This window comes from Kushneria sinocarnis (assembly GCF_003633775.1).
GTDB classification, from domain to species: domain Bacteria; phylum Pseudomonadota; class Gammaproteobacteria; order Pseudomonadales; family Halomonadaceae; genus Kushneria; species Kushneria sinocarnis.
Window position 1 is genome coordinate 57,672 of sequence record NZ_RBIN01000010.1, and the last position, 46,315, is coordinate 103,986.

The window sequence follows — 46,315 nt, forward strand, 5'->3', positions numbered from 1 at the left end:
TACTGCTGGGCAATCTCGGCCAGCTTGTTGAACATCACGACACTGTGCCATTCGGTGCGCTCCTGGCGCTGGCCGCTCTGCCGATCCGTCCAGCTGTCGGTGGTGGCCAGACGCAAGTTGCACACCGGGTTACCGGAGGGCAGATAACGGACTTCCGGATCCTGTCCCAGGTTGCCGATCAGAATGACCTTGTTCACCCCTCGGGCCATGTTTCTCTCCTCTGTCGTGCGGCGCAGGACGCCTGTATGAGCTGTCTGTCAGGGCAAGCCGCCTTGACAGGATCAGGTACTATATACTGTATGGATATTCACTGTCTTGATCGGCGATGAGTGGCCACGCCGCGGCGGGTCGCTCGGAGCGATGTAAAAAGCGCTTTCGGCATCACTCGCGCCACTGGACTATTCTACCGACCCGGCACCACGCCGGGAAAGGCGGTTGTCTTTGCGGCGGGCTCCGGCCACCGCCTATAGTATGCTATTGAGCCTGGTGACGAGGTAGGTATGGATCGCATTTCGGTGCGCGGGGCGCGTACCCACAATCTGAAGAACATCGACGTTGAACTCCCTCGTGACAGGCTGATCGTGGTCACCGGCCTGTCGGGCTCCGGCAAGTCCTCGCTGGCTTTCGACACGCTGTATGCCGAAGGCCAGCGGCGTTATGTGGAATCGCTGTCGACCTATGCACGTCAGTTCCTGTCGATGATGGAAAAGCCCGACATGGACCACATCGAGGGGCTCTCGCCGGCCATCTCCATCGAGCAGAAGTCGACCTCGCACAACCCGCGCTCGACCGTCGGCACCATTACCGAGATTCACGACTATCTGCGCCTGCTGTTCGCGCGCGCCGGGACGCCGCGCTGCCCCGATCACGAAACCGATCTCGAGGCCCAGACGGTATCGCAGATGGTGGACCAGACCCTGGCGCTGGAAGAGGGCACCCGGGTCATGCTGCTGGCACCGGTCATCAGGGGGCGCAAGGGCGAGCATCAGCAGCTGCTCACCGAGCTGCGCGCCCAGGGGTTCGTGCGCGTCCACATTGATGGCACCACCTTCGAATTCGACGAGCTGCCGACGCTGGACAAGAATCGCAAGCACGACATCAGTGTGGTGGTCGATCGCCTGCGTATCCGCGATGACCTGCAGCAGCGCCTGGCCGAATCCTTCGAGACCGCGCTGAACCTCGCTGACGGCGCCGCCATCCTGCATTTCATGGATGGCGACCGGGACGAGCTGGTATTCTCCTCACGCTTCTCCTGCCCGGTCTGCGGCTACTCGATCTCCGAGCTCGAGCCGCGCATGTTCTCATTCAACAACCCCGCCGGCGCCTGCCCCAGCTGCGACGGCCTGGGGGTGCTGCAGTATTTCGATCCGGACAAGCTGATCCGTCAGCAGGAGCTCTCCCTCGCCGAGGGCGTGATCAAGGGCTGGGACCGTCGCAGCATCTACTATTTCAATCAGCTCGAAGCCGTCGCGGCCCACTTCAGATTCGAACTGGAAACGCCCTGGCAACAGCTGCCACAGCGCGCCCGGGACGTGGTGCTGCACGGCAGCGGCCGCGAATCGATCGCCTTCAGCTACGTCAATGATCGCGGCCGCAAGGTCACCCGCGAGCATCCCTTCGAGGGGGTGCTGCCCAACATGGAACGGCGCTACCGCGAAACGGATTCCAATACGGTGCGTGACGATCTGGCGCGACTGCTTTCGGTGCGCGCCTGCCCTACCTGTCACGGCAGCCGCCTGCGGCGCGAGTCGCGCCATGTCTTCGTGACCGGCACCTCGCTGCCGGAGGTGGCCGGCATGCCGATCGGCGATGCCAGGGAGTTCTTCAACCGGCTGGAGATCCCCGGCCGCAAGGGCGAGATCGCCAACCGCATCCTTCACGAAATCAGCAGCCGGCTGGAGTTTCTGGTCAATGTCGGCCTGGACTATCTGACGCTGGAGCGCAGTGCCGACACCCTCTCCGGCGGCGAGGCGCAGCGCATCCGCCTGGCCAGCCAGATCGGCGCCGGTCTGGTGGGCGTCATGTACATCCTCGATGAACCCTCGATCGGGCTGCACCAGCGGGACAACGACCGGCTGCTGCAGACCCTTACCCGGCTGCGCGACCTCGGTAACACGGTGATCGTGGTCGAGCACGACGAGGAAGCCATTCGCTCGGCCGATCACGTGCTCGATATCGGCCCCGGCGCCGGCGTTCACGGCGGGCATATCGTCGCCCAGGGCACTCCGGACGAGATCGAACGCAACGAGGACTCCCTGACCGGTCGCTATCTGGCCGGCAACAGGCGGATCGAGATCCCTGCCGAGCGCACGCCGGTCAGCGAGGAGCGCCAGGTCCACCTGAGCGGAGCCAGTGGTCACAATCTCGCCGATGTCGATCTGACCCTGCCGCTGGGGCTGTTCGTCTGTGTGACCGGCGTGTCCGGCTCCGGCAAGTCCACCCTGATCAACTCGACGCTGATGCCGGTGGCTGCCCGCGAGCTCAACAACGCCACCAGTCTGACGCCGGCGCCCTACAGGGAGATCCGGGGGCTCAATCATCTCGACAAGATCATCGATATCGATCAGAGCCCGATCGGCCGTACGCCACGCTCGAACCCGGCCACCTACACCGGCATCTTCACTCCGATCCGCGAGCTCTTCGCCGGTACCGAAGAGGCCCGCGCGCGGGGCTACAAGCCGGGACGGTTCTCCTTCAACGTCAAGGGCGGACGCTGTGAAGCCTGCCAGGGCGAAGGCCTGATCAAGGTCGAGATGCACTTTCTGCCGGACATCTACGTACCCTGCGATGTCTGTGGCGGCAAGCGCTACAACCGTGAAACCCTCGAGGTGAACTACAAGGGGCACAACATTCACGAGGTGCTGGAGATGACCGTCGAGGAAGCGCTCGACTTCTTCTCACCGATACCGGCCATTGCCCGCCGTCTGCAGACCCTGATGGACGTGGGGCTCTCCTACGTTCGCCTCGGCCAGAGCGCGACCACCCTCTCCGGTGGCGAGGCGCAGCGCGTCAAGCTTGCGCGCGAACTGGCCAAGCGTGATACCGGACGCACGCTCTACATTCTCGATGAACCGACGACCGGGCTGCACTTCGAGGACATCAATCAGCTGCTGTCGGTTCTCCACCGGCTGCGTGATCACGGCAACACCATCGTGGTCATCGAACACAACCTCGACGTCATCAAGACCGCGGACTGGCTGATCGATCTGGGGCCGGAGGGCGGCGCTGGCGGCGGGCGCATCATCGCCGAGGGCACCCCCGAACAGGTAGCGGAATTCGAGCACTCCCACACCGGCCGCTTTCTCAGGCCCCTGTTCGAACGCGGCTACTGAGCGGCGGGATCACCAACGACAAGAGGCCGACCCCGAAGGGTCGGCCTCTTTCATTACCTGTCACCTGTCGTATCCGGCGTCAGGAAGTGGAGCGGCGGCTTAGTCGTCGCCGCTGGCCTCTTCCAGAACCGGACGATCGACCAGCTCGACATAGGCCATGGGCGCATTGTCACCGGCACGGAAGCCGCACTTCAGTACGCGGACATAGCCGCCCGGGCGCTCGCTGTAACGCGGACCCAGCTCGTTGAAGAGCTTGCCCACGGTAGCGTCGTTGCGCGTCCGACTGAAGGCCAGCCGGCGATTGGCCACACTGTCGTTCTTGGACAGGGTGATCAGCGGCTCGATGTAGCGCCGCAGCTCCTTGGCCTTGGGCAGAGTGGTCTTGATCATTTCGTGCTCGACCAGCGACACGCACATGTTGCGGAACATGGCGTGGCGGTGCGAACTGGTACGACTCAGATGACGACCGCTTTTACGATGACGCATGGTTGTGATTCCTTACAGATCCTGGACTCGAGTCACCCGTTCAGGCGGAAGCCTTGTCGTCCTTCAGACTCGCCGGCGGCCAGTTCTCCAGCCGCATGCCGAGCGACAGCCCGCGAGCCTCGAGCACGTCCTTGATCTCGTTCAGGGACTTCTTGCCAAGGTTGGGCGTCTTCAGCAGTTCCACTTCGGTGCGCTGAATCAGATCACCGATATAGTAGATGTTTTCGGCCTTCAGACAATTGGCGCTGCGTACGGTCAGCTCGAGATCGTCGACGGGCCGAAGCAGAATCGGATCGATCTGATCCTCCTCTTCCTCGACCTCCTGCTCCTTGTCGGCTTCGAGATCGACAAAGGCGGCAAGCTGCTCCTGGAGAATGGTGGCACTGCGACGGATCGCCTCTTCGGGATCCAGCGTGCCATCGGTTTCCAGATCGATCACCAGCTTGTCGAGGTCGGTACGCTGTTCGACACGCGCCGCCTCGACGGCATAGGAGACACGGCGCACCGGGCTGTAAGAGGCATCGAGCTGAAGCCGACCGATTGCCCGGGTCTCGTCATCCTGCTGGGCGCGAACGTCGGCCGGCTCGTAGCCCCGACCACGCATCAGCCGCAGCTGCATCTTGAGCTCACTGCCATCGTTGAGATGGGCGATGACATGCTCGGGATTGACGATCTCGACGTCGTGATCGACGGCAATGTCACCGGCCGTCATCACGCCCGGCCCCTGCTTGCTCAGCGTCAGCACCACGTCATCACGGCCGTGCATGCGTGCTGCCACACCCTTGAGATTGAGCAGGATCTCGATGACGTCTTCCTGCACGCCCTCGATCGCGCTGTACTCGTGAAGAACACCTTCGATCTCGGCTTCCGTCACGGCGCAACCGGGCATCGACGACAGCAGGATGCGACGCAGCGCATTGCCCAGCGTATGACCGAAACCGCGCTCGAACGGCTCAAGCACGATTCGCGCGTGATTGGCGTTGACTTCCTCGACCTTGATATCGCGCGGCCGGAGAAACTCTGTTACTGAACGCTGCATATGAATACCTATCGGGCTGCCAAACGGATACTCGAAGTCACGCTTGCGGGTTACTTGGAGTACAGCTCGACAATCAGGTTTTCGTTGATGTCGGCAGACAGGTCGCCACGCTCGGGCAGAGCCTTGAAGGTACCCGTCATCTTGCTGGTGTCGACATCGATCCAGGTCACGTCGCCGCGATTGCCGGCCAGCGACAGCGCCTGCTGGATACGAGTCTGGTTCTTCGCCTTGTCACGCACGGAGATCTCGTCGCCGGGCCGCACCTTGTAGGACGGCACATTGACAGTACGACCGTTGACGGCGATGGCCTTGTGGCTCACCAGCTGACGTGCCTCGGCACGCGTGGAGCCAAAGCCCATGCGATAGACGACGTTGTCCAGACGGGTTTCGAGCAGCTGCAGCAGCACTTCACCGGTAGCGCCCTTCTGACGGGCAGCTTCCCGGTAGTAGTTGCGAAACTGCTTCTCGAGTACGCCGTAGTAGCGACGAACCTTCTGCTTTTCACGCAGCTGAGTACCGTATTCGGAAAGACGCTGACGGCGCTGACCATGTTGACCCGGGGGGGTTTCGGACTTGCACTTCTTCTCGAATGGGGTCACACCGCTCTTGAGGAAGAGATCGGTGCCCTCGCGACGAGAGAGCTTGCAACTCGGACCAGTATAACGTGCCATGAATCCGTCTCCTTAAACGCGGCGCTTTTTCGGCGGACGGCACCCATTATGGGGAATGGGCGTTGCGTCGGTGATGCTTTGCACTCGGAAACCGGCGGCATTCAATGCGCGCACGGCGGACTCACGACCGGGCCCCGGGCCCTTGACCAGCACGTCGACGTTTTTCACACCATACTCGGCTGCAGCAGTCGCTGCACGTTCGCTTGCCACTTGAGCAGCGAACGGGGTGCTCTTGCGAGAACCACGAAAACCCGAACCACCGGCAGTGGCCCATGAGAGGGCGTTGCCCTGGCGGTCTGTGATCGTCACGATCGTATTGTTAAAAGAGGCATGGATGTGGGCAACCGCATCCACTACCTGCTTTTTAACCTTTTTACGGTTACTGCGCGGGTTAGCCATGTTTGATGTTCCTGAATCCTAAACGCCGGACATGCGTTTACTTGCGAATCGGTTTACGCGGTCCCTTGCGGGTACGCGCGTTCGTCTTCGTGCGCTGACCGCGCAACGGAAGACTGCGGCGATGGCGCAGACCCCGATAGCAACCCAGATCCATGAGACGCTTGATATTCAGCGTGATCTCACGGCGCAGGTCGCCTTCGACGGTATACTTGCCGACTTCGGTACGCACCTCATCGAGCTTTTCGGCGGAGAGTTCGCCGACTCGAGTGTTGGGTGCGATATCGAGCGCGGCACAGATTTCCAGTGCACGCGTCCGGCCGATACCGTAGATATAGGTCAGCGAGATCGCCGCGTGCTTGTTGTCCGGGATATTGACGCCTGCAATACGGGCCATCAGCTTTCTCCGACTTTGAGCGGCTTGCTCGGTTAATCAACTACAAAAGGCGCAATAGCATACCCCCTGACGCCGAGGCAATCAAGGGGCATGCCTGCAACCAGCCTGATCAGCGTTTCGGGCAATCAGCCCTGGCGCTGCTTGTGGCGCGGCTCGGTGCAAATGACCCGAATGGCGCCACCACGTCGAATGATCTTGCAGTTACGGCAGATCTTCTTGACGGAAGCACGAACTTTCATGGTTGTCTCCAGTAATGTTCCGGCATCAGCGCATCATGCCGCCGCTGCCGTAGCCCTTGAGGTTGGCCTTCTTCATGACCGATTCATACTGATGCGACATCAGATGCGACTGGACCTGGGACATGAAGTCCATGATGACCACCACCACGATCAGAAGGGAAGTACCACCGAAGTAGAACGGCACCTGCCAGGCCACCATCAGAAACTGCGGCATCAGCGATACCAGTGTGATATAGAGTGCGCCGAACAGGGTCAGGCGCGTCATCACCTTGTCAATGTAACGCGAGGTCTGCTCACCGGGGCGGATACCGGGCAGGAACGCCCCCGACTTCTTCAGGTTGTCGGCCACATCCTTGGGATTGAAGACCAGCGCCGTATAGAAGAAGCAGAAGAACACCACCGCCGCTGAAAACAGCAGGATATAGAGCGGCTGCCCCGGCCCGAGGGCCTGGGAAACCGTAGTCAACCACTCCATGCCGGATCCCTGGCCGAACCACTGACCGATCGATGCCGGAAACAGCAGGATGCTGGAGGCAAAGATCGGCGGAATGACCCCGGCCATGTTGACCTTCATCGGCAGATAGCTGCTCTGGCCCGCGTACATCTTGTTGCCGACCTGACGCCGCGGATAGTTGACCTTGATCCGCCGCTGACCGCGCTCGATGAACACCACGAAAGCCACGGTGGCAACGGCCAGCGCTGCCAGAGCCAGCAGCGGCAGCACGTTCCAGGCACCATTGTTGCGTGCCAGCTCGAACGACTGCCCCAGCGCACTCGGCAGTCCGGCAACGATACCGGCAAAGATGATCAGCGAAATACCGTTGCCGATCCCCTTTTCGGTGATCTGCTCGCCCAGCCACATCAGGAACACGGCGCCGGCCACGAACGTGACGACCGCTGTAAAGTAGAAGCTGAAATCAGCCTGGTAGGCGACCCCGTTGCTGACCAGCCCCACTGCCATACCGATCGACTGGATCAGAGCCAGTACCACGGTGCCGTAGCGCGTGTACTGATTGATCTTGCGTCGGCCGGCCTCGCCCTCCTTCTTCAGCTGCTCGAGCTGCGGCGAGACCACGGTCAGGAGCTGCATGATGATCGACGCGGAGATATAGGGCATGATGCCCAGCGCGAAAATGCTCATGCGCTGCAGGGCGCCACCCGAGAACATGTTGAACAGGCTCAGGATGGTGCCCTGGTTTTCCCTGAAAAGGGCAGCGAGCTGGTCAGGATCGATACCGGGCACCGGAATGTGGGCACCCAGGCGGTACACCACGATCGCGATGAAGACGAAGCGCAGGCGGGCCCAGAGTTCACTGAGTCCGCTCTGGGAGCCTGCCGGTACGTTTCCTGACTTGGCCATTTAGTCCTCGACCCTGCCGCCGGCCGCCTCGATGGCAGCCCGCGCGCCCCTGGTGACTTTCAGACCGCGTACGGTAATGGCCCGATCGAGCTCGCCGGCCAGCATGACGCGCGCATGGCGAGTGCCGTTGCGCAGGACATTGGCCTTCTTGAGGCTTTCCAGATCGGCGACATCCCCGTCGACCTTGGCCAGTTCGTAGAGGCGCACCTCTTCGGTAACCAGCGCCTTCTGCGAGGTAAAACCGAACTTGGGCAGACGACGCTGCAGCGGCATCTGACCGCCTTCGAAGCCGGGCCTAACCGAACCACCGCTGCGCGAGGTCTGACCCTTGTGACCGCGACCGGCCGTCTTGCCCAGCCCGGAACCGATGCCGCGACCGACCCGCTTGGCTGCGGGCTTCGATCCCGGCGCCGGACTGAGCGTATTGAGTTTCATCGTCATGATTGAGCTCCCTCGACGCGCACAAGGTAGTTCACCTTGTTGATCATGCCGCGAATGGCCGGGGTATCTTCCAGCTCAACGGTATGATTGATGCGACGCAGCCCCAGCCCACGCATGGTGGCCTTGTGCTTTTCGATGACACCAATGGTGCTGCGTACCTGAGTAATCCTGATCGTGGCAGACATGGCATTCACTCCGTAATCGCTTCAATGGGCAGGCCACGCTTGGCTGCCACATCACTGGGCGAACGCATCGATGCCAGCCCCTTCACGGTGGCACGCACCACATTGATCGGGTTGGTCGAACCATAACACTTCGCCAGCACGTCATGCACACCGGCCATTTCCAGTACCGAACGCATCGCACCACCGGCGATGATACCGGTACCCTCGGATGCCGGCTGCATGTAGACCTTGGAAGCACCATGGTTGGCATGCACCGGATACTGCAGGGTATGACCGCGCAGCTCGACCTTGACCATGTTGCGGTGGGCCTGATCCATCGCCTTCTGGATCGCGATCGGCACTTCACGCGCCTTGCCGCGACCGAAGCCGACCCGGCCATTGCCATCACCGACCACGGTCAGTGCGGTAAAGCCGAAGATGCGACCACCCTTGACTACCTTGGCGACGCGGTTGATCTGAACCAGTTTTTCCTGCAGATCGCCGCTGCCGCGCTGTTCATTATTCGCCATCGTAGACCCCTTTAGAATTGCAGACCGCCTTCACGCGCGGCGTCGGCCAGGGCCTTGACGCGACCGTGATAGCGATAGCCGGACCGGTCGAAGGCCACCTGGGTGATGCCGGCCTCCTTCGCCCGCTCGGCCAGCAGTGCGCCGACCCGGGCAGCGGCATCGGCATTGCCGGTGGCGTCGCTGCGCAGCGTCTTGTCGAGCGTCGAGGCACTGGCCAGCACCTGGCTGCCGTCGGCGGAAAAGATCTGAGCGTACATGTGACGCGGCGTACGATTGACGCTCAGACGATAGATGCCAAGCTCGCGGATCTTGGCGCGCGTGCGGCGGGCACGACGGAGACGAGCTTCTTTCTTCGCGTTCATAACCCTGCCTTATTTCTTCTTGGCTTCTTTACGCCGGATGCGCTCGTCGGCATACCGGACACCCTTGCCCTTGTAGGGCTCGGGCGGACGGAAGGCCCGGATTTCGGCCGCCACCTGACCCAGGCGCTGCTTGTCGATGCTCCTGAGCACAATCGTGGTGTTACGCGGCGTCTCCACCGAGACATCCTCCGGCACCTGATACTCGATCGGGTGCGAGAAGCCAAGCGTAAGGTTGAGTGTCTGACCACTGGCCTGGGCACGGTAGCCGACGCCGGTGATCTCGAGTGTCTTGCTGAAGCCTTCGGTGACGCCGAGCACCATGTTGTTGACCAGCGACCGGGTGGTGCCGGCCATCGCCCAGCCACGAGTACCTTCGCTGGGCGCAAAGGTGAGCATGTCGTCGTGCTGCTCGACCTTCACGTCACGGTGGACGTTCATCTCCAGCTGCCCCTGGCCGCCCTTGACGGTCAACCGGTCGCCTTCGAACGTGGCTTCCACGCCGCTGGGCAGCCTGATCGGATATCTTGCGATCCTGGACATCTCTGACTCCTAGAATACGGTGCAGATGACTTCACCGCCGACGCCGGCCTGCCGGGCTGCGCGATCGGTCATCACCCCGTTGGAGGTGGAAACGATCGCTATGCCAAGCCCTTCGGCCACCCGCGGAATCTCGGTCTTGCCCCTGTAAACGCGCAGGGACGGCCTCGAGACGCGCTGGATATGCTCGATGACCGGCTTGCCTTCGAAATACTTGAGCTCGATGGTCAGCTGGCGCTTGACGTCACCCTCGACGGCATAGTCAACGATGTAGCCCTCTTCCTTCAGTACCCGCGCAACGTCAACCTTGACCTTCGAGGAAGGCAGCGTCACCGACGCCTTGGTTGCCTGCTGCGCATTGCGGATACGGGTAAGCATATCCGCCAGAGTATCTTGCATGCTCATTGATGGCGCTCCTGACGCGATTACCAGCTGGACTTGGTCAAGCCCGGTACATCGCCGCGCATCGCTGCTTCACGCAGCTTGTTACGTGCAAGACCGAACTTGTTGTAGTAGCCGTGGGGACGGCCGGTGATCCGGCAGCGATTGCGCCGACGGACCGGGCTGGAATCGCGCGGCAGCTTCTGCAGCTGCATCTGCGCCTCGAAGCGATCCTCTTCCGATGTGTTTACATCGTGAATGATCGCCTTGAGCTCAGCACGACGGGCCGAGTACTTCTTGATCAGCTCGTCGCGCTTGAGTTCACGCTGGACCATGCTTTTCTTTGCCATGATTACACCTTTATTTCCGGAAGGGGAAGCTCAGCGCGCCGAGCAGCGCACGGCCTTCTTCATCGGTGCCGGCGGTCGTGGTGATCGTGATGTCCAGCCCGCGAATGCGATCGACCTTGTCGTACTCGATTTCCGGGAAGATGATCTGCTCGCGTACACCCATGGAGTAGTTGCCGCGGCCGTCGAAGGCGCGCGGATTGAGGCCACGGAAGTCGCGGATACGCGGGATGGCAACATTGACCAGACGGTCAAGAAAATCCCACATGCGATCACGACGCAGGGTCACCTTGAGTCCGATCGGCCAGCCTTCGCGAACCTTGAAGCCGGCAACTGACTTGCGTGCCGTGGTCACGATCGGCTTCTGCCCGGAGAGTTTCTCCAGATCGGACGCCGCGTTATCGATCAGCCTCTTGTCACTGGTCGCCTCGCCGATGCCCATGTTCAGCGTCACTTTCGTGATGCGCGGCACCTGCATTACGTTGGCATAGCCGAACTGCTCGTTGAGCGTGGCCTTTGCCTCGTCACTGTATTGCTGTTTCAAGTTCGCCATGTTGCTACTCGACTCGCGTTAGGCGTCGATCTGCTTCTGCGTCGACCTGTAGATACGGACCTTGGTACCGTCCTCCTTCACCTCGAAGCCGACACGATCCGCCCGCCCGGTCTCCGAGTTGAAGATGGCGACGTTGGATCCGTGAATCGGCGCCTCGCGCTCGACGATACCACCCTGATTTCCCGCCATCGGGTTGGGGCGGGTGTGACGCTTGATCATGTTCACACCCGAGACGACGAAACGGCCGTCCTGCAGCACCCGCTTGATGGTGCCACGCTTGCCCTTGTCCTTGCCGGCGATGACGATGACTTCATCGTCACGTTTGATCTTGCGCATGGTTCTGCCTCGCTCCTTACAGCACTTCGGGCGCCAGGGAGATGATCTTCATGAACTTCTCGTTACGAAGTTCACGCGTCACCGGCCCGAAGATACGCGTGCCAATCGGCTGTTCATTGGCGTTGTTCAACAGAACCGCCGCGTTGCCATCGAAGCGGATCAACGAACCATCCGGGCGGCGGACACCGCTGCGGGTACGCACCACAACGGCCTTGAGCACCTGGCCCTTCTTGACGCGGCCGCGCGGTATCGCTTCCTTGACCGTTACCTTGATGACGTCGCCTACACGCGCGTAGCGGCGGTGAGAGCCGCCCAGCACCTTGATGCACTGGACACGGCGTGCGCCGCTGTTGTCAGCGACGTCCAGCATTGTCTGTGTCTGAATCATCGGTTATCTCCGAACCTGAACTGATGCACGAGTCGGGCGTCTGCGGGCCTTCAGCCCTTCGCCTGCTCGACCACTTCAACCAGCTTCCAGGCCTTGTGTTTCGAAATCGGCCGGCACTCTTCGATCGAGACCATGTCACCGACGTGGGCCTGATTGGTTTCATCGTGAGCATGCAGTCGGGTGGAGCGCTTCATGATCTTGCCATAAAGCGGGTGCGGTTCCCGGCGCTCGATCAGCACAACGATGGATTTTTCCATCCGGTCGCTCACCACCCTGCCGGTGAGTCTACGGGTATTCTTTGCTTCGGCCATGTTCAGTTACCTGATTGCTGGTTGAGCACAGTCTTGACGCGTGCGATATCACGACGCACCTGCCTGAGCAGATGGGTCTGGCTCAACTGGCCGGTCGCCTTCTGCATGCGCAGATTGAATTGCTCGCGCAGCAGTTCGAAAAGCTGCTCGTTGAGCGCTTCGGTCGACTTGTCACGAAGTTCCTGTGCTTTCATCACAACACCGTCCGTTTTACAAAGGTGGTGGCAATGGGCATCTTTTGCGCCGCCAGGCGGAAGGCCTCACGAGCCAGCTCTTCGGAAACGCCCTCGATTTCATAGAGGACCTTGCCCGGCTGGATCTGGGCGACCCAGTACTCGACGGAGCCCTTGCCCTTGCCCATACGGACTTCAAGCGGCTTTTCGGAGATCGGCTTGTCGGGAAATACCCGGATCCAGATCTTGCCGCCACGCTTCACATGGCGAGTGATGGCACGACGACCGGCCTCGATCTGACGAGCGGTAATCTGGCCCCGCCCGGTTGCCTTGAGGCCGAACTCGCCGAAGCTGACACTGCTGCCGCGATGCGCCAGGCCACGATTGCGGCCCTTCTGCTGCTTGCGGAATTTGGTACGCTTGGGCTGTAACATCGCCTATCCCCTTACCTGGAGCCTTTCTTCTTGGGTGCCGGCTGCTGCTGCTGAGACTGCTTCTGCCGAGCCCGGACTTCCTCGATACCACCGAGGATTTCACCCTTGAAGATCCATACCTTGACGCCGATGACACCGTAGGTGGTGTGCGCCTCATGAACCGAAAAGTCGATATCGGCACGCAGGGTATGCAGGGGAACCCGACCTTCGCGATACCATTCGGTACGAGCGATTTCGGCACCGCCGAGACGCCCGGAAAGCTGGATCCGGATGCCCTTGGCACCGAGGCGCATGGCATTCTGCACCGCACGCTTCATGGCACGGCGGAACATCACGCGGCGCTCGAGCTGGCCGGCGACATTCTGCGCCACCAGCGAGGCGTCAAGTTCGGGCTTGCGCACCTCTTCGATGTTGACGTGCACCGGCACGCCCATCATCTGCGTCAGATCACGACGCAGGCGATCCACGTCCTCGCCCTTCTTGCCGATCACGATCCCCGGACGAGCCGTGTGGATGGTGATGCGCGCATTGTTGGCAGGACGCTCGATCTGGATACGGCTGACGGAGGCGTTCTTCAGACGCTCCGACAGGAAACGCCGGACTTCCAGATCGTTGTTCAGCTTGTCGGCATAGGCATCGCCCTCGGCATACCACACCGAAGTGTGATCCTTGACGATACCGAGACGAATCCCGACTGGATTGACTTTCTGACCCATCTGGTCGACTCCTACTTCTCGGCTACCTTGACGGTGATATGGCAGGTGCGCTTCATGATGCGATCAGCGCGGCCCTTGGCGCGCGGCTGGATACGCTTGAGCGTCGTGCCCTCATCGACACAGATGGTCGAGACGCGGAGCTCGTCGATGTCCATGCCGTTGTTTTCTTCCGCGTTGGCGATTGCCGACTTCAGCACCTGGCGTACCACATGGGCCGCCTTCTTCGGGCTGAAGTTCAGCACATCAAGCGCCTCGGCTACCGACTTGCCCCGCACCTGATCGGCCACGAGACGGGCCTTCTGGGCGGACAGCCGAGCGCCGCGCAATTTTGCAGCTACTTCTTCCATTGCAGTCCTCTCCCTTACCGCCGGGCTTTCTTGTCAGCCGCGTGACCGCGGTAGGTACGGGTGGCAGCGAATTCGCCGAGCTTGTGACCGACCATCTCCTCGGAGACGTGAACCGGCACATGCTGACGACCGTTGTGCACGGCGATGGTGAGCCCGACCATGTTGGGCAGGATCATCGAACGCCGCGACCAGGTCTTGATCGGCCTGCGGTCGTTCTTCTCCGCAGCCGTCTCGACCTTTTTCAGCAGATGAAGGTCAATGAAGGGACCTTTCTTGAGTGAACGTGGCACAGCCGTTACCCCTTAAAACTGGTGTTTGCCTGGTGGCACCGATTACCTGGACTTGTTGCGACGACGCACGATCAGCTTGTCGGTACGCTTGTTCTTGCGCGTCTTGTGGCCCTTGGTCGGAATGCCCCACGGACTGACCGGGTGACGGCCGCCACTGGTACGACCTTCACCACCGCCATGCGGGTGGTCGACCGGGTTCATGGCCACACCGCGCACGGTCGGACGTACGCCCTTCCAGCGCTTGGCACCGGCCTTGCCGAGCTGCGCCAGACTGTGCTCGGAGTTGCCGACTTCGCCCAGGGTGGCACGACATTCGGCGAGGATCCGCCGCATCTCGCCGCTGCGCAGGCGCACGGTGGCGTAATTGCCTTCACGGGCCACCAGCTGGGCACTGGCACCGGCACTGCGCACCAGCTGACCGCCCTTGCCGGGCTTGAGCTCGACGCAGTGGATGGTCGAACCCAGCGGAATATTGCGCAGCGGCAGGGCATTGCCGCGCCGGATCGGCGCATTGACGCCCGACTCCAGCCGATCGCCCGTCTTCACACCGCGCGGTGCCAGGATGTAACGGCGCTCACCGTCCACATACTTGAGCAGGGCGATGTGTGCACTGCGATTGGGATCGTATTCCACGCGCTCGACAATGGCCGGAACACCGTCCTTGTTGCGCTTGAAATCCACCAGCCGGTAGTGCTGGCGATTGCCGCCGCCGATGTGGCGAGTGGTAATGCGCCCGTGGTTGTTGCGACCGCCGCTGCGCGACTGGACTTCGACCAGCGGTGCGTGCGGACGACCCTTGTAGAGTTCCGCATTGACGATCTTGACCTTGTGGCGACGACCGGCGGACGTGGGTTTGGTTTTGACTACTGCCATGATCCGTTCTCCTGCCTCACTCGGTGCCGGTGAAGTCTTCGAGGGTCTCGCCCGGCGCCAGGGTCACATAGGCCTTGCGGTAGCCGCTGCGCAGGCCTTCGCCGCGCACGCTGCGCTTGGTCTTGCCCTTCATGTTGAGCACCTGGACCCGTTCGACCTTCTTGTCGAACAGTGCCTCGACCGCCTTTTTGATTTCCGGTTTGCTCGCATCACGCGCCACCTTGAACACGTACTGATTGTTCTCGGCAGCCATGGCGGCCTTCTCGGTCATGTGGGGCCCGAGCAGCACCTTGAATACGCGTTCCTGGTTCATCCCAGCTTCTCCTCGAACTTGCGCAGTGCAGGCACGGTCATCAGCACCCTGTCAAAGGCGATCAGACTGACCGGATCGGCACTGGAGGCCTCGACCACGGCCACGTTGGGAATGTTGCGCGCCGCCAGGTAGAGGTTGTCGTCGACCTCGTCAGTCACGATCAGCACCCGGTCCAGACCCAGCTCGGTCAGCTTGCCGACCAGCTGCCGGGTCTTCGGCGTGTCGACAGCAAAGCTGTCCATGGCCACCAGGCGGTCCTGACGCACGAGCTCGGAGAGAATGGAACGCATCGCCGCGCGATACATCTTGCGGTTGACCTTCTGCGAATGGTCCTGGGGACGCGCTGCGAAGGTCACACCGCCGGTCCGCCAGATCGGCGAACGGATCGAGCCGGCACGCGCACGGCCGGTACCCTTCTGCCGCCACGGCTTCTTGCCGCCACCGCTGACTTCACTGCGGTTCTTCTGCGCCCGGGTACCCTGCCGGGCACCGGCCATGTAGGCAGTGACCACCTGGTGCACGAGGGGCTCGTTGAACTCCCGGCCGAATGTCGCATCGGACAGCTCGACGGCACCGGCATCTGCGCCTGCAAGATTGAAATTCATCCTTTTACCCCTCAGCGAGCTTTCACGGCACTGCGAACGATCAGTTCACTGCCGGTATGACCGGGCACCGAGCCCTTGACCAGCAGCAGATTGCGTTCGGCATCAACACGCACGATTTCCAGTCCCTGAACGGTGACGCGCTCGTTACCGAGCTGGCCGGCCATCTTCTTGCCCTTGAACACGCGTCCGGGCGTCTGGCACTGACCGATCGAGCCGGGAGCACGATGCGACAGGGAGTTACCGTGGGTATTGTCCTGGGTGCGGAAGTTCCAGCGCTTGACAGCGCCCTGGTAACCCTTGCCCTTGGACTTGCCGATGACGTCGATGCGCTGACCGGCTTCGAAGAGGGATACGTTGAATTCGCTGCCGACCGAGGGATCCTCGTCGGCGTCGGCGAGACGGAATTCCGTCATCGACCGACCGGCCTCGACACCTGCCTGAGCGAACTGGCCGGCGACGGCGCGGGTGAGATGCTTGGACTTGCGGGAACCGGTTGTCACCTGAACCGCGCGATAGCCGTCACGCTCCAGCGTTCTGACAGCGGTAACGCGGTTGGGCTCAACCTCGATAACGGTTACGGGCACTGAGGCCCCGGCTTCGGTGAAGATACGGGTCATGCCGCTCTTCCTGCCGACCAAACCGATGGACATGTTAAGTCTCCTTTAGTGTACGGGGCTATCACCCGCTATGGCTGCCCTTTCCAGAGCATTCCACTAGCACATTGTGTGACGCCATCCCGGCGTGGCGACCGGCCCTCTCGACCTGCCGCGAAGTGACTAGTGTGGTTTCAATCGACCTTGATCTGAACGTCGACGCCGGCGGCCAGATCGAGCTTCATCAATGCATCGACCGTCTTCTCGGTCGGCTCAACGATATCCAGCACACGCTTGTGAGTGCGGATCTCATACTGATCACGCGCGTCCTTGTTGACGTGCGGCGAAATCAGGATGGTATAACGCTCCCGATTGGTCGGCAGCGGAATCGGACCACGCACCTGCGCGCCGGTCCGCTTCGCGGTATCCACGATTTCCTGTGCGGACTGGTCGATCAGGCGATGGTCGAATGCCTTCAACCGGATGCGGATCTTCTGGTTCTGCATTGCCCATAGCTCCAACGGATTCGGACTACCTCGGCGCCGATGGGCGCAGTGACCGCCTACGCACGCCTGAAAAGGAGGCGCATTATAAGCAGTCCCCAACGAGGTGTCAAACTGGCACAAGACAGGGGGCCTCCATGTGGAGACCCCCTGAGATATCGAATGGCTCGACGCTTACTGGATGATCCTGGCGACCACGCCGGCGCCGACGGTACGACCGCCTTCCCGGATGGCAAAGCGCAGGCCGTCTTCCATGGCGATCGGAGCGATCAGGGTCACGGTCAGCTTGACGTTGTCACCGGGCATGACCATTTCCACGCCTTCGGGCAGCTCGCAGGTACCGGTCACGTCGGTGGTCCGGAAGTAGAACTGCGGACGATAGCCCTTGAAGAACGGCGTATGACGGCCGCCCTCATCCTTGGACAGGATGTAGACCTCGGACTCGAACACGGTATGCGGCGTGATGGAACCCGGTTTGGCCAGCACCTGACCACGCTCGACCTCGTCGCGCTTGGTACCGCGCAGCAGGGCACCGATGTTCTCGCCGGCACGACCTTCGTCGAGCATCTTGCGGAACATTTCGACGCCGGTAACGGTCGTCTTGACGGTGTCATGCAGACCGACGATCTCGACTTCCGAACCGGACTTGATGATGCCGCGCTCGACACGGCCGGTTACCACGGTACCGCGACCGGAGATCGAGAAGACGTCCTCGATCGGCATCAGGAACGGCTGATCGATGGCACGCTCCGGCTCGGGGATGTACTCATCCATGGCACGAACCAGGTTGGCCACGGCGGTGGTACCCATGCCGTTGTCGTCCTTGCCTTCCAGCGCCATCAGCGCGGAACCGACAATGATCGGCGTGTCGTCACCCGGGAAGTCGTACTCGTTGAGCAGCTCGCGCACTTCCATTTCGACCAGCTCGAGCAGCTCTTCGTCGTCGACCATGTCGGCCTTGTTCAGGAACACGACGATGAACGGCACACCGACCTGACGCGACAGCAGGATGTGCTCGCGAGTCTGCGGCATCGGGCCGTCAGCAGCCGAACAGACCAGGATGGCACCGTCCATCTGCGCGGCACCGGTGATCATGTTCTTGACATAGTCAGCGTGACCGGGGCAGTCGACGTGCGCGTAGTGACGAACCTCGGACTGATACTCGACGTGAGCGGTAGCGATGGTGATACCACGCTCACGCTCTTCCGGTGCATTGTCGATGGTGTCGAACTGGCGCCATTCACCGCCGAACACCTCGGCGGAAACGCGGGTCAGGGCTGCCGTCAGGGTCGTCTTGCCGTGGTCGACGTGACCGATGGTGCCGACGTTGACGTGCGTCTTGGAGCGTTCAAATTTTTCCTTGGCCACTGCTATAACCTCTTCACTTGACTATCGGTGATCAGTTTTGGTTGATGACGGCTTCGACGATGCTGGACGGTGCCTCATCGTACTTCGCAAACTCCATGGAGTAGCTTGCGCGGCCCTGGGTCTGAGAACGCAGATCGGTCGCGTAACCGAACATCTCACCCAGCGGCACGATGGCGCGGATGACCTTGCCTGCGGAAGTATCATCCATGCCCTGCACAAGACCACGCCGACGGTTGAGGTCGCCCATGACGTCGCCCATGAACTCCTCGGGCGTCACCACTTCCACACTCATCATCGGCTCGAGCAGCACGGCTCCGGCCTTGCGTGCGCCTTCCTTGATTGCCATCGACGAGGCAACCTTGAAGGCATTCTCGTTGGAGTCGACGTCGTGATAGGAACCGTCGAACAGCGTGACCTTGACGTCAATCATCGGATAACCGGCGATGACACCGTTCTGCAGCTGTTCGTACGCACCCTTTTCGACGGCCGGCACATACTCCTTGGGTACCACGCCGCCCACGATTTCGGAAGAAAAGGTGAAGGTCTTCTCGGGATCGTCACCGCGATCCTCTTCCGTCATCGGCTCGATGCGCAGGTAGACGTGACCGAACTGGCCGCGACCGCCCGACTGCCGGACGAACTTGCCTTCCTGCTCGACCGAGTGCCGGATGGTTTCACGATAGGCCACCTGCGGCTTGCCAATGTTGGCTTCCACCTTGAACTCGCGACGCAGGCGGTCGACGATGATATCCAGGTGCAGCTCGCCCATGCCGGAGATGATGGTCTGCCCGGTCTCCTCGTCGGTCTTGACCCGGAATGAGGGATCCTCCTGGGCCAGCTTGCCCAGTGCGGTGCCCATCTTCTCCTGATCGGCGCGCGACTTGGGCTCGACGGAAACGGAAATCACCGGCTCCGGGAACTCCATGCGCTCGAGCACGATCTTGGCGTTGGGATCGCACAGGGTATCGCCGGTGGAGACCTCCTTGAGGCCGACACAGGCAGCGATGTCGCCGGCGTAGACCTGCTTGATCTCCTGGCGACTGTTGGAGTGCATCTGCACGATACGGCCGACGCGCTCCTTCTGGTCCTTGACCGTGTTGTACACCTGGTCACCGGAGTTCAGCACACCGGAGTAGACCCGGATGAAGGTCAGGGTGCCGACATAGGGATCGGTAGCGATCTTGAAGGCCAGCGACGAGAACGGCGCACTGTCATCGGCCTCGCGCACCTCGATGGTGCCCTCGGCATCATCGAGCTCACCCTCGATCGCCTTGACTTCGGTCGGCGACGGCAGGTATTCGATGACGGCGTCGAGCATCGCCTGCACGCCCTTGTTCTTGAAGGCGCTGCCGCAGGTCACCAGCACGACCTCGTTGTCGAGCGTACGACGACGCAGGCCGGCCTTGATCTCCTCGATGGACAGGTCCCCTTCCTCGAGGTACTTCTCCATCAGTTCTTCGGAGGCTTCGGCCGCGGACTCGAGCATGAACTCGCGCCACTCCTGGGCGGTTTCCCGCAGCTCTTCCGGAATGTCGACCAGATCATAGGTCATGCCCATGTCGGTCTCGTTCCAGAGAATGCCCTTCATCTGCAGCAGATCGATGACGCCCTTGAAGCCGTCCTCGGCGCCCCAGTTGATCTGGATCGGCACGGGATTGGCCGACAGACGCTTGCGCATCTGCTCGATCACCATGAAGTAGTCGGCGCCGGCACGGTCCATCTTGTTGACGAACACCATGCGCGGCACTTCATAGCGGTTGGCCTGACGCCAGACGGTCTCGGTCTGCGGCTGCACACCGGAGCTGGCGCAGAGCACCACGATCGCCCCGTCAAGCACGCGCAGCGAACGTTCCACCTCGATGGTGAAGTCGACGTGCCCGGGGGTGTCGATGATATTGATGCGGTGCTCGTCGAACTGCTGGTTCATGCCGCGCCAGAAGCAGGTGGTTGCCGCGGAGGTAATGGTGATCCCCCGCTCCTGCTCCTGCGACATCCAGTCCATGACGGCAGCACCTTCGTGCACCTCACCGATCTTGTGCGAAAGACCGGTGTAAAAGAGCACGCGTTCGGTCGTCGTCGTCTTGCCGGCGTCGACGTGGGCGCAGATACCGATATTGCGGTAGCGCTTGAGAGGAGTCTTGCGTGCCACGATACGTATCCTGTTGGTTGAAAACGCCCTTCGGCGTTTCGCTTAGAAGCGGTAGTGAGAGAAGGCCTTGTTGGCTTCTGCCATGCGATGGACGTCTTCACGCTTCTTCACGGCAGCACCCTTGCCATCCGCTGCATCCAGGATTTCCCCGGCCAGACGCTGCACCATGGTCTTCTCGCCACGGTTGCGGGCGGCATCGACCATCCAGCGCATCGCCAGCGCCTGACGGCGAGAGGGACGCACCTCGACAGGTACCTGGTAGGTAGCCCCGCCAACACGACGTGATTTGACTTCGACCATCGGCTGGATGGCTTCCAGCGCCTTGTCAAAGATGTCCAGCGGCTCTTCATTGGAGCGATCCGAAACGCGATCGAGCGCGTTGTAGACGATACGCTCGGCCACGGATTTCTTGCCGCTGACCATCAGATGGTTCATGAACTTGGCCAGACGCTCGCTGCCGAACTTGGGATCCGGCAGGATTTCGCGTTTCGCCGCAATACGCCTTCTAGGCATGATAAGCCCTCACGGGGAAGGGTCCTTCAGGTAAACCCGGGATTCGAACGCCCGCGAGAGCGTGCCCCGACCTTACTCTTATCAGACCGTGAATTGATGATGGCGAAGTCTTCAGGACTTCGGCTTCTTGGTACCGTACTTCGAACGCGCCTGACGACGGTTCTGCACCCCGGACGTATCCAGCGCACCGCGGACGGTGTGATAGCGCACACCCGGCAGGTCCTTGACGCGGCCGCCGCGGATCAGCACCACGGAGTGCTCCTGCAGGTTGTGGCCCTCGCCGCCGATATACGAGGAAACCTCGTAACCATTGGTCAGGCGGACACGACAGACCTTACGCAGTGCCGAGTTCGGCTTCTTCGGGGTCGTGGTATAGACACGGGTGCAGACACCGCGCCGCTGCGGGCATGCCTCGAGCGCGGGAACGTCGCTCTTGGGATGCCGGCGCTTGCGAGGCTTGCGCACCAGCTGGTTGATCGTTGCCATAAACGGGCTCGCTCCAATGATGATTGACTTCAACAGCGGGTGAAGGCGCACCACCCCCTACTGTTAAAGGCTGCGAATTCTAAGTCGTTGGCGTTCTCCCCGTCAAGCCTGCGCCCCGCGGCAGCCGTGAGGCGCAGGCCATTCAACGGAGTGAAAGGCGCTCTACTGGTCGTCGTCGGCATCCAGCGCGGTGAGATGCTCACCCAGCTGCTGCTCGACATCCCAGGCCGACGGATGCTGCGTGCGCTCGGTATCCTCCCGCTTGCGCCGACGCTCGGCATGATGCGCCAGACCGGTACCGGCCGGAATCAGCCGGCCCACCACGACGTTCTCCTTGAGACCGCGGAGATAGTCGCGCTTGCCGGTCACGGCCGCTTCGGTCAGTACGCGGGTGGTCTCTTGGAAGGAGGCCGCCGAGATGAACGACTCGGTCGCCAGCGACGCCTTGGTGATCCCCAGCAGCACGCGCTCGAAGCGGGCCGGGAACTTGTCCTGCTCGGCCAGTCGCTCGTTCTCCTCGAGCACGCGGACCAGCTCGGCCTGCTCGCCAGGGATGAAGGAGCTGTCGCCGACCTCGCTGATCTCGACCTTGCGCAGCATCTGACGCACGATCACCTCGATGTGCTTGTCGTTGATGCCCACGCCCTGCAGCCGGTAGACGTCCTGGATCTCGGCGACAATGTACTTCGCCAGTTCGGAGACGCCCAGCAGACGCAGGATGTCGTGCGGATTGCTCGGTCCTTCCGAGATGACCTCGCCGCGCTCGACCGTTTCGCCCTCGAACACCCCGATCTGACGCCACTTCGGAATCAGCATCTCGATCGGCTCGCCATCGGCCGGATTGATCGCCAGGCGGCGCTTGCCCTTGGTCTCCCTGCCGAAGGTCACCGTGCCGCTCTTCTCGGCCAGAATGGCCGGTTCCTTGGGCTTGCGCGCCTCGAACAGATCGGCCACACGGGGCAGACCACCGGTGATGTCCTTGTTGCCGGACGCCTCCACCGGAATGCGTGCCACGGTTTCACCGACGCCGACACCGGCACCGTTATCGACCGAGACAATGGCGTTGCCCGGCAGCATGTACTGTACCGGCGTATTCGATCCCGGCAGCGAGATGTGCTCGCCGTGCTCGTCCTGCAGCATGATCATCGGACGCTTGTCGCGACCGGAGCTGGGACGGTTGCCGGACTCGATCACCTCGATCGAGGAGAGGCCGGTCATCTCGTCAACGCTGCGGTTGATGGTGACGCCCTCTTCCATGTCGGTGAACTGCACCCGGCCATCGACCTCGGACACGATCGGATGGGTGTGCGGATCCCAGCGTGCCACGATCTGGCCGGCATCGACATCATCGCCGTCCTTGACCGACAGCTCGGCACCATAGGGCAGCTTGTAATACTCGCGTTCCCGGCCGTGCTCGTCGGCCACGGCCAGCGCACTGGAACGCGACACGACCACCAGCTGACCGTCGTTGCGCTCGACGTGCTTCATGTTGTGCAGCCGCACGCGACCACCGTGCTTGACCTGCACGCTGTCGACCGCCGAGGCCCGCGATGCGGCACCACCGATATGGAAGGTGCGCATGGTGAGCTGGGTACCCGGTTCACCGATCGACTGGGCGGCAATGACGCCCACGGACTCGCCGACATTGACCTGGTGACCGCGCGCCAGATCGCGCCCATAGCAGCACGAGCAGACGCCGTGGGCGGTCTCGCAGGTAATGGTACTGCGCACCACGATCTCGTCGACACCCATGGTGTCGAGCCGGGCACACCAGGCTTCGTCGAGCAGGGTGTTGCGCGGAATCAGCACTTCCTGACTCTCGGGATCGACCACGTCACGAGCCACCACGCGACCCAGCACCCGCTCGGCCAGCGAGACGATGATATCGCCCCCCTCGATCACCGGATGCAGTGTCAGGCCTTCCTCGGTATCGCAGTCGGGCTCGGTTACCACCAGATCCTGGGCAACATCCACCAGCCGGCGGGTCAGGTAACCGGAGTTGGCCGTCTTCAGTGCCGTATCCGCCAGACCCTTGCGCGCGCCGTGCGTGGAGATGAAGTACTGCAGGACGTTGAGACCTTCACGGAAGTTGGCCGTGATCGGCGTCTCGATGATCGAGCCATCCGGCTTGGCCATCAGGCCACGCATGCCGGCGAGCTGACGAATCTGCGCGGCGCTGCCACGAGCACCGGAATCCGCCATGATGAAGACGCTGTTGAACGACTCCTGCTCGACCTCGTTGCCTTCCTGGTCGGTCACGGTTTCCTGCGAGATACCGGTCATCATCTCGCGGGCCACCCGGTCATTGGCCTTGGCCCAGATATCGATGACCTTGTTGTACTTCTCGCCGGCCGTGACCAGACCCGAGGAGAACTGATCCTCGATCTCCTTCACCTCTTCCTCGGCCGCATCGATGATCGATGCCTTCGAGTCCGGGATGACGAAGTCGTTGACCCCGATCGAGGCGCCCGACCAGGTCGCCAGCCGGAAGCCGGTATACATCAGCTGGTCGGCGAAGATCACCGTCTCCTTGAGCCCGACATGACGGTAGGCCGAGTTGATCAGCTGCGAGATCGCCTTCTTCTTCATCGGCCGATCGACCAGCTCGAAGGCCATGCCGCGCGGTACGATGCGATAGAGCAGCGCACGCCCGACCGTGGTTTCCTTGAGCGCGGTCTGCTCGGTCAGGGTGTCCTGCACCTCATCATGCAGCCACTCGGTCAGGCGCACCCGAATCCGGGCGTGCAGATCGACGCTCTGGGTACCGTAGGCACGCTCGACCTCTTCAAGATCGGCAAAGGTCATGCCCGAGCCCTTCGCATTGACCCGTTCGCGGGTCATGTAATAGAGCCCCAGCACCACGTCCTGCGACGGCACGATGATGGGCTCGCCGTTGGCCGGCGACAGCACGTTGTTGGTCGACATCATCATCGCCCGCGACTCGAGCTGCGATTCCAGCGTCAGCGGGACGTGAACGGCCATCTGGTCGCCGTCGAAGTCGGCATTGTAGGCGGCGCAGACCAGCGGATGGAGCTGGATCGCCTTGCCCTCGATCAGCAGCGGCTCGAACGCCTGAATGCCCAGCCGGTGCAGGGTCGGTGCCCGGTTGAGCAGCACCGGATGCTCGCGGATCACCTCGGCGAGGATATCCCAGACCTCGGGCACCTCGCGCTCGACCATCTTCTTGGCGGCCTTGATGGTGGAGGCCTGGCCGTTGGCCTGCAGCTTCGAGTAGATGAACGGCTTGAACAGCTCCAGCGCCATCTTCTTGGGCAGACCGCACTGATGCAGGCGCAGGGTCGGCCCCACGGTGATCACCGAACGACCGGAGTAGTCGACGCGCTTGCCCAGCAGGTTCTGGCGGAAACGCCCCTGCTTGCCCTTGATCATGTCGGCCAGCGACTTCAGCGGACGCTTGTTGGAACCGGTAATGGCCCGGCCGCGACGACCGTTGTCGAGCAGCGCATCCACCGACTCCTGCAGCATGCGCTTCTCGTTGCGCACGATGATGTCCGGTGCCGACAGGTCGAGCAGCCGCTTGAGACGGTTGTTGCGGTTGATCACGCGACGATAGAGATCGTTGAGATCGGAGGTCGCGAAACGCCCGCCATCCAGCGGTACCAGCGGACGCAGGTCCGGCGGCAGCACCGGCAGCACTTCCATGATCATCCAGCCCGGATGGTTGCCCGAGCGGTTGAAGGCTTCCAGCAGCTTGAGCCGCTTGGAGAGCTTCTTGACCTTGGTGTCGGAGTTGGTCTGCGGGATCTCCTCGCGCAGCCGCTCGATCTCCTCGCCCAGATCGATGTCGGCCAGCAGTGCCTGCACGGCCTCGGCCCCCATGCGGGCATCGAAGTCGTCACCGAACTCCTCCAGCGCCTCGAAGTACTGCTCGTCGTTGAGCAGCTGACCGCGCTCGAGGGTGGTCATGCCCGGATCGATCACCACGAACGACTCGAAGTAGAGCACCCGCTCGATATCGCGCAGGGTCATGTCCAGCAGCATGCCGATGCGCGACGGCAGCGACTTCAGAAACCAGATGTGCGCCACCGGACTGGCCAGCTCGATGTGGCCCATGCGCTCGCGACGTACCGCCGCCTTGGTGACCTCGACGCCGCACTTCTCGCAGATGATGCCGCGATGCTTCATGCGCTTGTACTTGCCGCAGAGGCACTCGTAGTCCTTCACCGGACCGAAGATCTTGGCGCAGAACAGCCCGTCGCGCTCCGGCTTGAAGGTCCGGTAGTTGATGGTCTCGGGCTTCTTGACCTCGCCATAGGACCACGAGCGAATCATGTCCGGCGAGGCGAGCGAAATCCGGATCGCATCGAACTCATCGGACTGGGCCTGAGATTTGAGAACTTTGACCAAATCTTTCATGAAATCGGCTCCGTTGCGGAGTTGTCATGAGCGGGCCCACCCGTGCGGGCCCGCGGACTGTCTGAAGCTTGCGGCTGTGCTCAGCTTTCCAGCTCGATATCGATACCCAGCGAGCGGATCTCCTTCACCAGCACGTTGAAGGACTCCGGCATGCCGGCCTGCATGCTGTGATCGCCGTCGACGATGCTCTTGTACATGCGGGTACGACCCTCGACATCGTCGGACTTGACGGTGAGCATCTCCTGCAGGGTGTAGGCGGCACCATAGGCTTCCAGTGCCCAGACCTCCATCTCGCCGAAGCGCTGACCGCCGAACTGCGCCTTGCCGCCCAGCGGCTGCTGGGTGACCAGCGAGTACGAACCGGTGGAGCGGGCATGCATCTTGTCATCCACCAGGTGGTTGAGCTTGAGCATGTACATGTAGCCCACCGTTACCGGGCGATCGAACTTCTCGCCGGTCCGACCGTCGTAGAGATCCATCTGACCGGACTCGGGCAGATCGGCCAGCTTCAGCAGACCCTTGATCTCGTGCTCCTTGGTCCCGTCGAACACCGGTGTGGCGATGGGCACCCCGGCCGAGAGGTTCTTCGCCAGCGCGATCACCTCGTCGTCGGAGAGCGAGCCGATGTCCTCGCGGCGACCGCCACTGCCGTTGTAGACCCGATCGAGGAAATCGCGGATCTCGCCGAGCTGCTGCTCGCGCGCCTGGTTGACCATGCGATCGAGCTTGCGACCCAGTCCCCAGGCAGCCAGTCCCAGGTGGGTTTCCAGGATCTGACCGACGTTCATGCGCGACGGCACACCCAGCGGGTTGAGGACCAGATCGACCGGCATGCCCTCGTTGTCGAACGGCATGTCCTCGACCGGCATGATCGCCGAGATCACACCCTTGTTGCCGTGACGACCGGCCATCTTGTCACCGGGCTGGATGCGACGCTTCACCGCGAGATAGACCTTGACGATCTTGAGCACTCCGGGTGCCAGATCGTCGCCCTGGGTAAGCTTGCGCTTCTTGTCCTCGAAACGCTCATCCATCTCCTTGCGCCGGGTCTCGAGCTGCTCGTCGGCCTGGGCGAGCAGCTCGTTGAGCGATTCGTCCTGCATGCGCAGCTTGAACCACTGCGGGCGCGGCAGCTCATCGAGATAGGCATCGTCGATGACATCGCCCTTCTTCAGCTTCGGCCCGCCATTGACCGGCTGGCCGGACAGGGTCCGCTTGAGGCGCTCGTAGGTGGCATCCTCGGCGATGCGATAGGTCTCCTGCAGGTCCTTGCGCACCTCGTCGAGCTGCTCCTGCTCGATGGAGAGCGCGCGCTGGTCCTTCTCCACGCCGTCACGGGTAAACACCTGAACATCGATGACGGTGCCCTTCATGCCGGTCGCGGCGCGCAGCGAAGTATCCTTCACGTCGCTGGCCTTCTCGCCGAAGATCGCACGCAGCAGCTTCTCCTCGGGAGTCAGCTGGGTTTCACCCTTGGGGGTCACCTTGCCGACCAGGATATCACCCGGATTGATCTCGGCACCGATGTAGACGATACCCGACTCATCCAGCTTGCCGAGTGCCGCCTCACCCACGTTGGGGATATCGGAGCTGATCTCCTCGGGCCCAAGCTTGGTATCACGCGATACGCAGGTCAGCTCCTGGATATGGATCGTGGTGAAGCGATCCTCCTCGACCACGCGCTCCGAGATCAGCATCGAATCCTCGAAGTTGTAGCCGTTCCAGGGCATGAAGGCGATGCGGATGTTCTGACCCAGGGCCAGATCACCGGTATCCACCGAGGGGCCGTCGGCGAGGATGTCACCCACCGCGACATTGTCGCCGGGACGCACGATCGGCCGCTGGTTCTGACAGGTATTCTGGTTGGAGCGCAGATACTTGGTCAGGTTGTAGATATCAACGCCGGCCTCGCCACCGCTGATCTCGTCCTCGTTGACCCGGATCACGATGCGCTTGGCGTCGACCGAATCAACCACCCCACCACGCCGGGCCACGGCGCAGACGCCGGAATCGCGCGCCACGAAACGCTCCATGCCGGTACCGACCAGCGGCTTGTCGGCACGCAGCGTCGGCACTGCCTGGCGCTGCATGTTCGAGCCCATCAGCGCGCGGTTGGCGTCATCGTGCTCGAGGAACGGGATCAGCGCGGCCGCCACCGACACCACCTGGCGTGGCGACACGTCCATCAGGGTGACCTTGTCGGGCGTCATGAAGGTGGTTTCACCCTTGTGACGCACCTGCACCAGGTCGTCGACCAGCTGGCCGGACTCGTCGACCGTGGCCGAGGCCTGGGCAATGACGAAGTCGCCCTCCTCGATCGCCGACAGATGCACCACCTCATCGGTCACCTGGCGGTTGTCCACCCGGCGATACGGCGTCTCGAGGAAACCGTAGCTGTTGGTGTGGCTGTAGGTCGCCAGCGAGTTGATCAGACCGATGTTCGGTCCTTCCGGCGTCTCGATCGGGCAGAGCCGGCCATAGTGCGTGGCGTGAACGTCACGAACCTCGAAGCCGGCACGTTCACGGGTCAGGCCACCCGGGCCGAGGGCGGACACACGACGCTTGTGGGTCACCTCGGAGAGCGGGTTGTTCTGGTCCATGAACTGGGAGAGCTGCGAAGAGCCGAAGAACTCCTTGATCGCTGCTGCCACCGGCTTGGCATTGATCAGATCCTGCGGCATCAGGCCTTCGCTCTCGGCCATCGACAGGCGCTCCTTGACCGCCCGCTCGACGCGCACCAGACCGACCCGGAACTGGTTCTCCGCCATTTCACCGACACTGCGGATACGGCGGTTGCCGAGGTGGTCGATGTCATCGACGTCGCCGAAGCCGTTGCGGATGCTGATCAGCTCCTTGAGCACATCGATGATGTCCTCGTGCTCGAGCACGCCCGGGCCCTTGTCGCTGTCGCGACGCAATCGCCGGTTGAACTTCATGCGACCGACGCCGGACAGATCGTAGCGGTCCTCGGTGAAGAACAGGTTGTTGAACAGCGACTCGGCCGCTTCCTTGGTCGGCGGCTCGCCCGGGCGCATCATGCGATAGATCTCGACCAGCGCCTCGAGCTGCGAGGCCGTGGTATCCATGCGCAGCGTATCGGACATGAAGGCGCCGGTATCGAGATCGTTGGTGTACAGCGTCTCGAGCGTGGTAACGCCGGCCTGACCGAGCTTTTCCAGCAGTTCGGCGTTGAGCTCGGTATTGCACTCGCAGATCAGTTCACCGGTATTGGGATCGACCTGATCCTTCGCCAGGGTCTTGCCGAACAGGTACTCCATCGGCACGTTGAGGCGGTCGATGCCGGCCTTTTCGAGCTGACGGATATGCTTCTGGGTGATGCGCCGCCCGGATTCGACAATGACGCTGCCATCGTTGTCGAGAATATCAAAGGAGGCGGTATCACCCCGCAGGCGCGCCGGGACCAGCTCCACCGAGAAGCCGTCGCGCTCCATGTGGTAGACATCGGTCTCGAAGAACTGACCCAGGATCTCCTCGGCACTGTAGCCCAGCGCCCGCAGCAGCACCGTGGCCGGCAGCTTGCGGCGACGGTCGATGCGCACGAAGACGTTGTCGCGGGCATCGAACTCGAAATCGAGCCATGAGCCGCGATAGGGAATTACCCTGGCCGAATAGAGCAGCTTGCCGGAAGTGTGGCTCTTGCCCTTGTCGTGATCGAAGAAGACGCCCGGGCTGCGATGGAGCTGGGAAACAATGACGCGCTCGGTGCCGTTGACCACGAAGGTGCCGTTCTCGGTCATCAGGGGGATCTCCCCCATGTAGACTTCCTGCTCCTTGATGTCCTTGACGGCCTTGTTCGAGGACTCCTTGTCAAAGATGATCAGCCGCACCTTGACCCGCAGCGGTGCCGAATAGGTCACGCCGCGCAGCTGGCACTCCTTGACATCGAAGGCCGGGGTACCGAAGCGGTAGCTGACATACTCCAGCGCAGCGTTGCCGGAAAAGCTCTCGATCGGAAAGACCGATTTGAAGGCAGCGTGCAAACCGATATCGTGACGGTCCTCGATCGCACGATCCTGTTGCAGGAAGTCGTAATAGGAATCAAGCTGGATGGCCAGCAGGTAAGGCACATCCATCACTTGGGGCAGTTTGCCGAAATCCTTGCGGATGCGTTTTTTCTCAGTGTATGAGTAAGCCATCTGTAATCCCCAGCTTGTTCACCAGTGAGTGACCGGCGTGGTCGGCACACCTCGAGGATGAGTCCCCGTCAGGCGGCTGACGGCGAGCCCTTCGTCGAAGGCACTCGCCGTCATGATTCCCGGATCGTCCCGAAACACTGTCCGATGATGTCCCTGTCGGGCAGTCTGACTGGGATCCCAATGTGTCGGGATCGATCCGGCAACAGAAAAAGGCCGGCAGCGATCCGCACAGCGGATCGCCACCAGCCGAGACGCTAGCGCAGGAGAGATAACCTGCGCACGTGGTTACTTGAGCTCCACGGAGGCGCCAGCTTCTTCCAGTTGCTTCTTGGCCTCTTCGGCATCTTCCTTCGACATGCCCTCTTTCAGGGTTGCCGGGGCGCCATCGACGGCAGCCTTGGCTTCCTTCAGACCCAGACCGGTGATGCCGCGAACCACCTTGATGACGTTGACCTTCTTGTCACCACCGGCAGTCAGCACCAGGTCGAACTCGGTCTGTTCCTCGGCAGCCTCGGCTTCCTCGCCGCCGCCACCGCCACCTGCAACAACAGCTGCAGCAGCGGAAACGCCGAATTTCTCTTCCATCGCCTCGATCAGCTCGGCCACTTCCATGACCGTCATTTCGGAGACGGCGTTGATGATGTCTTCTTTGCTCAGTGCCATGATTGCATTCCTAAACTTTGCAGAGCAATGCTTGCTCGTTCAATTGAAAAATCTTCGGGCGGATTGCGCCGACGACTCGCTTCAGGCCGCTTCTTCTTCCTGCTTCTGATCGCGCAGCGCAGCCAGCGTGCGCACCAGCTTGCCGGCGGAAGCGTCCTTCATTACCGACAGCAGTCGGGCAATGGCTTCATCGCGGGTCGGCAGATTCGCCAGACGATCAATGCTCTCGGCCGGGATGAACTCGCCTTCATAGGCCAGCGCCTTGACCTCGAATGCCGGCTGCTGACGCGAAAACTCCTTGAGCAGACGCGCACCGGCGCCGGGATGCTCCATGGAGAACGCCAGCAGGGTCGGACCAACAAAGGTCTCGTTCAGGCACTCCCAGGAAGTGCCTTCAAGGGCGCGGCGTGCCAGCGTGTTGCGTACCACACGCAGATGCACACCATTTTCGCGGGCCTGCTTGCGCAGATCGGTCATTGCGCTGACCGCAACACCGCGAGAATCGGCCACGACGACGGAGAGCGCCGAAGCAGCGGTTTCACTGACTTCGGCTACGATCGCCTTCTTGTCTTCAAGACGCAGCGGCATGTATCACTCCTTCGTGCCGGGCTTTCGGCTCGGAAAGCCCTTCGTGGTTACCATCCCCCCACCGCATCTGAAGCGGGGGCTGGATGATGGCGGGGCAACGATCTGCATCGCTGCGCCGCGCCATCTGCGCAGGCGCGGAGCGGCCCTCCGGCATTAAGTCCGTGTCCACGGACACCTGCGGTCTTTGACGGCGCCCCGCCCCACTGGCACGGGGGACCGCAAAGTTCGGTTCATGGCGTCGAGAGACGCCGTGCCGATCACACCAGATAGGAGTGATCGACGGTCAGGCCGGGCCCCATGGTGGTCGACAGCGACACCTTCTTGAGGTAGACCCCCTTGGAAGTGCTCGGCTTGAGCTTCTTCAGGTCGTTGACCAGCGCATCGAGGTTGCCCCTGATCGCATCGGCCGAGAAGTCGACCTTGCCGATACCGGCATGAATGATGCCATTCTTGTCGGTCCGGAAACGCACCTGACCGGCCTTGGCATTCTGTACCGCGGTTGCGACGTCGGGCGTCACGGTTCCCACCTTGGGGTTCGGCATCAGGCCACGCGGACCCAGGATCTGGCCCAGCTGACCGACAACGCGCATGGCATCGGGTGCTGCAATGACCACATCGAAGTCGAGCTTGCCCTGACGCACCTGCTCGGCCAGATCATCCATGCCGACGATATCGGCACCGGCTTCGCGGGCGGCATCCGCGGCAGCGCCCTGGGCAAAGACGGCCACTCGCACATCACGCCCAGTGCCGTTGGGCAGCACGGTGGCGCCACGCACGACCTGGTCGGATTTGCGCGGATCAACGCCCAGATTGACAGCCACTTCGACCGATTCCTTGAAACCGACCGAAGAGAGCTCGGCGAGCAGTGATACGGCTTCCTCGACGCTGTAGACCTTCGAGGAGTCGACCCGCTCGCGGATCTGCTTCATGCGTTTGGTCTGTTTCGCCATGATCAGAGACCCTCCACGTTCAGGCCCATGCTGCGTGCGGTACCGGCAATGGTACGCACCGCGGCGTCGAGATTGGCGGCCGTCAGATCGGGCTCCTTGGTCCGCGCGATCTCCTCGAGCTGTTCACGGGTCACGGTGCCGACCTTGTTCTTGTTCGGCTCACCCGAACCGGACTTGATGCCGGCTGCGCGCTTGAGCAGCACCGGCGCCGGCGGGGTCTTGGTGACGAACGTGAAACTGCGGTCGGCATAGACCGTAATGACTACCGGCGTGGGCAATCCGGGCTCGATATCCTGGGTCTCGGCGTTGAACGCCTTGCAGAACTCCATGATATTGACCCCGTGCTGACCCAGCGCGGGGCCGACGGGCGGACTGGGGTTGGCCTTGCCCGCTGCAACCTGCAGCTTGACATAGGCCTGTACTTTCTTGGCCATGCGATTACTCCGGTTGGGTCATAGCGCCTTGCGGCTCCCCGATTCGAGCTCCGGTCGAAAACCGGAGCTCCGATCATCCGCCGACTACTCCTTCTCGACCTGCGAGAACTCGAGCTCGACGGGGGTAGAGCGCCCGAAGATCATGACACTGACCTGCAGGCGACTTTTCTCGTAGTTGACTTCCTCGACCACGCCGTTGAAATCGGCAAACGGGCCATCAATGACCCGTACGCTTTCACCGGCATCGAAGACGGTCTTGGGACGCGGCTGATCGGTGCCATCCTGCACACGACGCAGGATACCCTCGGCCTCGCGCTGCGTCAGCGGGGCTGGCTTCTCCGGCGTGCCGCCAATGAACCCCATGACACGCGGTGTTTCGTTGACCAGGTGCCAGGTACGATCATTCATTTCCATCTCGACCAGCACGTAGCCCGGATAGAACTTGCGCTCGCTCTTGCGGCGCTTGCCCTCCCGCATCTCCACGACTTCTTCGGTCGGCACCAGAATCTGGCCGAACTGATCCTCCATTTCATAAAGCTTCACGCGCTCGCCCAGCGAACGCATGACATGCTTCTCGAAACCGGAGTAGGCGTGGACGACGTACCAGCGCATAGCCATGGGGGCTCCTAACCTATGATGCTCGAAACCAGCCAGCCAAAGAGCATGTCGATCAACCACAGGATCAATCCGACAATCAGCACGGCTGCCAGTACGATGGCGGTTGTCTGGACGGTTTCCTGACGCGTCGGCCAGACCACACGCTGAATTTCACGCTTGGAATTGCGGGCCAGCTCGGCCAGTGCCTTGCCGCGACCGGTGGTCAGTGCAACTGCAGCAGCCATCAGGCCCAGCACCACGACCCCGATGACCCGGTAGAGCAGGGCCTGATCGGCAAACCAGGCATTGCCGGCAACCGCCAGCGCCACCAGCACCACGACCACCGCCCACTTCAGGCCGTCGTAGCGTGACGATGCCTGCTGCACCTCGGCATTCTGTTTCATGGGCAGGATCTCCTCAGGGCGCACGGCAATAGCACAGCGGAAGACTCGGGACGCGCCAGCCTGGGGAAGGACTGGCAGGCCAGGAGGGACTCGAACCCCCAACCTGCGGTTTTGGAGACCGCTGCTCTGCCAATTGAGCTACTGGCCTATTCTGCCCGGTTACTGCCGTCAAGAGCGCGGCCACTATAGCCGAAGCGTCGATCACAGACAACCGCGCCGACGACACCGGACTCTCGAAAACGGAGTGACGAGAACCTGACCCATCACCCCGGAATATGGAGCTCGTGGACGGATTTGAACCGTCGACCTCACCCTTACCAAGGGTGTGCTCTACCCCTGAGCTACACGAGCATGATGCTGCAATACTGGAGCGGGCAGCGGGAATCGAACCCGCACCATCAGCTTGGAAGGCTGAGGTTCTACCGTTAAACTATGCCCGCCTCGTTGTTCCAGCACTGATCCCGGAACTTCCGGAAACCGAAAACTGGTGGAGGGAGGAGGATTCGAACCTCCGAAGCTTTCGCGGCAGATTTACAGTCTGCTCCCTTTGGCCACTTGGGTATCCCTCCGATGTGGCGGCACATCTTACCGCATCGAGCTGTCGTGTCAAGGCCTGTCACAACCCGTTGATATTTCGACGGGTTGCCCCTCTGTCACGACGCGGCGCATTCTGTCAGAGCAGTGACGTGAATGCAAGCCCGGCACGAATCCGCTCCAGCGAGGCCGGCTCGGGCAGCACCGGCGCCCCCGCCAGCCGCCCGGCCCGCTCGGCCACGGTCAGCGGGAACAGCGCTTCCAGCCCGGCATAGACCATGTCCGGCCAGACGGCATGCGGCGGCTCGATGCCGCGCGACACAACCCGGGCATCGCCTCCGGTCAGCAACAGGGGCAGGGCGATATTCTCGCCATCACAGGTTTCACTGTAGATTCGGTTGATGGCACTGATAGCAGCCAGGTAGACGCCATGATTGACGGCATCAATGGTGTTGCGCCCGGGCCCGGGAACGGCGCCCGGCTCCACGTCGGGGTCGATCGCCACCTTGCGGGTGCCCAGCTGCAGGCTCTCCTTCATCAGCCGCAGCCCGGGCAGGATATAGCCACCCAGGTGAGCACCACCCGGCAGGACGGTATCCACCGTGATTGCGCTGCCGCAGTCCACCACCATGCAGCCGCCGGTCAACTGATAACCGGCCAGACTGACCAGCCAGCGATCCACTCCCAGCCGCCCCGGTTCCTCGTAACCGTTGATCACGCCGAGCGCTTCACGTCGCGAGCGCGCCACGTGAATGGTCGCCACCCGCCGCTTCAGCAGGGAGACTGTCTGCTCCAGCACCTCGCTGCGCGCCACGTTGGAAATGCGAATGGCCGTAATCACATCGAGATCGGGAATATCCGCTCCCGGCCGCCACTGCTCCCGGGTCCAGACCGCCCCGCGCGAGCGGATCTCGCTGGTGGTGCGATCCTTGAGACGCCATTTGGAAAGCGTATTGCCGATATCGAGATCCAGAATCATCCTGAAGCCCGCAGCGAGATTTCACCACCCGAAAAGATCACTTCCCGATCATCGATGCGAACGGCAAGATTGCCCTGTTCATTCACGCCCTGAGCGATACCCTCCCAGTATCGACTCCCCTGCTGCAGCACAACCGCCCGGTTGGTGTAATAGTGACGTGCATTCCAGTCGGCCTGCCAGGCCCCGAACCCTTGCCGCTCGAAGCGTGGCAACAGTGCCATCAGCTCATCGATCATGCTGCTGATCAGCGCGTTGCGGGACAGCCCCGGTACCAGCTCATGCAGGCCGGCTGCCGACTGCTCCAGGCGCTGCCGGTCGGCTTCGCCAAAGGCGACGTTGAGCCCGATACCGATCACCACCTCGCAGGGCCCCTCCATGTCACCCCGCACTTCGGTCAGGATACCGCCCAGCTTGTGGATCTCTCCGTGGTGCTCGACCAGCAGATCATTGGGCCATTTGAGCAGGATATCGACGCCGAAGGTCTGCAGCAGCTCGGCCATGCTGACGCCGATCGCAAGGCTCAGTCCCTCGATGGCCGCCACGCCGCTCTCGAAGCACCAGCCCAGCGAAAAGTGGATGCCGGCCCCCCAGCTGCCATGCCAGCTCCGCCCCCGACGCCCGCGACCGGCTGTCTGCACTTCAGCCACACAGACTTCCGCATGCCCGGCGCCCTGGGCAAAGCGTTCCAGCAGGAAGGTATTGGTCGATTCCAGCTGGGACTCCACGAACAGGCGCGACAGCTGCTGTCGTGCATCCCTGGGAAGATCGGCGACAATCCGGCCACCATCCAGCAGCTCCATGGGACGAGCGACTCGGTAACCGCGTCCGCGAACCGCCTCGATCGTGATCCCCAGTGCCTCGAGCTTCTGCAACTGTTTCCAGATGGCGGTTCTGCTGACGCCGAACATTTCTCCGAGCTGTTCGCCCGAGTGAAACTGCCCGTCACTCAATACGCGTACCAGATCGCGAACGTTCATTGCGTCTTCCTGTATTGCGTCGCACTCGACTCTTGTCGGCCCGGACCGACCGGCGGGAGCTGGCAAGGGAGGGAAAGCGGCTGCCCCGCACGAAAAAAGCGCCCCGGAGGGCGCTTGCAAGGCTAAACATTCATGCGCTGATTGGCAAATGCAGCAGCGCTGTCAGCACCAGACAGTGCCGCCGCAGGCCCGGATCAGCCCCGCCGACATGCCGCTTCGGCCCGCTCAGTAATACCCCTCACCCTCGCGCACCTTGCCACGAAAGACATAATAGCTGTAGCCGGTATAGGCCAGGATGATCGGAATCAGCACAGCATAACCGATCAGCAGGAACAGCTGGCTTGCCCGCGAAGAGGCTGCATCCCACATGGTAACGTCCGGCGGAATGATCAGCGGGAAGAAACTGATCACCAGCCCCGAGAGACCAAGGAAGAACAGCCCCAGCACCTTGAAGAACAGCCTGCGCTCGTGCGAGTGGGTAACCCCGTCCCAGATGCTCCAGGCCAGCAGTACTACCAGCACCGGTACCGGAGAGAACCAGAGGATATTGGGGAAGGTGAACCAGCGCTCGGCGACCCGGCTGTTATCCAGCGGTGTCCACACCCCCACGATCAGGGTGCACAGCACCATCAGGATGGTCAGGGGCCGGGCCAGCTGATAGCAGCGACGCTGCAGACTGCCCTCGGTCTTCATGATCAGCCAGCTGGCCCCCAGCAGGGCGTAGCCGATGATCAGGGCAACGCCGATGAACAGGGCAAAGGGCGAAAACCAGTCGAACGGACCGCCGGCAAAGCTGCGGTTTTCCACGTTCAGCCCGTTGATGATTCCCCCCAGCACCATGCCCTGGCTGAAGGTGGCTACCATCGAGCCGCCGCTGAAGGCCAGATCGAACCACTTGCGCGAACGGGTCGACTTGAAGCGGAACTCGAAGGCGATGCCGCGAAAGATCAGCGACAGCAGCATCAGGATCAGCGGCAGGTAGAGCGCCGGCAGGAAGGTGGCATAGGCCAGTGGAAACGCGCCGTACAGCCCTGCCCCACCCAGAATCATCCAGGTCTGGTTGCCATCCCATACCGGCGATGTGGTATTCATCATGACGTCGCGGTGGGCATCGTCCCTGAAGAACGGATAGAGGATACCGACCCCGAGACTGAATCCGTCCATGACCACATACATGGCCACGGCGAAACCGATCAGGAAATACCAGATTAACGGCAGATCAATGGTCATGGTCATCCCTCTCAGTTCTGCTCTTCGAACGCTTCGTCAGCACCCGACATCGGTCGCTTGGGCTGACGCTCCTCGCCCGGCCCACCGTGGGGCTCCTGTGCCATCGGTTCGGCCCGTACCAGTCTGACCATATAATAGATGCCGATCCCGAAGATGATGGCATAGACCAGCAGGAAACCGACCAGACTGGCCCACAGGCTGCCGGCATGCAGCGAGGACACTGCATCGGTGGTCCGCAGCATGCCGTAGACCACCCACGGCTGGCGGCCCGCCTCGGTCGTGATCCAGCCGGCCAGCAGGGCAATGAAGCCCACTGGCGTGGCAAACATCATGGCCCGATGAAACCAGGCGCTGTCGTAAAGCCGACCCCGCCAGCGCAGGAACAGTCCCAGCAGACCAACACCCAGCATCAGCATGCCGAGCCCGACCATGATCCGGAAGGTCCAGAACACCAGCGGCACGTCCGGCCATTCGTCCCGGGGCCACTGCTTGAGACCTTCGATCTGACCGTTCCATGAGTGGGTCAGGATCAGGCTGCTGGCGTGCGGTACGGTAATTTCGAAGCGATTGCTGGCGCTGTCCATGTCCGGCATGCCGAACAGCACCAGCGGCATTCCGGCCGATCCCGGCTCGTTCTCCCAGTGTCCTTCCATGGCAGCCACCTTGGCAGGCTGATGTTCGAGCGTATTGAGCCCGTGCATGTCGCCGGCCATGATCTGCAGTGGCAGCGCTACCACGATCGCCCACATTGCCATGGAAAACATCTTGCGCGCCGCCTCGTCACGTCGGTTGCGCAACAGGTGATAGCCACCCACGCCACCGACCACGAAACCCACCGAGATGAACGCGGCCAGGCCCATGTGAACAATCCGGTAGGGAAAGGAGGGATTGAACATGATGGCCAGCCAGTTGGCCGGCTCGAAGCGCCCATCCACGATTTCGTAACCTGCCGGCGTCTGCATCCAGCTGTTGGACATCAGAATCCAGGTCATCGAAATCAGGGTGCCGATCGCCACCATGCAGGTGGCAAAGAAGTGCAGCCGCTTGCCGACCCGGTCTTCACCGAACAGCATGATGCCGAGGAACCCGGCCTCGAGGAAGAAGGCCGTCAGGACCTCATAGGTCAGCAGCACCCCGGTGATGTCACCGGCCCGTTCGGCAAAACCGCTCCAGTTGGTTCCGAACTGATAGGCCATGACCACGCCCGAAACCACACCGAGCCCGAAGGCCACGGCGAAGATGCGCACCCAGAAGCGGTAGAGGTTGTGATAGACCTCGCGTCCCGTCCTGAGCCACAACCCTTCCAGGATCATCAGGTAACTGGCCAGACCGATCGAAAAGGCGGGGAACAGGATATGAAAGGAAACGGTAAAGGCAAATTGAAAGCGCGCCAGATCCAGCGCTTCTAATCCAGCCATCGGGGATACTCCCTGCCCATGAGTCCGGGTCCAGTATGGTGTTCAGACACCCGACAATAGACAAGAAAGTGCAAAAAGGTAAGGGATTGCGACAACATGTCGCATCCGCAGGCAGGAAGCACGGCGGCAGCGCCGCCGCGATTGGCTCAGGCCGAGGCGGGTGTCGGCACGCGGGGGGCGAAATCGACGGACATCGCGACGCTGAGCATCGTGACGACCAGGATCGAATAGAGAAAGACCCGCTTTGCCCAGGCGCGGTCATCACTGCAGTCGCGGTAGGTCAGCGCCAGTTTCAGCCAGTACCCACCCACCAGTGCAGCAATCACAAGATAGACGTAACCCGTATAACCGATCAGGGTCAACAGCAGTGACGCCACGATGAAAGCGACGATATAGCCGATGATATGACGTCGGGTCGAAGCGATGCCGCGCCGTACCGGCAGCACCGGTATCGAAGCCGCGGCATAGTCATCATAGCGGAAGATGGCAATGGCATAGGAGTGCGGCATCTGCCACAGGCTGAAGATTACCAGTAGCAGCAGCGCGCCGGCATCGAAACGGCCGGTAACGGCACAATACCCGATGACCGGTGGCGAGGCCCCGGAAAGGCTGCCGATCACGGTGCCATGCACCGTGTGACGCTTGACCCATAGGCTATAGACCCCGACGTAGATCAGAAACCCGATCAGGGCTACGCCGGCTGCCAGCAGATTGGCACCGAAGGCCAGCAGGGCAAAGCCTGCCAGCCCCATCAGTACCGCATAGCCCAGCGCCACCTGTACATTCACGGTTCCCTGCACCAGCGAGCGATTGCAGGTGCGCGCCATCAGCCGATCGATGTCACGATCGATGATGTTGTTGAGCACGCAACCGGAGGCCACGACCAGCGAAACACCAATGATCGTGGCCAGCAGCAGCAGCACATCGATATCGCCGCGGGAAGCCAGCAGGAAACCGCCCGTCACCGTGATCAGGTTGCCCGTGACGATTCCCGGCTTGGCAAGATGAAGGTATCTCCTGAACATCGGATGAGCTTCTTAGCTGCTCATCATCATGAAATGATTCAGGTGGAACATGATCCACAGCGAGCCGACAATCACGATACCCACGACCATCACGGCAAAGGCGAAGGAAGCCATGTTCCAGCCCTCGCCGGACTTGGTATTCATGTGCAGGAACATGATCAGCTGAACCAGGACCTGCAGCACGGCCGTGATCGCCAGCACGATCACCGTTGGCACCATGCCGAAACCGCCCAGCATGACCATGCCGAAGGGAATGATCGTCAGCACGATGGAGAAGATCAGTCCCAGCACATAGGTCTTCAGGTTCCCCTCGTGACCGTGGTCACCGGAGGACCCGGCGTCGGTAATCCCTGCCTTGTCGCTCATTGCAGTACTCCCAGCAGATACACGACGGTGAATACACAGATCCAGATGACATCGAGGAAGTGCCAGAACAGACTCAGGCACATGATCCTGGGTTCATTGGCCTGGGTCAGCCCCTTTCGCGCCACCTGGAAGATCAGTACCAGCATCCACAGCAGTCCGAAGGAGACGTGCAGACCGTGGGTACCGACCAGGGTAAAGAAGGAGGACAGGAAGGCACTGCGATCCGGCCCGTACCCCTCATGAATCAGATGGGCGAACTCGTAGATCTCCATCGACACGAAGCCGAAGCCCAGCAGGAAGGTGATGACCAGCCACAGCAGCACCTGCGACTTGTTGCCGCGATGCATCGCCAGTACGGCCACACCGTAGGTAAAGCTGCTGAACAGCAGCAGGAACGTTTCGATCAGCACGAAGCCGAGTTCGAAGATTTCGGAACCGCCGGGGCCTCCGGCGGTCGAGTTCATCAGTACGACATAGGTAGCGAATAGGGTTCCGAACAGAACACAGTCGCTCATCAGGTAGATCCAGAACCCCAGATACTTGGTGGCTATGGTTTCCTGATGATGATCGTGCTCATGATCATCCGCATGATGCGCGTTTTGGTGATCCATGGTTTGACTTGTCATGACTTACGCCTGCATCTCCGCCTGTTGCCGATATTCCTTCTCGATTCGCTCGACTTCCGCGGCAGGCACGTAATAGTCGATGTCCTCGTTGAAGCTGCGCACGATGAAGGTCACGATCACACCCACGAAACCGCCGATCGCCATCCACCAGATATGCCACACCAGGGCAAAGCCCATGATCAGGGCAAACAGGCAGAGCACCGGGCCTGCCGTGGTATTGCGAGGCATGTGGATATCCTCGTAATGATCCGGCTCCTCGTAGATGTTTTCACCCCGCTCCTTGCGATCCCACAGCGAATCGACAGAGCTGACTTCCGGAATCTTGGCGAAGTTGTAGAAAGCCGGCGGCGAATGTGCCAGCCACTCCAGCGTACGCGCATCCCAGGGATCGCCGCTGAGCACGCGATTCTTCTTGCGATCGCGGATGCTGACGTAGAACTGCATGACAGTGCACATGATGCCGGCAAGAATGCAGACGGCACCGACCCATGCCACCACCATCAGCGGATGCCAGCTCGGATCGACATAGGACTGCATGCGACGGGTGGCGCCCATGAAGCTCAGGATGTAGAGCGGCATGAAGGCCAGATAGAAGCCGATCAGCCAGAACCAGAAGGAACGCTTGCCCCACTTTTCATCCAGCATGAAACCGAACGCCTTCGGGAACCAGTAGGAGATGCCGGCCATGGCACCGAAGACCACGCCACCGATGATGACGTTGTGGAAGTGCGCAATCACGAACAGGGTGTTGTGCAGCACGAAGTTGGCGCCCGGCACGGCCAGCATCACCCCGGTCATGCCACCGATGGTAAAGGTGATCAGAAAGCCGATGGTCCACAGGATGGCGGCATTGAACTGCAGGCTGCCGCGATACATGGTGAACAGCCAGTTGAAGATCTTCACCCCGGTGGGGATGGCGATGATCATGGTGGCAATGCCGAAGAAGGCATTGACGTTGGCGCCCGCACCCATGGTGAAGAAGTGATGCAGCCAGACCAAGAACGACAGCACGGTGATCGCAACGGTCGCCCAGACCATGGTGTTGTAGCCGAATAGCCGCTTGCGCGAGAAGGTCGCCACGACCTCCGAGAAGATCCCGAACATCGGCAGGATCAGGATATAGACTTCGGGATGACCCCAGGCCCAGATGAGATTGGTATACATCATCTGGTTGCCACCCATGTCATTGGTGAAGAAATGGGTGCCGATATAGCGATCCAGCGTCACCAGTGCAATGGTGACCGTCAGGATCGGGAAGGCGGCAATGATCAATACGTTGGTGCACAGCGCCGTCCAGGTAAAGATCGGCATGCGGAACATGGTCATGCCCGGCGCACGCATCTTCAGAATGGTGACGAAGAAGTTGACACCGGTCAGCGTGGTCCCGACCCCGGAGAGCTGTAGCGCCCATATCCAGTAATCCACGCCGACTCCGGGACTGTACTTGAGCCCCGAGAGCGGCGCATAGGCCAGCCAGCCGGTCTTGGCGAACTCGCCCACGAACAGCGACAGGTTGACCAGCACCATGCCCGCGGCAAACATCCAGAAGCTGACGTTGTTCAGAAACGGAAACGCCACGTCGCGGGCGCCGATCTGCAGTGGCACGGCGATGTTCATCAGGCCGATGACCAGTCCCATGGCCACGAAGAAGATCATGATCACGCCGTGCGCGGTAAAGATCTGGTCATAGTGGTGTGGGGGCAGGTAGCCCTCGGCACCGCCATAGGCAATCAGTTGCTGGGTCCGCATCATGATGGCGTCGGCAAAGCCGCGCAGCAGCATGACCAGCGCCACGATCAGGTACATGATGCCGATCTTCTTGTGATCGACCGAGGTAATCCATTCCTTCCAGATATAGGTCCATTTCCGGAAGTAGGTAAGCGCTGCCACCACGACCAGTCCGGCAAGCGCCATGCCCCCGACGGCACCCATGATGATGGGTTCGTGATAGGGAATCGCTGATAGACTGAGTTTTCCCAACATGATGTTTACTCCGCTGCTTCTGCGCCCGTGGGCTGCTGGCCGTTTTCAGGCTGACCGTGACCACTCTGGAAACTGGTAATGACACGCTCATACAGCCCGGACTCCACGGGATGGAAGTACTCGACCGGGTCATTGACACTGGGCTTGGCGACATCCTGATAACTGCCGGTATAGGTCAGCTGCCTGTCGGCCTGGCGTACCCGGTTCACCCAGTTCTCGAACTCCTGCTGATCAGTGACATGCGTCTCGAAGGACATCTGGGAGAAGCCCTTGCCGCTGTAGTGCGCCGATTTGCCGGTATAGACACCCTGCTGATCGGCCTCGAGATAGAGGTCGTTATCCATTCCGGCCATGGCATAGATCTGACTGCCCAGGCGGGGAATGAAGAAGGCGTTCATGACGGTTTCCGAAGTCACATTGAAATACACCGGACGGTCCACCGGGAAATACAGTTCATTGATGGTGGCGATACCCTGCTCCGGATAGATGAACATCCATTTCCAGTCGAGCGAGATTGCCTGAATCTCCATGGCCTCACCCTCTTCGCCGATCGGCTTGTGAGGGTCCAGCGAATGGGAGGTCTGCCAGGTAATGATGCCCAGAAACAGGATGATCACGGCGGGCACGGCCCAGACCACCGCTTCGATCTTGTTGGAATGCGCCCAGTTCGGCGAGTAGGTCGCCTTGCGATTGTTGCGACGATAGCGCCACGCAAATACCACGGTCATGATGATGACGGGTATTACCACAATCTGCATGATCCAGAATGAGCTCAGGATCAGCGACTTCTGCTCCTTGCCGACCGGCCCGCTGGGATCCATCAGTGCCGCATTGCAACCACTCAGCACCAGTGCGGACACGACCAGAGGGATCAGCGCCTTAAGCGACTTCAAGCTCTTCTCTATCATTTTGCAGCCTCTTGATGTTTCCTTGTGCCATTGCGCAAACCTCCGGCTCGGAAGCGCCTGAGACCAGGCCTGCCGGACTTCCTACCTGAAAAGCCTTCGAAGGGAAGGATGATGTCACCCTGCGGGCAAATTGAACTTCAGGTAACGGGCTGTCGCCTGTACGGGGTTGTCTGTTCAGGGTCGAACAGGCATGCTCCCTGGTTCAGGCTTAAGAGCCATCTCCTGCGAAACGACTCAGGCAGCGCTGGCGTGTTCCGGTGCAGCTACGGGTCGCATGGATGGCAGCGGACTATTGTTTGTTTTTTTATCCATGAGCCGCAAGTCGTATGAGTAGCATACTTTTAAGACTTTAGTCTAACCCGAAGGCGCCAGCGGAACTCTCGGTAACATGACACGTCTCAATGCGATGGTCCGCGGCCATGTTACTGCCGGTCCCTTCCCTGCTCGCCATCATGCAGCCAGCCCTGTTACAACAGCCTGCCACCAGGAAGGCCTGATGCTCATGATAACAGCACCATGCCCCCCTGAGAGCCCCTGCAGGCGCATGGCTTAACCCGGATCACGTGCTGCGGCTGCCGGATACTGCTTTCCTTCACCACAATACGCCTGGAAACATGAAACGCTCCTCGCTACTGCTGAATATCGAATCTCGCGCCATTACCGGGCTAGCGCTGCTCTATGGCGTCAGGATGCTGGGTCTGTTCATGGTCCTGCCCATTCTGGCGCTCTACAGCAGCCATCTCGAATACGCCACGCCGGCGCTGGTCGGCGTGGCTCTGGGTGGTTACGGCCTGACCCAGGCAATCCTGCAGATCCCCTTCGGCATGCTTTCCGATCGCACCGGCCGCAAGCCGGTGATCGCCCTGGGGCTGCTGCTGTTCATTGTCGGCAGTGTGGTCGCCGCGCTGGCGACCTCCATCTACGGCGTCATCATCGGCCGCTGCATCCAGGGCAGCGGCGCCGTGGCCGGTGCCATCATGGCGCTACTGGCCGATCGTACACGCGAAGAAGTCCGTACCACCGCCATGGCCACCATCGGCATGAGCATCGGTATCGCCTTTGCGCTGGCCATGGTCATCGGCCCCCTGATCGCTCACGCTGCCGGGCTGGCCGGCGTCTTCTGGAGCACGGCCCTGCTGGCCGCGCTCGGCCTGCTGGTGCTCTGGCGCGTCGTACCGGGAGCAGCACGCCAGCGGCATCGTGATGTCGGCCTGGATCGCAGTCAGTTTTTCAGCATGCTGCGGCGTCCGGATCTGCTGCGGCTGGATTTCTCGATCCTCTCGCTGCATGCCATTCTGACCGGGTGTTTCGTGGCGGTACCCGTGCGTCTTGCGGCGCTCGGTATCCCGGCGTCGGAACACGGCTGGGTCTATCTGCCGGTCATGGCCACCGCCTTTGTCGGCATGATCCCGCTGATCATTGCAGCCGAGAAATATCGTCACATGAAGCTCGTGTTCACCGGCACCGTGGCTTCGCTGGTCATCATCCTGACACTCATGAGCCTGCTGCCGCCGCAGAGCTGGTGGCTGATCGCGCTGCTCTGGCTGTTCTTCGTCGCCTTCAATCTGCTCGAGGCGAGCCTGCCCTCCCTGATCAGCAAGGCCGCGCCGGCCGGTACCAAGGGCACGGCAATGGGAATCTACTCTACCAGCCAGTTTCTCGGCACCTCTCTTGGCGGCGCAGCCGGCGGTGCAGTGGCAGGTACACTGGGGGTCAGTGCCGTGTTCGGCGCCGCTGCCGTACTGGCACTGATCTGGACATTGATCATCTGGCGAATGCCGGCACCACGCTATCTTGCAACCGAACTCGTGTCACTGGAACGGATGCCCGTCGGGCAGGAGGCAGCACTGACCGCCCGGTTGCAGGCCATTGCAGGCGTCGAGGACGCACTGGTGGCCTCCGATGAAGGGGTGGCCTACCTCAAGGTGGACCGTGCGCGACTGGATCGGCAAGCACTTGATGGTCTGACGGGACGTGCCTCATCCACCGGCAGCGCCTGACCACCGGCAGCCCGGTACAGAACCGGGGAGAGTCTGACGCTTCGATCACTGCAGCAAAACGTCGAGGGCATGCGCCCAGAGCAGGTCACGGCAGCGCTCGGCGGGTCGCAGGCCATGTCGGCGAGGACGAGATGCAGGCGCTGATCGAAGCCCTGGGCGAGATCGGCGCCGGCTGAGGGGGTGCGGGGCCGGCGCGGCGCGCCAGGCCCGGGCTCGCCCTGCCGCCGAGTCGTGTGAGCACGCCTCCGGAGCGATCGGCACGCGCCGCGGCGCCTCACCCCGGCCGGCAGGGCCGCCCATGACTGCCCGCCGGGCGTGGCCGGTGCGGCCATGAGCCGGACAGTAAAAAGCCCCGACCATGGGGCCGGGGCTTTCGGAAGGGGTGCCTGACGATGACCTAGTCTCGCATGGGGAGTCCCCACACTACCCTCGGCGCTGAGCGGTTTCACTGCCGAGTTCGGCATGG

The 46,315-nt window shown here is 61.6% G+C and carries 52 protein-coding genes, 4 tRNA genes and 1 rRNA gene (1 of these 57 running past the window's edge); 2 read left to right on the forward strand and 55 right to left on the reverse strand.

Annotated features, from left to right (window positions below):
• A protein-coding gene (ssb, locus tag C7446_RS15105) for a single-stranded DNA-binding protein (protein WP_121173953.1) crosses the window boundary here: on the reverse strand, positions 1–209 show its 5' end (the start). Its footprint begins 346 nt before the window's first position; 209 of the gene's 555 nt are visible here — the first part of the coding sequence; the start codon lies at positions 207–209; its stop codon lies beyond the left edge, outside the window.
• A gap of 291 nt (positions 210–500) precedes the next feature.
• Here ssb and uvrA point away from each other — a divergent pair, with 291 nt between their 5' ends.
• Entirely contained in the window at positions 501–3,332 is a 2,832-nt protein-coding gene (uvrA, locus tag C7446_RS15110) for an excinuclease ABC subunit UvrA (RefSeq protein WP_121173954.1), read from the forward strand.
• A 99-nt stretch (positions 3,333–3,431) separates the two neighbouring features.
• Here uvrA and rplQ read toward each other — a convergent pair whose 3' ends face one another.
• From rplQ to cyoA, 53 genes are all read right to left on the reverse strand, one after another.
• Entirely contained in the window at positions 3,432–3,818 is a 387-nt protein-coding gene (gene rplQ / locus C7446_RS15115; protein ID WP_121173955.1) for a 50S ribosomal protein L17, read from the reverse strand.
• Positions 3,819–3,858: 40 nt separating this feature from the next.
• The gene (locus C7446_RS15120) at positions 3,859–4,857 is read right to left on the reverse strand and encodes a DNA-directed RNA polymerase subunit alpha (RefSeq protein ID WP_121173956.1); all 999 of its coding nucleotides are present in this window, start codon (positions 4,855–4,857) and stop codon (positions 3,859–3,861) included.
• Positions 4,858–4,907: 50 nt separating this feature from the next.
• A complete protein-coding gene (gene rpsD, locus C7446_RS15125; RefSeq protein WP_121173957.1) occupies positions 4,908–5,528 on the reverse strand; it encodes a 30S ribosomal protein S4 in 621 nt (206 codons plus the stop codon).
• Between the two features lie 12 nt (positions 5,529–5,540).
• Positions 5,541–5,927: a 30S ribosomal protein S11 gene (gene rpsK / locus C7446_RS15130; RefSeq protein WP_009723883.1), complete on the reverse strand. Its 387-nt coding sequence runs from the start codon at positions 5,925–5,927 to the stop codon at positions 5,541–5,543.
• Positions 5,928–5,964: 37 nt separating this feature from the next.
• Positions 5,965–6,321, reverse strand: coding sequence for a 30S ribosomal protein S13 (gene rpsM / locus C7446_RS15135; RefSeq protein ID WP_121173958.1), 357 nt, complete (start codon positions 6,319–6,321; stop codon positions 5,965–5,967).
• Between the two features lie 125 nt (positions 6,322–6,446).
• On the reverse strand, positions 6,447–6,560 hold the full coding sequence (rpmJ, locus tag C7446_RS15140) for a 50S ribosomal protein L36 (RefSeq protein ID WP_121173959.1): 114 nt from the start codon (positions 6,558–6,560) through the stop codon (positions 6,447–6,449).
• Between the two features lie 25 nt (positions 6,561–6,585).
• The gene (gene secY / locus C7446_RS15145; RefSeq protein WP_121173960.1) at positions 6,586–7,920 is read right to left on the reverse strand and encodes a preprotein translocase subunit SecY; all 1,335 of its coding nucleotides are present in this window, start codon (positions 7,918–7,920) and stop codon (positions 6,586–6,588) included.
• A complete protein-coding gene (gene rplO / locus C7446_RS15150) occupies positions 7,921–8,355 on the reverse strand; it encodes a 50S ribosomal protein L15 (protein ID WP_121174003.1) in 435 nt (144 codons plus the stop codon).
• Positions 8,356–8,357: 2 nt separating this feature from the next.
• The gene (gene rpmD, locus C7446_RS15155; protein ID WP_121173961.1) at positions 8,358–8,546 is read right to left on the reverse strand and encodes a 50S ribosomal protein L30; all 189 of its coding nucleotides are present in this window, start codon (positions 8,544–8,546) and stop codon (positions 8,358–8,360) included.
• Positions 8,547–8,551: 5 nt separating this feature from the next.
• Positions 8,552–9,055, reverse strand: a complete 504-nt coding sequence (gene rpsE / locus C7446_RS15160; RefSeq protein ID WP_121173962.1) for a 30S ribosomal protein S5 — start codon at positions 9,053–9,055, stop codon at positions 8,552–8,554.
• 11 nt (positions 9,056–9,066) lie between these two features.
• A complete protein-coding gene (gene rplR / locus C7446_RS15165; protein ID WP_121173963.1) occupies positions 9,067–9,417 on the reverse strand; it encodes a 50S ribosomal protein L18 in 351 nt (116 codons plus the stop codon).
• A 9-nt stretch (positions 9,418–9,426) separates the two neighbouring features.
• Complete coding sequence (gene rplF, locus C7446_RS15170) at positions 9,427–9,957, reverse strand: 50S ribosomal protein L6 (RefSeq protein WP_121173964.1); 531 nt, start codon at positions 9,955–9,957, stop codon at positions 9,427–9,429.
• 9 nt (positions 9,958–9,966) lie between these two features.
• Positions 9,967–10,359, reverse strand: a complete 393-nt coding sequence (rpsH, locus tag C7446_RS15175; RefSeq protein WP_121173965.1) for a 30S ribosomal protein S8 — start codon at positions 10,357–10,359, stop codon at positions 9,967–9,969.
• A 20-nt stretch (positions 10,360–10,379) separates the two neighbouring features.
• Entirely contained in the window at positions 10,380–10,685 is a 306-nt protein-coding gene (gene rpsN, locus C7446_RS15180) for a 30S ribosomal protein S14 (protein ID WP_121173966.1), read from the reverse strand.
• A 10-nt stretch (positions 10,686–10,695) separates the two neighbouring features.
• Positions 10,696–11,235 (reverse strand): 50S ribosomal protein L5, encoded by a 540-nt coding sequence (gene rplE, locus C7446_RS15185; protein WP_121173967.1) that lies wholly within the window; start codon positions 11,233–11,235, stop codon positions 10,696–10,698.
• A gap of 18 nt (positions 11,236–11,253) precedes the next feature.
• On the reverse strand, positions 11,254–11,571 hold the full coding sequence (gene rplX, locus C7446_RS15190; RefSeq protein ID WP_121173968.1) for a 50S ribosomal protein L24: 318 nt from the start codon (positions 11,569–11,571) through the stop codon (positions 11,254–11,256).
• 16 nt (positions 11,572–11,587) lie between these two features.
• Complete coding sequence (gene rplN, locus C7446_RS15195) at positions 11,588–11,959, reverse strand: 50S ribosomal protein L14 (protein ID WP_070977984.1); 372 nt, start codon at positions 11,957–11,959, stop codon at positions 11,588–11,590.
• A 50-nt stretch (positions 11,960–12,009) separates the two neighbouring features.
• Positions 12,010–12,270 (reverse strand): 30S ribosomal protein S17, encoded by a 261-nt coding sequence (gene rpsQ, locus C7446_RS15200; RefSeq protein ID WP_121173969.1) that lies wholly within the window; start codon positions 12,268–12,270, stop codon positions 12,010–12,012.
• Between the two features lie 2 nt (positions 12,271–12,272).
• Positions 12,273–12,464, reverse strand: a complete 192-nt coding sequence (rpmC, locus tag C7446_RS15205) for a 50S ribosomal protein L29 (RefSeq protein ID WP_121173970.1) — start codon at positions 12,462–12,464, stop codon at positions 12,273–12,275.
• Positions 12,464–12,877: a 50S ribosomal protein L16 gene (gene rplP / locus C7446_RS15210; RefSeq protein WP_121173971.1), complete on the reverse strand. Its 414-nt coding sequence runs from the start codon at positions 12,875–12,877 to the stop codon at positions 12,464–12,466. Before rplP ends, rpmC begins: the two co-directional genes overlap by 1 nt.
• An 11-nt stretch (positions 12,878–12,888) precedes the next feature.
• The gene (rpsC, locus tag C7446_RS15215; RefSeq protein WP_121173972.1) at positions 12,889–13,593 is read right to left on the reverse strand and encodes a 30S ribosomal protein S3; all 705 of its coding nucleotides are present in this window, start codon (positions 13,591–13,593) and stop codon (positions 12,889–12,891) included.
• Between the two features lie 11 nt (positions 13,594–13,604).
• The gene (rplV, locus tag C7446_RS15220; protein WP_121173973.1) at positions 13,605–13,940 is read right to left on the reverse strand and encodes a 50S ribosomal protein L22; all 336 of its coding nucleotides are present in this window, start codon (positions 13,938–13,940) and stop codon (positions 13,605–13,607) included.
• Between the two features lie 14 nt (positions 13,941–13,954).
• Positions 13,955–14,230, reverse strand: coding sequence for a 30S ribosomal protein S19 (gene rpsS, locus C7446_RS15225; RefSeq protein ID WP_121173974.1), 276 nt, complete (start codon positions 14,228–14,230; stop codon positions 13,955–13,957).
• A gap of 42 nt (positions 14,231–14,272) precedes the next feature.
• Complete coding sequence (gene rplB, locus C7446_RS15230; protein WP_121173975.1) at positions 14,273–15,103, reverse strand: 50S ribosomal protein L2; 831 nt, start codon at positions 15,101–15,103, stop codon at positions 14,273–14,275.
• A gap of 16 nt (positions 15,104–15,119) precedes the next feature.
• Positions 15,120–15,416 carry a 50S ribosomal protein L23 gene (gene rplW, locus C7446_RS15235; RefSeq protein ID WP_121173976.1) on the reverse strand — a complete coding sequence of 99 codons (297 nt, stop codon included), beginning with the start codon at positions 15,414–15,416 and terminating at the stop codon, positions 15,120–15,122.
• Positions 15,413–16,021, reverse strand: coding sequence for a 50S ribosomal protein L4 (gene rplD / locus C7446_RS15240; protein ID WP_121173977.1), 609 nt, complete (start codon positions 16,019–16,021; stop codon positions 15,413–15,415). Before rplD ends, rplW begins: the two co-directional genes overlap by 4 nt.
• An 11-nt stretch (positions 16,022–16,032) precedes the next feature.
• Complete coding sequence (rplC, locus tag C7446_RS15245) at positions 16,033–16,671, reverse strand: 50S ribosomal protein L3 (RefSeq protein WP_121173978.1); 639 nt, start codon at positions 16,669–16,671, stop codon at positions 16,033–16,035.
• A 137-nt stretch (positions 16,672–16,808) separates the two neighbouring features.
• A complete protein-coding gene (gene rpsJ, locus C7446_RS15250; protein WP_070977995.1) occupies positions 16,809–17,120 on the reverse strand; it encodes a 30S ribosomal protein S10 in 312 nt (103 codons plus the stop codon).
• Between the two features lie 171 nt (positions 17,121–17,291).
• Positions 17,292–18,485 carry an elongation factor Tu gene (gene tuf, locus C7446_RS15255; RefSeq protein WP_121173979.1) on the reverse strand — a complete coding sequence of 398 codons (1,194 nt, stop codon included), beginning with the start codon at positions 18,483–18,485 and terminating at the stop codon, positions 17,292–17,294.
• Between the two features lie 31 nt (positions 18,486–18,516).
• The gene (gene fusA, locus C7446_RS15260; RefSeq protein ID WP_121173980.1) at positions 18,517–20,634 is read right to left on the reverse strand and encodes an elongation factor G; all 2,118 of its coding nucleotides are present in this window, start codon (positions 20,632–20,634) and stop codon (positions 18,517–18,519) included.
• Positions 20,635–20,676: 42 nt separating this feature from the next.
• The gene (rpsG, locus tag C7446_RS15265; RefSeq protein WP_121173981.1) at positions 20,677–21,147 is read right to left on the reverse strand and encodes a 30S ribosomal protein S7; all 471 of its coding nucleotides are present in this window, start codon (positions 21,145–21,147) and stop codon (positions 20,677–20,679) included.
• Between the two features lie 111 nt (positions 21,148–21,258).
• Entirely contained in the window at positions 21,259–21,633 is a 375-nt protein-coding gene (gene rpsL, locus C7446_RS15270; RefSeq protein WP_070977999.1) for a 30S ribosomal protein S12, read from the reverse strand.
• 162 nt (positions 21,634–21,795) lie between these two features.
• On the reverse strand, positions 21,796–26,010 hold the full coding sequence (gene rpoC, locus C7446_RS15275; RefSeq protein ID WP_121173982.1) for a DNA-directed RNA polymerase subunit beta': 4,215 nt from the start codon (positions 26,008–26,010) through the stop codon (positions 21,796–21,798).
• A gap of 80 nt (positions 26,011–26,090) precedes the next feature.
• On the reverse strand, positions 26,091–30,167 hold the full coding sequence (rpoB, locus tag C7446_RS15280) for a DNA-directed RNA polymerase subunit beta (RefSeq protein WP_121173983.1): 4,077 nt from the start codon (positions 30,165–30,167) through the stop codon (positions 26,091–26,093).
• A gap of 285 nt (positions 30,168–30,452) precedes the next feature.
• Positions 30,453–30,830, reverse strand: coding sequence for a 50S ribosomal protein L7/L12 (gene rplL / locus C7446_RS15285; protein ID WP_121173984.1), 378 nt, complete (start codon positions 30,828–30,830; stop codon positions 30,453–30,455).
• Between the two features lie 81 nt (positions 30,831–30,911).
• Complete coding sequence (gene rplJ / locus C7446_RS15290; protein WP_121173985.1) at positions 30,912–31,418, reverse strand: 50S ribosomal protein L10; 507 nt, start codon at positions 31,416–31,418, stop codon at positions 30,912–30,914.
• Between the two features lie 257 nt (positions 31,419–31,675).
• Positions 31,676–32,368 carry a 50S ribosomal protein L1 gene (gene rplA / locus C7446_RS15295; RefSeq protein WP_121173986.1) on the reverse strand — a complete coding sequence of 231 codons (693 nt, stop codon included), beginning with the start codon at positions 32,366–32,368 and terminating at the stop codon, positions 31,676–31,678.
• A 2-nt stretch (positions 32,369–32,370) separates the two neighbouring features.
• Positions 32,371–32,802, reverse strand: coding sequence for a 50S ribosomal protein L11 (rplK, locus tag C7446_RS15300; RefSeq protein ID WP_121173987.1), 432 nt, complete (start codon positions 32,800–32,802; stop codon positions 32,371–32,373).
• A gap of 84 nt (positions 32,803–32,886) precedes the next feature.
• Positions 32,887–33,420: a transcription termination/antitermination protein NusG gene (nusG, locus tag C7446_RS15305; protein ID WP_121173988.1), complete on the reverse strand. Its 534-nt coding sequence runs from the start codon at positions 33,418–33,420 to the stop codon at positions 32,887–32,889.
• An 8-nt stretch (positions 33,421–33,428) separates the two neighbouring features.
• Positions 33,429–33,803, reverse strand: a complete 375-nt coding sequence (gene secE, locus C7446_RS15310) for a preprotein translocase subunit SecE (RefSeq protein ID WP_121173989.1) — start codon at positions 33,801–33,803, stop codon at positions 33,429–33,431.
• A gap of 72 nt (positions 33,804–33,875) precedes the next feature.
• A tRNA-Trp gene (locus C7446_RS15315) sits at positions 33,876–33,951 on the reverse strand.
• Positions 33,952–34,079: 128 nt separating this feature from the next.
• Positions 34,080–34,154, reverse strand: a tRNA-Thr gene (locus C7446_RS15320).
• Positions 34,155–34,169: 15 nt separating this feature from the next.
• Positions 34,170–34,243 (reverse strand) — tRNA-Gly (locus C7446_RS15325).
• Positions 34,244–34,288: 45 nt separating this feature from the next.
• A tRNA-Tyr gene (locus C7446_RS15330) sits at positions 34,289–34,372 on the reverse strand.
• A 104-nt stretch (positions 34,373–34,476) separates the two neighbouring features.
• Positions 34,477–35,316 carry a type III pantothenate kinase gene (locus C7446_RS15335; protein ID WP_121173990.1) on the reverse strand — a complete coding sequence of 280 codons (840 nt, stop codon included), beginning with the start codon at positions 35,314–35,316 and terminating at the stop codon, positions 34,477–34,479.
• Positions 35,313–36,293 (reverse strand): biotin--[acetyl-CoA-carboxylase] ligase, encoded by a 981-nt coding sequence (locus tag C7446_RS15340; protein ID WP_121173991.1) that lies wholly within the window; start codon positions 36,291–36,293, stop codon positions 35,313–35,315. Before C7446_RS15340 ends, C7446_RS15335 begins: the two co-directional genes overlap by 4 nt.
• Before the next feature lie 225 nt (positions 36,294–36,518).
• Positions 36,519–37,523 (reverse strand): cytochrome d ubiquinol oxidase subunit II, encoded by a 1,005-nt coding sequence (gene cydB / locus C7446_RS15345; RefSeq protein ID WP_121174004.1) that lies wholly within the window; start codon positions 37,521–37,523, stop codon positions 36,519–36,521.
• A gap of 11 nt (positions 37,524–37,534) precedes the next feature.
• On the reverse strand, positions 37,535–38,941 hold the full coding sequence (locus C7446_RS15350; protein ID WP_121173992.1) for a cytochrome ubiquinol oxidase subunit I: 1,407 nt from the start codon (positions 38,939–38,941) through the stop codon (positions 37,535–37,537).
• Between the two features lie 146 nt (positions 38,942–39,087).
• Positions 39,088–39,966, reverse strand: coding sequence for a heme o synthase (gene cyoE / locus C7446_RS15355; RefSeq protein ID WP_121173993.1), 879 nt, complete (start codon positions 39,964–39,966; stop codon positions 39,088–39,090).
• Between the two features lie 12 nt (positions 39,967–39,978).
• Positions 39,979–40,332: a cytochrome o ubiquinol oxidase subunit IV gene (gene cyoD / locus C7446_RS15360; protein ID WP_121173994.1), complete on the reverse strand. Its 354-nt coding sequence runs from the start codon at positions 40,330–40,332 to the stop codon at positions 39,979–39,981.
• A complete protein-coding gene (gene cyoC, locus C7446_RS15365) occupies positions 40,329–40,958 on the reverse strand; it encodes a cytochrome o ubiquinol oxidase subunit III (RefSeq protein ID WP_121173995.1) in 630 nt (209 codons plus the stop codon). Before cyoC ends, cyoD begins: the two co-directional genes overlap by 4 nt.
• A gap of 3 nt (positions 40,959–40,961) precedes the next feature.
• A complete protein-coding gene (gene cyoB, locus C7446_RS15370; protein ID WP_121173996.1) occupies positions 40,962–42,941 on the reverse strand; it encodes a cytochrome o ubiquinol oxidase subunit I in 1,980 nt (659 codons plus the stop codon).
• A 5-nt stretch (positions 42,942–42,946) separates the two neighbouring features.
• A complete protein-coding gene (gene cyoA / locus C7446_RS15375; protein WP_245977872.1) occupies positions 42,947–43,834 on the reverse strand; it encodes a ubiquinol oxidase subunit II in 888 nt (295 codons plus the stop codon).
• Between the two features lie 629 nt (positions 43,835–44,463).
• Here cyoA and C7446_RS15380 point away from each other — a divergent pair.
• On the forward strand, positions 44,464–45,849 hold the full coding sequence (locus C7446_RS15380; protein ID WP_121173998.1) for an MFS transporter: 1,386 nt from the start codon (positions 44,464–44,466) through the stop codon (positions 45,847–45,849).
• Between the two features lie 384 nt (positions 45,850–46,233).
• On the opposite strand, the gene rrf is transcribed toward C7446_RS15380, so the two are convergent.
• Positions 46,234–46,315: ribosomal RNA gene (rrf, locus tag C7446_RS16930) — 5S ribosomal RNA — on the reverse strand; the annotation flags it as partial.

What these genes read in the sequence shown, in the direction of transcription:
- rpsN (WP_121173966.1), bottom strand. Translation starts at nt 10,685, where the DNA reads ATGGCAAAGAAAAGCATGGTCCAGCGTGAACTCAAGCGCGACGAGCTG.
- rpsL (WP_070977999.1), bottom strand. Translation starts at nt 21,633, where the DNA reads ATGGCAACGATCAACCAGCTGGTGCGCAAGCCTCGCAAGCGCCGGCAT.
- secY (WP_121173960.1), bottom strand. Translation starts at nt 7,920, where the DNA reads ATGGCCAAGTCAGGAAACGTACCGGCAGGCTCCCAGAGCGGACTCAGT.
- rpsC (WP_121173972.1), bottom strand. Translation starts at nt 13,593, where the DNA reads ATGGGTCAGAAAGTCAATCCAGTCGGGATTCGTCTCGGTATCGTCAAG.
- rpoC (WP_121173982.1), bottom strand. Translation starts at nt 26,010, where the DNA reads ATGAAAGATTTGGTCAAAGTTCTCAAATCTCAGGCCCAGTCCGATGAG.
- C7446_RS15380 (WP_121173998.1), top strand. Translation starts at nt 44,464, where the DNA reads ATGAAACGCTCCTCGCTACTGCTGAATATCGAATCTCGCGCCATTACC.
- rplR (WP_121173963.1), bottom strand. Translation starts at nt 9,417, where the DNA reads ATGAACGCGAAGAAAGAAGCTCGTCTCCGTCGTGCCCGCCGCACGCGC.
- C7446_RS15340 (WP_121173991.1), bottom strand. Translation starts at nt 36,293, where the DNA reads ATGAACGTTCGCGATCTGGTACGCGTATTGAGTGACGGGCAGTTTCAC.
- rpsH (WP_121173965.1), bottom strand. Translation starts at nt 10,359, where the DNA reads ATGAGCATGCAAGATACTCTGGCGGATATGCTTACCCGTATCCGCAAT.
- rplP (WP_121173971.1), bottom strand. Translation starts at nt 12,877, where the DNA reads ATGTTACAGCCCAAGCGTACCAAATTCCGCAAGCAGCAGAAGGGCCGC.
- rplJ (WP_121173985.1), bottom strand. Translation starts at nt 31,418, where the DNA reads ATGCCGCTGCGTCTTGAAGACAAGAAGGCGATCGTAGCCGAAGTCAGT.
- rplL (WP_121173984.1), bottom strand. Translation starts at nt 30,830, where the DNA reads ATGGCACTGAGCAAAGAAGACATCATCAACGCCGTCTCCGAAATGACG.
- cydB (WP_121174004.1), bottom strand. Translation starts at nt 37,523, where the DNA reads ATGACCATTGATCTGCCGTTAATCTGGTATTTCCTGATCGGTTTCGCC.
- rpsQ (WP_121173969.1), bottom strand. Translation starts at nt 12,270, where the DNA reads ATGGCCGAAGCAAAGAATACCCGTAGACTCACCGGCAGGGTGGTGAGC.
- rpsJ (WP_070977995.1), bottom strand. Translation starts at nt 17,120, where the DNA reads ATGCAGAACCAGAAGATCCGCATCCGGTTGAAGGCATTCGACCATCGC.
- rpoB (WP_121173983.1), bottom strand. Translation starts at nt 30,167, where the DNA reads ATGGCTTACTCATACACTGAGAAAAAACGCATCCGCAAGGATTTCGGC.
- rpsK (WP_009723883.1), bottom strand. Translation starts at nt 5,927, where the DNA reads ATGGCTAACCCGCGCAGTAACCGTAAAAAGGTTAAAAAGCAGGTAGTG.
- rpmC (WP_121173970.1), bottom strand. Translation starts at nt 12,464, where the DNA reads ATGAAAGCACAGGAACTTCGTGACAAGTCGACCGAAGCGCTCAACGAG.
- rplA (WP_121173986.1), bottom strand. Translation starts at nt 32,368, where the DNA reads ATGGCGAAACAGACCAAACGCATGAAGCAGATCCGCGAGCGGGTCGAC.
- rpmD (WP_121173961.1), bottom strand. Translation starts at nt 8,546, where the DNA reads ATGTCTGCCACGATCAGGATTACTCAGGTACGCAGCACCATTGGTGTC.
- secE (WP_121173989.1), bottom strand. Translation starts at nt 33,803, where the DNA reads ATGAAACAGAATGCCGAGGTGCAGCAGGCATCGTCACGCTACGACGGC.
- uvrA (WP_121173954.1), top strand. Translation starts at nt 501, where the DNA reads ATGGATCGCATTTCGGTGCGCGGGGCGCGTACCCACAATCTGAAGAAC.
- rpmJ (WP_121173959.1), bottom strand. Translation starts at nt 6,560, where the DNA reads ATGAAAGTTCGTGCTTCCGTCAAGAAGATCTGCCGTAACTGCAAGATC.
- rplE (WP_121173967.1), bottom strand. Translation starts at nt 11,235, where the DNA reads ATGGCGAACTTGAAACAGCAATACAGTGACGAGGCAAAGGCCACGCTC.
- rpsD (WP_121173957.1), bottom strand. Translation starts at nt 5,528, where the DNA reads ATGGCACGTTATACTGGTCCGAGTTGCAAGCTCTCTCGTCGCGAGGGC.
- rplK (WP_121173987.1), bottom strand. Translation starts at nt 32,802, where the DNA reads ATGGCCAAGAAAGTACAGGCCTATGTCAAGCTGCAGGTTGCAGCGGGC.
- cyoE (WP_121173993.1), bottom strand. Translation starts at nt 39,966, where the DNA reads ATGTTCAGGAGATACCTTCATCTTGCCAAGCCGGGAATCGTCACGGGC.
- C7446_RS15335 (WP_121173990.1), bottom strand. Translation starts at nt 35,316, where the DNA reads ATGATTCTGGATCTCGATATCGGCAATACGCTTTCCAAATGGCGTCTC.
- rplO (WP_121174003.1), bottom strand. Translation starts at nt 8,355, where the DNA reads ATGAAACTCAATACGCTCAGTCCGGCGCCGGGATCGAAGCCCGCAGCC.
- cyoB (WP_121173996.1), bottom strand. Translation starts at nt 42,941, where the DNA reads ATGTTGGGAAAACTCAGTCTATCAGCGATTCCCTATCACGAACCCATC.
- rpsE (WP_121173962.1), bottom strand. Translation starts at nt 9,055, where the DNA reads ATGGCGAATAATGAACAGCGCGGCAGCGGCGATCTGCAGGAAAAACTG.
- nusG (WP_121173988.1), bottom strand. Translation starts at nt 33,420, where the DNA reads ATGGCTATGCGCTGGTACGTCGTCCACGCCTACTCCGGTTTCGAGAAG.
- C7446_RS15120 (WP_121173956.1), bottom strand. Translation starts at nt 4,857, where the DNA reads ATGCAGCGTTCAGTAACAGAGTTTCTCCGGCCGCGCGATATCAAGGTC.
- rplF (WP_121173964.1), bottom strand. Translation starts at nt 9,957, where the DNA reads ATGTCCAGGATCGCAAGATATCCGATCAGGCTGCCCAGCGGCGTGGAA.
- rplV (WP_121173973.1), bottom strand. Translation starts at nt 13,940, where the DNA reads ATGGAAGAAGTAGCTGCAAAATTGCGCGGCGCTCGGCTGTCCGCCCAG.
- cyoC (WP_121173995.1), bottom strand. Translation starts at nt 40,958, where the DNA reads ATGACAAGTCAAACCATGGATCACCAAAACGCGCATCATGCGGATGAT.
- rpsM (WP_121173958.1), bottom strand. Translation starts at nt 6,321, where the DNA reads ATGGCCCGTATTGCAGGCGTCAATATCCCGGACAACAAGCACGCGGCG.
- rpsG (WP_121173981.1), bottom strand. Translation starts at nt 21,147, where the DNA reads ATGCCTAGAAGGCGTATTGCGGCGAAACGCGAAATCCTGCCGGATCCC.
- rplW (WP_121173976.1), bottom strand. Translation starts at nt 15,416, where the DNA reads ATGAACCAGGAACGCGTATTCAAGGTGCTGCTCGGGCCCCACATGACC.
- rplN (WP_070977984.1), bottom strand. Translation starts at nt 11,959, where the DNA reads ATGATTCAGACACAGACAATGCTGGACGTCGCTGACAACAGCGGCGCA.
- C7446_RS15350 (WP_121173992.1), bottom strand. Translation starts at nt 38,941, where the DNA reads ATGGCTGGATTAGAAGCGCTGGATCTGGCGCGCTTTCAATTTGCCTTT.
- rplX (WP_121173968.1), bottom strand. Translation starts at nt 11,571, where the DNA reads ATGCGCAAGATCAAACGTGACGATGAAGTCATCGTCATCGCCGGCAAG.
- rplQ (WP_121173955.1), bottom strand. Translation starts at nt 3,818, where the DNA reads ATGCGTCATCGTAAAAGCGGTCGTCATCTGAGTCGTACCAGTTCGCAC.
- cyoD (WP_121173994.1), bottom strand. Translation starts at nt 40,332, where the DNA reads ATGAGCGACAAGGCAGGGATTACCGACGCCGGGTCCTCCGGTGACCAC.
- rplC (WP_121173978.1), bottom strand. Translation starts at nt 16,671, where the DNA reads ATGTCCATCGGTTTGGTCGGCAGGAAGAGCGGCATGACCCGTATCTTC.
- rplB (WP_121173975.1), bottom strand. Translation starts at nt 15,103, where the DNA reads ATGGCAGTAGTCAAAACCAAACCCACGTCCGCCGGTCGTCGCCACAAG.
- rplD (WP_121173977.1), bottom strand. Translation starts at nt 16,021, where the DNA reads ATGAATTTCAATCTTGCAGGCGCAGATGCCGGTGCCGTCGAGCTGTCC.